Origin of the sequence: Phenylobacterium sp. LjRoot225 (genome assembly GCF_964252855.1) — a bacterium.
Classification (GTDB): Bacteria; Pseudomonadota; Alphaproteobacteria; order Caulobacterales; family Caulobacteraceae; genus Phenylobacterium.
On record NZ_CAXUPL020000004.1, the window covers coordinates 1 to 56093 of the forward strand.

At 69.9% G+C, this 56093-nt stretch carries 49 protein-coding genes and 1 tRNA gene (1 of these 50 running past the window's edge); 34 read left to right on the forward strand and 16 right to left on the reverse strand.

All coding sequences use genetic code 11. The features are described from left to right. Together ACSQ2B_RS20065 and ACSQ2B_RS20070 are read left to right on the forward strand one after the other, a co-directional pair. Window positions 1–3297 (forward strand): beta strand repeat-containing protein (locus ACSQ2B_RS20065; RefSeq protein ID WP_436052641.1); only part of this gene is annotated, 3297 nt, incomplete at its 5' end. A gap of 87 nt (window positions 3298–3384) precedes the next feature. After that, entirely contained in the window at window positions 3385–5463 is a 2079-nt protein-coding gene (locus ACSQ2B_RS20070; RefSeq protein ID WP_436052643.1) for a molybdopterin-containing oxidoreductase family protein, read from the forward strand. Window positions 5464–5471: 8 nt separating this feature from the next. Here the strand turns inward: ACSQ2B_RS20070 and ACSQ2B_RS20075 are convergent, their stop codons facing one another. Continuing rightward, window positions 5472–7052 carry a glucan biosynthesis protein gene (locus ACSQ2B_RS20075; RefSeq protein WP_436052645.1) on the reverse strand — a complete coding sequence of 527 codons (1581 nt, stop codon included), beginning with the start codon at window positions 7050–7052 and terminating at the stop codon, window positions 5472–5474. A 116-nt stretch (window positions 7053–7168) separates the two neighbouring features. Here ACSQ2B_RS20075 and ACSQ2B_RS20080 point away from each other — a divergent pair, with 116 nt between their 5' ends. From ACSQ2B_RS20080 to ACSQ2B_RS20090, 3 genes are all read left to right on the forward strand, one after another. Next, entirely contained in the window at window positions 7169–7786 is a 618-nt protein-coding gene (locus tag ACSQ2B_RS20080; RefSeq protein WP_436052647.1) for a DUF938 domain-containing protein, read from the forward strand. Window positions 7787–7861: 75 nt separating this feature from the next. Next, a complete protein-coding gene (locus ACSQ2B_RS20085; RefSeq protein ID WP_436052648.1) occupies window positions 7862–8815 on the forward strand; it encodes a bifunctional helix-turn-helix transcriptional regulator/GNAT family N-acetyltransferase in 954 nt (317 codons plus the stop codon). Window positions 8816–8952: 137 nt separating this feature from the next. Further along, window positions 8953–11040, forward strand: coding sequence for a molybdopterin-containing oxidoreductase family protein (locus tag ACSQ2B_RS20090; protein WP_436052650.1), 2088 nt, complete (start codon window positions 8953–8955; stop codon window positions 11038–11040). A gap of 7 nt (window positions 11041–11047) precedes the next feature. Here ACSQ2B_RS20090 and ACSQ2B_RS20095 read toward each other — a convergent pair whose 3' ends face one another. After that, window positions 11048–12067, reverse strand: coding sequence for an RluA family pseudouridine synthase (locus tag ACSQ2B_RS20095; RefSeq protein WP_436052652.1), 1020 nt, complete (start codon window positions 12065–12067; stop codon window positions 11048–11050). After that, entirely contained in the window at window positions 12057–12374 is a 318-nt protein-coding gene (locus ACSQ2B_RS20100) for a ferritin family protein (protein ID WP_436052653.1), read from the reverse strand. Before ACSQ2B_RS20100 ends, ACSQ2B_RS20095 begins: the two co-directional genes overlap by 11 nt. 75 nt (window positions 12375–12449) lie before the next feature. On the opposite strand from ACSQ2B_RS20100, the gene ACSQ2B_RS20105 reads away from it, so the two are divergent. Continuing rightward, on the forward strand, window positions 12450–14117 hold the full coding sequence (locus ACSQ2B_RS20105) for an alkaline phosphatase D family protein (RefSeq protein ID WP_436052655.1): 1668 nt from the start codon (window positions 12450–12452) through the stop codon (window positions 14115–14117). A gap of 2 nt (window positions 14118–14119) precedes the next feature. On the opposite strand, the gene hisI is transcribed toward ACSQ2B_RS20105, so the two are convergent. Both hisI and folE read right to left on the reverse strand, forming a co-directional pair. Then, entirely contained in the window at window positions 14120–14524 is a 405-nt protein-coding gene (gene hisI / locus ACSQ2B_RS20110) for a phosphoribosyl-AMP cyclohydrolase (RefSeq protein WP_436052657.1), read from the reverse strand. A gap of 156 nt (window positions 14525–14680) precedes the next feature. Beyond that, window positions 14681–15307, reverse strand: a complete 627-nt coding sequence (folE, locus tag ACSQ2B_RS20115) for a GTP cyclohydrolase I FolE (RefSeq protein WP_436052659.1) — start codon at window positions 15305–15307, stop codon at window positions 14681–14683. Window positions 15308–15492: 185 nt separating this feature from the next. Here folE and cysS point away from each other — a divergent pair, with 185 nt between their 5' ends. From cysS to ACSQ2B_RS20145, 6 genes are all read left to right on the forward strand, one after another. Next, window positions 15493–16935, forward strand: a complete 1443-nt coding sequence (gene cysS, locus ACSQ2B_RS20120; RefSeq protein ID WP_436052661.1) for a cysteine--tRNA ligase — start codon at window positions 15493–15495, stop codon at window positions 16933–16935. A gap of 6 nt (window positions 16936–16941) precedes the next feature. Then, complete coding sequence (locus tag ACSQ2B_RS20125; RefSeq protein ID WP_436052662.1) at window positions 16942–17493, forward strand: SRPBCC family protein; 552 nt, start codon at window positions 16942–16944, stop codon at window positions 17491–17493. A gap of 181 nt (window positions 17494–17674) precedes the next feature. Beyond that, window positions 17675–18124, forward strand: a complete 450-nt coding sequence (locus tag ACSQ2B_RS20130; protein ID WP_436052664.1) for an iron-sulfur cluster assembly scaffold protein — start codon at window positions 17675–17677, stop codon at window positions 18122–18124. A gap of 57 nt (window positions 18125–18181) precedes the next feature. Next, window positions 18182–18463, forward strand: coding sequence for a membrane protein insertion efficiency factor YidD (yidD, locus tag ACSQ2B_RS20135; protein WP_436052666.1), 282 nt, complete (start codon window positions 18182–18184; stop codon window positions 18461–18463). Beyond that, window positions 18460–20439 (forward strand): threonine--tRNA ligase, encoded by a 1980-nt coding sequence (gene thrS / locus ACSQ2B_RS20140; RefSeq protein WP_436052668.1) that lies wholly within the window; start codon window positions 18460–18462, stop codon window positions 20437–20439. Before yidD ends, thrS begins: the two co-directional genes overlap by 4 nt. Then, window positions 20436–21374, forward strand: coding sequence for a glycosyltransferase family 2 protein (locus ACSQ2B_RS20145; protein ID WP_436052670.1), 939 nt, complete (start codon window positions 20436–20438; stop codon window positions 21372–21374). The genes thrS and ACSQ2B_RS20145 overlap by 4 nt, the downstream gene beginning before the upstream one ends. Before the next feature lie 168 nt (window positions 21375–21542). Here ACSQ2B_RS20145 and ACSQ2B_RS20150 read toward each other — a convergent pair whose 3' ends face one another. Together ACSQ2B_RS20150 and ACSQ2B_RS20155 are read right to left on the reverse strand one after the other, a co-directional pair. Next, window positions 21543–22448: a hydroxymethylglutaryl-CoA lyase gene (locus tag ACSQ2B_RS20150; protein WP_436052671.1), complete on the reverse strand. Its 906-nt coding sequence runs from the start codon at window positions 22446–22448 to the stop codon at window positions 21543–21545. After that, a complete protein-coding gene (locus tag ACSQ2B_RS20155) occupies window positions 22445–24127 on the reverse strand; it encodes an ArnT family glycosyltransferase (protein ID WP_436052673.1) in 1683 nt (560 codons plus the stop codon). Before ACSQ2B_RS20155 ends, ACSQ2B_RS20150 begins: the two co-directional genes overlap by 4 nt. Window positions 24128–24183: 56 nt before the next feature. On the opposite strand from ACSQ2B_RS20155, the gene ACSQ2B_RS20160 reads away from it, so the two are divergent. Further along, the gene (locus tag ACSQ2B_RS20160) at window positions 24184–24909 is read left to right on the forward strand and encodes a glycosyltransferase family 2 protein (RefSeq protein ID WP_436052675.1); all 726 of its coding nucleotides are present in this window, start codon (window positions 24184–24186) and stop codon (window positions 24907–24909) included. A gap of 213 nt (window positions 24910–25122) precedes the next feature. Here the strand turns inward: ACSQ2B_RS20160 and ACSQ2B_RS20165 are convergent, their stop codons facing one another. Both ACSQ2B_RS20165 and phaR read right to left on the reverse strand, forming a co-directional pair. After that, complete coding sequence (locus tag ACSQ2B_RS20165; protein WP_436052677.1) at window positions 25123–25455, reverse strand: hypothetical protein; 333 nt, start codon at window positions 25453–25455, stop codon at window positions 25123–25125. Between the two features lie 112 nt (window positions 25456–25567). Continuing rightward, entirely contained in the window at window positions 25568–26224 is a 657-nt protein-coding gene (gene phaR, locus ACSQ2B_RS20170) for a polyhydroxyalkanoate synthesis repressor PhaR (RefSeq protein ID WP_436052678.1), read from the reverse strand. Between the two features lie 186 nt (window positions 26225–26410). Here phaR and ACSQ2B_RS20175 point away from each other — a divergent pair, with 186 nt between their 5' ends. The 3 genes from ACSQ2B_RS20175 to ACSQ2B_RS20185 all read left to right on the forward strand — a co-directional run bounded on the left by ACSQ2B_RS20175 (window position 26411) and on the right by ACSQ2B_RS20185 (window position 29203). Next, complete coding sequence (locus tag ACSQ2B_RS20175; protein WP_436052680.1) at window positions 26411–27598, forward strand: acetyl-CoA C-acetyltransferase; 1188 nt, start codon at window positions 26411–26413, stop codon at window positions 27596–27598. A 47-nt stretch (window positions 27599–27645) separates the two neighbouring features. Beyond that, window positions 27646–28371 (forward strand): beta-ketoacyl-ACP reductase, encoded by a 726-nt coding sequence (locus ACSQ2B_RS20180; protein WP_436052682.1) that lies wholly within the window; start codon window positions 27646–27648, stop codon window positions 28369–28371. Between the two features lie 109 nt (window positions 28372–28480). Beyond that, window positions 28481–29203 carry a DUF4908 domain-containing protein gene (locus tag ACSQ2B_RS20185; protein WP_436052684.1) on the forward strand — a complete coding sequence of 241 codons (723 nt, stop codon included), beginning with the start codon at window positions 28481–28483 and terminating at the stop codon, window positions 29201–29203. Between the two features lie 18 nt (window positions 29204–29221). Here ACSQ2B_RS20185 and gloB read toward each other — a convergent pair whose 3' ends face one another. Then, window positions 29222–29983, reverse strand: a complete 762-nt coding sequence (gene gloB, locus ACSQ2B_RS20190; protein WP_436052686.1) for a hydroxyacylglutathione hydrolase — start codon at window positions 29981–29983, stop codon at window positions 29222–29224. Between the two features lie 116 nt (window positions 29984–30099). Here gloB and ACSQ2B_RS20195 point away from each other — a divergent pair, with 116 nt between their 5' ends. Together ACSQ2B_RS20195 and ACSQ2B_RS20200 are read left to right on the forward strand one after the other, a co-directional pair. Then, complete coding sequence (locus ACSQ2B_RS20195) at window positions 30100–30909, forward strand: class I SAM-dependent methyltransferase (protein ID WP_436052687.1); 810 nt, start codon at window positions 30100–30102, stop codon at window positions 30907–30909. Window positions 30910–30945: 36 nt separating this feature from the next. Then, a complete protein-coding gene (locus ACSQ2B_RS20200; RefSeq protein ID WP_436052688.1) occupies window positions 30946–31290 on the forward strand; it encodes a P-II family nitrogen regulator in 345 nt (114 codons plus the stop codon). A 37-nt stretch (window positions 31291–31327) separates the two neighbouring features. Here the strand turns inward: ACSQ2B_RS20200 and ACSQ2B_RS20205 are convergent, their stop codons facing one another. The 4 genes from ACSQ2B_RS20205 to metX form a co-directional block, all read right to left on the reverse strand. Then, on the reverse strand, window positions 31328–33019 hold the full coding sequence (locus ACSQ2B_RS20205; RefSeq protein ID WP_436052689.1) for a TPR end-of-group domain-containing protein: 1692 nt from the start codon (window positions 33017–33019) through the stop codon (window positions 31328–31330). Between the two features lie 77 nt (window positions 33020–33096). Further along, window positions 33097–33438 carry a UrcA family protein gene (locus ACSQ2B_RS20210; protein ID WP_436052691.1) on the reverse strand — a complete coding sequence of 114 codons (342 nt, stop codon included), beginning with the start codon at window positions 33436–33438 and terminating at the stop codon, window positions 33097–33099. Window positions 33439–33603: 165 nt separating this feature from the next. Continuing rightward, on the reverse strand, window positions 33604–34317 hold the full coding sequence (gene metW / locus ACSQ2B_RS20215) for a methionine biosynthesis protein MetW (RefSeq protein ID WP_436052693.1): 714 nt from the start codon (window positions 34315–34317) through the stop codon (window positions 33604–33606). A 52-nt stretch (window positions 34318–34369) separates the two neighbouring features. Then, the gene (metX, locus tag ACSQ2B_RS20220; RefSeq protein ID WP_436052694.1) at window positions 34370–35527 is read right to left on the reverse strand and encodes a homoserine O-acetyltransferase MetX; all 1158 of its coding nucleotides are present in this window, start codon (window positions 35525–35527) and stop codon (window positions 34370–34372) included. A 216-nt stretch (window positions 35528–35743) separates the two neighbouring features. Between metX and ACSQ2B_RS20225 the strand changes: the two genes are divergently transcribed. The 4 genes from ACSQ2B_RS20225 (at window position 35744) to ACSQ2B_RS20240 (ending at window position 39183) form a co-directional block, all read left to right on the forward strand. Then, window positions 35744–36241: a SixA phosphatase family protein gene (locus ACSQ2B_RS20225; RefSeq protein WP_436052696.1), complete on the forward strand. Its 498-nt coding sequence runs from the start codon at window positions 35744–35746 to the stop codon at window positions 36239–36241. Continuing rightward, window positions 36238–36579, forward strand: coding sequence for a DUF952 domain-containing protein (locus tag ACSQ2B_RS20230; RefSeq protein WP_436052698.1), 342 nt, complete (start codon window positions 36238–36240; stop codon window positions 36577–36579). Before ACSQ2B_RS20225 ends, ACSQ2B_RS20230 begins: the two co-directional genes overlap by 4 nt. Next, entirely contained in the window at window positions 36576–37637 is a 1062-nt protein-coding gene (locus ACSQ2B_RS20235) for a quinone-dependent dihydroorotate dehydrogenase (RefSeq protein WP_436052700.1), read from the forward strand. The genes ACSQ2B_RS20230 and ACSQ2B_RS20235 overlap by 4 nt, the downstream gene beginning before the upstream one ends. 73 nt (window positions 37638–37710) lie before the next feature. Beyond that, a complete protein-coding gene (locus ACSQ2B_RS20240; RefSeq protein WP_436052701.1) occupies window positions 37711–39183 on the forward strand; it encodes a sensor histidine kinase in 1473 nt (490 codons plus the stop codon). A gap of 246 nt (window positions 39184–39429) precedes the next feature. Here ACSQ2B_RS20240 and ggt read toward each other — a convergent pair whose 3' ends face one another. After that, complete coding sequence (gene ggt, locus ACSQ2B_RS20245; protein ID WP_436052703.1) at window positions 39430–41169, reverse strand: gamma-glutamyltransferase; 1740 nt, start codon at window positions 41167–41169, stop codon at window positions 39430–39432. A 245-nt stretch (window positions 41170–41414) separates the two neighbouring features. On the opposite strand from ggt, the gene ACSQ2B_RS20250 reads away from it, so the two are divergent. From ACSQ2B_RS20250 to ACSQ2B_RS20265, 4 genes are all read left to right on the forward strand, one after another. Continuing rightward, window positions 41415–42647 carry a hypothetical protein gene (locus ACSQ2B_RS20250; RefSeq protein WP_436052704.1) on the forward strand — a complete coding sequence of 411 codons (1233 nt, stop codon included), beginning with the start codon at window positions 41415–41417 and terminating at the stop codon, window positions 42645–42647. Window positions 42648–42866: 219 nt separating this feature from the next. After that, a complete protein-coding gene (locus ACSQ2B_RS20255; RefSeq protein WP_436052705.1) occupies window positions 42867–44087 on the forward strand; it encodes an alpha/beta hydrolase in 1221 nt (406 codons plus the stop codon). Continuing rightward, entirely contained in the window at window positions 44063–45115 is a 1053-nt protein-coding gene (locus ACSQ2B_RS20260) for a glycosyltransferase family protein (protein ID WP_436052707.1), read from the forward strand. Before ACSQ2B_RS20255 ends, ACSQ2B_RS20260 begins: the two co-directional genes overlap by 25 nt. A 74-nt stretch (window positions 45116–45189) precedes the next feature. Then, window positions 45190–45266, forward strand: a tRNA-Arg gene (locus tag ACSQ2B_RS20265). Window positions 45267–45465: 199 nt separating this feature from the next. Here the strand turns inward: ACSQ2B_RS20265 and ACSQ2B_RS20270 are convergent. Then, on the reverse strand, window positions 45466–46020 hold the full coding sequence (locus ACSQ2B_RS20270) for a hypothetical protein (protein ID WP_436052709.1): 555 nt from the start codon (window positions 46018–46020) through the stop codon (window positions 45466–45468). Between the two features lie 553 nt (window positions 46021–46573). On the opposite strand from ACSQ2B_RS20270, the gene ACSQ2B_RS20275 reads away from it, so the two are divergent. From ACSQ2B_RS20275 to ACSQ2B_RS20310, 8 genes are all read left to right on the forward strand, one after another. Beyond that, a complete protein-coding gene (locus tag ACSQ2B_RS20275; protein WP_436052711.1) occupies window positions 46574–46801 on the forward strand; it encodes a DUF2391 family protein in 228 nt (75 codons plus the stop codon). After that, complete coding sequence (locus ACSQ2B_RS20280) at window positions 46746–47387, forward strand: TIGR02587 family membrane protein (protein ID WP_436053728.1); 642 nt, start codon at window positions 46746–46748, stop codon at window positions 47385–47387. Before ACSQ2B_RS20275 ends, ACSQ2B_RS20280 begins: the two co-directional genes overlap by 56 nt. A gap of 83 nt (window positions 47388–47470) precedes the next feature. Beyond that, window positions 47471–47803 (forward strand): hypothetical protein, encoded by a 333-nt coding sequence (locus ACSQ2B_RS20285; RefSeq protein WP_436052713.1) that lies wholly within the window; start codon window positions 47471–47473, stop codon window positions 47801–47803. 46 nt (window positions 47804–47849) lie between these two features. Beyond that, on the forward strand, window positions 47850–48842 hold the full coding sequence (gene add, locus ACSQ2B_RS20290; protein WP_436053730.1) for an adenosine deaminase: 993 nt from the start codon (window positions 47850–47852) through the stop codon (window positions 48840–48842). Window positions 48843–48844: 2 nt separating this feature from the next. After that, window positions 48845–50134 carry an NtaA/DmoA family FMN-dependent monooxygenase gene (locus tag ACSQ2B_RS20295; protein ID WP_436052714.1) on the forward strand — a complete coding sequence of 430 codons (1290 nt, stop codon included), beginning with the start codon at window positions 48845–48847 and terminating at the stop codon, window positions 50132–50134. A gap of 279 nt (window positions 50135–50413) precedes the next feature. Continuing rightward, on the forward strand, window positions 50414–51364 hold the full coding sequence (locus ACSQ2B_RS20300) for an AfsR/SARP family transcriptional regulator (RefSeq protein ID WP_436052715.1): 951 nt from the start codon (window positions 50414–50416) through the stop codon (window positions 51362–51364). Between the two features lie 198 nt (window positions 51365–51562). Next, window positions 51563–51826 carry a hypothetical protein gene (locus ACSQ2B_RS20305; protein WP_436052717.1) on the forward strand — a complete coding sequence of 88 codons (264 nt, stop codon included), beginning with the start codon at window positions 51563–51565 and terminating at the stop codon, window positions 51824–51826. 40 nt (window positions 51827–51866) lie between these two features. Continuing rightward, on the forward strand, window positions 51867–56093 hold the 5' portion of the coding sequence (locus ACSQ2B_RS20310; protein WP_436052718.1) for a papain-like cysteine protease family protein. It continues 105 nt past the right edge of the window; 4227 of the gene's 4332 nt are visible here — the first part of the coding sequence; its start codon is at window positions 51867–51869; its stop codon lies off the right edge, out of view.

Genomic DNA, 56093 nt, shown 5'->3' on the forward strand with positions numbered 1-56093 from the left:
CAGTCCAGCTCGACCCTGACGATCACCGTGACCGGCACCAACGACGGGCCGGCAGCGGTCGCGGACACGGCCTCGGGGACCGAGAACCAGACCCTGACGGTGGATGTGCTCGGCAACGACACCGACCTCGACGACGGCCACGTCTTCACCCTGGTGTCGGCGAGCGCGCCGCTGGGGGCAGCCTCGGTGTCGGGCGACCAGCTGGTGTTCAATCCAGGCGGCGACTTCGACCACCTGGCGCAGGGCGACACCGCGACGGTGAGCGTCGACTACACCATGCAGGACGAGCACGGCGCCCAGTCCAGCTCGACCCTGACCATCACCGTGACCGGGACCAACGACGGCCCGGTCGCGGTCGCGGACGCCGCGGCGGGCACCGAGAACCAGGCCCTGACGGTGGACGTGCTCGGCAACGACACCGACCTCGACGACGGCCACGTCTTCACCCTGGTGTCGGCGAGCGCGCCGCTGGGCGCAGCCTCGGTGTCGGCCAACCAACTGGTGTTCAACCCGGGCAGCGACTTCGATCACCTGGCGGCCGGCGACACCGCGACGGTGAGCGTCGACTACACCACGCAGGACGAGCATGGCGCGCAGTCCAGCTCGACCCTGACGATCACCGTGACCGGGACCAACGACGGTCCGGTCGCGGTGGCGGACGTCGCGGCCGCGACTGAGGACGGTGCGATCGTGACCGGCTCGGTGGCGGGCAATGACAGCGACGCGGATGACGGCGCGGCGCTGAGCTATGCGCTGGATGCGCCGGTGGCGGGCCTGACGCTTGACGCCAATGGCGGCTACAGCTTCGACGCATCGCACGCGGCCTACCAGCACCTGGCGGCCGAGGCGACGACGCAGGTGGCGGCGGCCTATACGGTGACCGACGAGCACGGCGCGACCGACACCGCGAGCCTGACGATCACGGTGACCGGCGCGAACGACGCGCCCACCGCCGCGGCGGGGTCCGGGTCGGTCAACGAGGATGCAGCGCTCTCGGGCGTCCTGCCGACGGCGAGCGATGTCGACGGCGACGGCGTGACCTATGCGCTGGCCTCCGGCGGGACGCATGGGACAGCGGCCGCGAACGCGGACGGCTCCTTCAGCTACACGCCGAACGCCAACTTCAACGGCTCGGACAGCTTCAGCTTCAGCGTGTCGGACGGCCAAGGCGGCTCGAACACCTACAGCTACGCCGTGACGGTCAACGCGGTGAACGACGCGCCCACCGCCGCGGCGGGATCCGGGTCGGTCGACGAGGACGCGGTGCTCTCAGGCGCTCTGCCGACGGCGAGCGACGTCGACGGCGACGGCGTGACCTATGGGCTGGCTTCCGGCGGGGCGCACGGGACGGCGGCCGTGAACGCGGATGGCTCCTTCAGCTACACGCCGAACGCCGACTTCAACGGCTCGGACAGCTTCAGCTTCAGCGTGTCGGACGGCCAAGGCGGCTCGAACACCTACAGCTACGCCGTGACGGTCAACCCGGTGAACGACGCGCCGGTGGCGGTGAGCGACACGCTGACGGCGACGGAAGACACGCCGACGACCAACACGGCGTCCCAGCTGCTGGCGAACGACACCGACGTGGACAGCCCGGCTTCGGCGCTGACCATCGCCTCGGTGACCAGCGGGGCCGGCGGCGCGGCGGTGCTGAACGGCGATGGGACGGTGACCTTCACGCCGAACGCCAACTTCAACGGCGCGGCGGACTTCACTTACACGGTCACCGACGGCCAGCTGACCAGCCAGGCGTCGGCGACCGTGACGGTGAACACCTCGGCCGTGGACGATGCGCCGGTCAACGGCGTGCCGGGCGCGCAGGCGGTGAACGAGGACGCCAACCTCTCGATCAGCGGCCTGTCGGTCAGCGATCCGGATGCGGGTGCGGCGAGCATCACGACCACGCTTTCTGTGGCCCACGGCACGCTGACGGTGGCCTCCGCCGGCGGCGCTTCGGTGGCGGGCAGCGGCACTGGCGCGGTGACGCTCACCGGGACGACGAGCCAGATCAACACCACGCTCTCGGCCGCGAACAACGTCGTCTACAAAGGCGTCGCCGATTACAACGGCGCCGACACGCTCACGGTCACGACCCATGACGGCGGGGCCACCGGCGCGGGCGGGCCGCTGAGCGACACCGACACGGTCGCGATCACCGTCACGGCGGTGAACGACCCTGCGGTGATTACCGGGGCGTCGAGCGGCAGCGTGACCGAGGCCGGCGCGTCCGGCGCGGGCGCGCAGTTGGCCACGGGAACCTTGCTGATCAGCGACGTCGACAGCCCGGCGACGTTCCAGACGGCGAGCGGCGCGGCGAGCGCCAACGGCTACGGAACCTATTCGGTGACGTCCGCCGGTGTCTGGACCTACACCCTCAACGACAGCAACACGACGGTCGATGGGCTGAACGACGGACAAACTCTGACGGACACCTTCACCGTGCTCAGCCAGGACGGCACGTCCAAGGTCGTGACGATCACGATCAACGGGGACACGGATACGGAGGCCGGACAGGCAATCAACGGAACCAATGGGAACGACACCATAGTTGGCGGCTCTGGCGACGACGACCTCGACGGTAAGGGCGCCAATGACAGCCTCTCGGGCGGCGCCGGCAACGACACGCTCTACGGAGGAAGTTCAGGGGCCGACACTCTGTCGGGCGGCTCCGGCAACGACACGCTCTCTGGCGGCACGGATAACGACAGCCTTACTGGCGGGACCGGAAACGACACCCTGGCGGGAGACGACGGCAACGACACGCTCGCCGGCGACACGGGTCACGACACTCTCGACGGCGGCGCCGGCAATGACAGCCTAAATGGCGGCGATGGGAACGACACGATCACCGGCAGCAGCGAGAACGACACGATCAGTGGCGGTCTCGGCAATGACAGCCTAGCGGGTGGAGCTGGCAACGACAGCATCTCGGGGGATGGCGGCGCCGACACGCTGACCGGAGGGCAAGGCGCTGACACGCTCACCGGCGGCTCCACGGGGAGCGAGGCGAATACGTTCGTCTACACCTCAACCGCCGAAAGTCCGGATCGGATCATCGACTTCCAGGCCGGCGTGGACAAAATCGACTTCTCGGCGATCGACGGCAGCCAGCAAGGAGGTTTCCAGGACATCCTCTACGGCGGCCAGAATGCGAACGTCGTCGCCAATTCGCTGACCTGGAACGTGGTGGGTCCCGACACGATCATCCGGATCGACACGAATGGGAACACGGGCGCGGAGATGACGATCACGCTCACGGGGACGCACGCGCTGACCTCGGGGGACTTCATACTCTAGGCGCACGCCCCCTTGCTTGACCCAACGGCGCCCATGGCAACCTGTTGACCCAAAGCGGCTGGAGACAAGCTCGCAAGGGAGGACGCCGTGGCCGAACTGCCCGTCGAGACCAAGCGCACCTATTGCCGGATCTGCATCGTCCACTGCGGCCTTACGGCCGAGGTGCAGGGCGAGCAGATCCTCAAGGTGAAGGGCGACTTCGACCATCCGCTGACCCAGGGCTACACCTGTCCCAAGGGCCGGGCGACCGGCCAGGTGCACCATCTGCCGACCGCCATCACCCGACCGCTGATGCAGGGGGCGGACGGGGCCCTGGCGCCGGTCAGCTGGGACGAAGCGCTGGACGACATCGGCGCCAAGCTTCGGCGGATCATCGACGAGCATGGGCCGAACTCGGTCGGCATCTATTTCGGCAGCGGCCTGGGTCTGGACAGCTCCGGCTATGTGCTGGAGGAGGCCTTCTACAAGGCGCTGGGGACGCCGCCGAAGTTCACCCCCCTGACCAACGACGCCACCGCCAAGGTGATGATGGCCGGGGCCATGGGCGGCTTCTACGGGCTCAATCCGAAGACCGACTACAACGACGTCGAGATGCTGCTCTACGTCGGCACCAACCCGATGGTCAGCCACGCCCACAACACCGGCATGTTCAACCCGGCCCACTTCATCCGCGCCGCCGCCGCGCGCGGCGAGGTCTGGACCATCGACCCGGTGCTGACCGAGACCGCCAAATGGTCGACCCGCCACATCGCCGCCTATCCGGGCAAGGACTATGCGATCCTGGCCTGGCTGGTGCGCGAGATCATCGACGGCGGGCCGCTGAAGCCGGCGCAGAAGATCCAGGGGCTGGGTGAGCTGCGCGCGGCGCTGGAGGGCTGGGACCGGGCCAAGGCCGCCGCTGCGGCCGAAGTCAGCGAACAGGAGCTGGACGACCTGCTGGCGGCCATCCGCCGCAAGGGCCGCGTGGCGGTGGAGACCGGCACCGGCATCACCATGTCGGCCGGCGCCAACCTGACCCAGTGGTTCGCCTGGCTGATCATGATCCTGACCGGGTCGATGAACCAGAAGGGCGGAGCCTGGCTCCATCCCGGCTTCATCGTCCCGTTCGACAGCTTCGAGCTGCCGGTGATGGAGAGCGCCTTCACCAAGGGCTCGAACGTGCGGCCCGACATCCTGGGCGTCCTCGACGACTGGCCCTGCGCGGTGCTGCCGCTGGAGATCGAGGCCGGCAACATCCGCGCCCTGTTCAACTTCGGCGGCTCCATGCTGCGGTCGTTCCCGGACACCAATGCGCTCAAAGCTGCGTTGCCGAAGCTCGCGCTGCACGTGAACACCGAGATCGTCGAGAACGATCTGACGCCCTACTGCACCCATGTGCTGCCGACCAAGGACGCGGTCGAGCGCGACGAGTTCACCCGCTGGGACACCCTGGCCTGGAACCTGTCGCTGCAATACACCCCGGCCCTGGTGAAGCCGATGGGCGAGCGGCGCTCGGCCTGGTGGGTGATCTCGCAGTTCATGAAGCGGGCCGGCCTGCCGGTTCCCGACCATGTGCCGGACAGCGATCTCGAGCCCGGGGCGGACGAGCGGATGCTGGCCCAGCAGCTGCAGACCGCGCGCTGCAGCTTCGAGGAGCTGAAGGCGCAGCGCTATGTCGAGCGGCCGCTGGAGTTCCCCGCGCCCTGGGTCGACGCCCACTTCGAGCGGATGGGCGGCTGGCGCCTGGCGCCCGCCGAACTGGTCGGCCAGTGGGCCCAGATGCGCGCCGCCGACGAGGCCTGGGGCGCCGCGCCGAAGCCGCTCTGCTACACCTCGCGCCGCCAGCGGAAGAAGTTCAACGCCCAGCTCAGCTTCCTGGGCGAGCCGGCCGACATCCTGCTGCATCCCGACGACGCCGCCGCCTACGGGATCCGCGACGGCCAGAAGGTGCGGGTCCGCAACAAGAACGGCGCGATCGTGCTGGTCGCCCGGGTCGACGCCCAGATTCGCCGCGGCGTCTGCTCGATCCCGCACGGGCACGAGACCGCCAACGTCAACTTCCTGACCAGCACCGACGACATCCAGCCCTGGGGCGGCATGGCCTTCTACTCCGGCGTGCCGATCGAGATCGAGCCGGTGGCGACGCAAGGGGCCGACGGCGACGAGGTCCTGACCGCGGCCGAGTAAGCCGCGCCTCAGAACGGATGGTATTGGTAGGCCCAGGTCTCGGTCGCCACGGCGCCGTGGACGGTCAGCTGGAGGCGCAGCTCCACCGGATCGCGGCCCCGGACGTCGGCCAGGTCGAACTCCGCGCGCCAGTGGCCGGGCACGCTGTCGGGGATGGGCTCGACCAGCTGATAGTCGGTGAACCGGCCGCGGGTGGCGTGCAGGGCCATCTGCGGCTTGACGCCGTAGGGCAGGCCGGCGAGCGGGCCGCCGAGGAATTCGACGACGAACTTGCGGACCTCGTCGGGCCGCGGCCGCCCGGGCTGGCCGCCGCGTCCGAGCCGGGTCGCCACGCAGTGCGCCAGCTTGCCGGGATAGGGCTCGTCGGCCAGCCAGTGCAGCCGGTAGCTGAGGTCGAGCTGGGCGCCCGGCGCCGGCGGCTGTTCGGGGACCCAGGCCGCGACGATGTTGTCCATGGTCTCGTCGTTGGTGGGGATCTCGATCAACTGGACCGAGCCCTTGCCCCAGTCGCCCTTCGGCTCCACCCAGAGGCTGGGGCGGCGGTCGTAGAAAACCCCGTCGAGGTAGTGGTCGAAGTTGCGGTCCCGCTGCAGCAGGCCGAAGCCCTTGGGGTTCTCGTCGCTGAAGGCCGAGGCGACCAGCTGGGGTGGATTGTTGAGCGGCCGCCAGACCCGCTCGCCCGCCCCGGTCCACATCGCCAGGCCGTCGGAATCGTGCACCTCGGGGCGCCAGTCCTCCGCCGTGGATTTCACCGTCTCGGAGAACCAGTACATCGAGGTGAGCGGCGCCAGCCCCAGGCGAAACGCCTTTCGGCGCAGGAACAGCGTCTGGTCGACGTCCATCACCACGCCCGTCCCGCGGGTCATGCGGAACCGGCAGGCGCCGGCGACCGACGGGCCCTCGAGCAGGGCGCAGACGGTGACGGTGTCGGCCGACGGCCGCTCGATGAACACCTGGCTGAAGCGGGGGAACTCCTCCGGCGCCTCGGCGACCGTGGTGTCGATGGCGATCGCGCGGGCGGAGAGCCCATATTGATGCAGGCCGCCGATCGCGCGGAGATAGCTGCCGCCCAGGAAGGCGACCCAGTCGTGGGTCCGCCAGTCGAGCCGGCCGCGCCTGGGCTCCTGGACGCGAAAGCCGGCGAAGCCGCCGCCCTCGGGCAGGCGTCGCGCCGGCGAGTCCGGCGGCATGTGGAAGTAGCTCGGGTCGTAGATGACCTCGCGCGCCTGGCCGTTTTCGACGGCGAAGATCTTCACCGGGTTCGGAAAGTACTCGCCGCGGTGAAAGAAGGTCACCGGCAGCGGCCCGTCCTTGAAGAGGGCGTGGTCGGTGTCGAACTTGATCTCGCCCCAGGCCTGGTAGTCGAGCTCCGCTACGATCTCCGGCGGCGGCGGCGGCGGCGCATAGGGCGCGGCCGCCAGGCGGCGGGCGAGCGCCTGGAGCCGCTCGAAGCTAAAGGGGACGGGCGCGCCGAGCGCCAGCCGGTCACTGGTCGCGGCCGGAGCGGCCAGGGCCGAGGGCGCTGTCGCCGCAGCCGAAGCCAGGGCGAGGGTTTTCAGCAGCAGGCGGCGGTGGATAGGGTTGGACATTCCTAGGCGATCCTTGACCTCTGGCGACGAGCGCGGCGCTCTCAAAGCCTAAGCTGATGGCGAGGCCATGGCGCCGCCGGCTGGCGCGCCGCGGTTCCCGCGCGCAAAAGGAGCAGATGCCCGATCCGCACCCGCCCGGCGCCCTGTCCTCGCCCTCGACAGCCCGCAACCGCGAGCCGATCCTGCGCGTGCTGCAGTCCTGCCTGCCGCCCCGCGGCCTGGTGCTGGAGGTGGCCGCCGGCGCCGGGGAGCATGCGCTCTACAACGCCGCGGCCTTCCCCGACCTGGAGTGGCGGCCCACCGACGCCGACGACCAGGCCCTGGCCAGCATCGCCGCCTGGCGGGACCATGCCGGGACGCCGAACCTGCTGGCGCCCCTGCGGCTCGACGCTTCGGACCCGGACGGCTGGCCGATCGACCGCGCCGACGCGGTGGTCAACATCAACATGATCCACATCTCGCCCTGGTCGGCGACCGAGGGGCTGATGACCGGGGCAGGACGGCTGCTGCCGCCGGGCGGCGTGCTCTTCCTCTATGGCCCCTATCTCGAAGTTGACGTGGAGACTGCGCCCAGCAACCTGGCGTTTGACGAGAGCCTGCGGCGGCGCAACCCCGCCTGGGGGATCCGGCGACTGGAGGATGTGACCGCCCTGGCCGCGGCCCACGGCCTGGCGCTGGCGGAGCGCGTCGCCATGCCGGCCAACAACCTGTCGCTGGTGTTCCGCAAGGCCTGAGGCGCGCGCGTCAGGCGGCGTCTTCGGGTTCGGGACGATTGTTGACTCTATCAACAATGGAGCTAGCGTTCGCGGATGACCCACGCCGCTCCTGATCCTGGCGACGTCGCCGCGTTGCGCGCCTTCAACCGGCTCTATACCCGCCGGCTCGGCCTGTTGAACGACCGGCTGGACGGCAGCGCCTTCGCACTGACCGAGGCGCGGGTGCTCTACGAGCTGGCGCATCGGCCGGGCGGCATCGCCGCCGATATCGGGCGTAGCTTGGGGCTCGATCGCGCCCAGCTCAGTCGCATTCTCAGGCGGTTCGCCGACCGCGGCCTGCTCACCGGCGACGCCCAGGGCCGCACGCGAATGCTGCGCCTGACGCCTGCCGGGCGCACGGCCTTCGAGGAGCTGAACCGGCGCACGGACGCCGCCGTCTCGGGCCTGCTGGGCGAACTCCCGCCGCCGGCCCGCAGGAGGCTGGTCGCCGCATCCCGGGAGATGGCCGGCGCGCTGGGCGCAGAGGCGGCCTCCGCCGCAGCGCCGGGCGTGATTTTGCGCGACCTGCGGGCGGGCGACCTCGGCTGGATCGCCCATCGCCAGGCCATCCTCTATCGCGACGAATACGACTGGGACCTGAGCTACGAAGCCCTGGCGGTGGAGATCCTGGCCGGCTTCGTCCGCGACTACGATCCGGCGCGCGAGCAGGCCTGGATCGCCGAGCTTGGGGGCGTGGTGGTCGGATCGGTCTTCCTGGTCCGCGGCGAGAGCCCCGACGTCGGGCGCCTGCGCCTGCTCTATGTCGAGCCGTCGGCCCGGGGCCAAGGCCTCGGCGGGCGCCTGGTGGCGGCCTGCATCGCCCGCGCCCGGGCGATCGGCTGCCGCAGGCTGGTGCTCTGGACCAACAGCGTGCTGGTCTCGGCCTGCCGCATCTACGAGGCGGCGGGCTTTCGCCTGGTCGAGGAAGCGCCGCACCGGTCCTTCGGCCACGACCTTATCGGCCAGACCTGGGCGCTCGAGTTGCAGCCGGCCTCCGAAGCGCTGTGAGAAATCCGCCTCGGTTGACGTTGGGGCACGCTTGCTCTGGCCGGAACGCGCTGCCTAAGGTCCTGAAATAGAAGGGCGAGGCGGCGCGAAGGCGGCGCCCATCGGCCCCGACCAGACGACCCATCGGGAGACGGCCCTTGTCGCATTCGGACCTCCAGTCGGACCTGCCAACCGGCGTCCGCACCGAGCGCAGCTACTGCCGGGTGTGCACCTCGCAGTGCGGCATCCTCGTCGACCTCGAGGGCGACCAGGTGGTCAAGGTGCGTGGCGACCGCGACCATCCGGTGACCCACGGCTACACCTGCCCCAAGGGCCGGGCGCTGAAGGAGATGCACCACCATCCCCAGCGCATCGAGCGGCCGCTGATAAAGACCGCGAATGGGCTGGAGCCCACCAGCTGGGAGGCGCTGTTCGCGGACATCGGGCCGAAGCTGCGGCGGATCATTGACGAGCACGGCCCCGCCGCCGTCGGCATCTTCTATGGCAGCGGCGTGGGCATGGACGCCTCGGGCTACCGGATGTCGGAGGCGCTGCAGGCGGCGATCGGCACGCCGGCCAAGTTCAGCCCGCTGACCATCGACGGCACCGCCAAGACCCTGGTCTCGACCCTGGTCGGCGGCTTCCCGGGCTTCAGCCCGCGGCCGGACTACGACCGCGTCGACCTGGTGCTCTACATCGGCATCAATCCGATGATCTCCCACGGCCACACGGTGGCCATGCCGAACCCGGCGCCGACCATCAAGGCCGCTGCGGCGCGGGGCGAGGTCTGGGTGATCGATCCCCGCCAATCGGAGACCGCCGGCTTCGCCTCGCACCACATGGCGCCCAGGCCGGGCGCGGACTACGCCATCCTCGCCTATCTGGTCCGCGACCTGCTGGCCGTGGGCGTGGATCCGGAGGTGCTGGGCCGGACAGTGGACGCAGAGGCCTTGGCGGCTGCGGTCGCCCCCTTCGACCTGGCCCACGCCAGCGAGATCAGCGGCGTCGCCGAGGCTGAACTGACCGCGCTCCTGGCCTCGGTCCGCAGGGCCGGACGACTGGCGGTCGAGACCGGCACCGGCGTGACCATGTCGGACGGCGCCAACCTCACCCAATGGCTGGCCTGGGTCCTGATGATCCTGACGGATTCGATGAACCGGCCGGGCGGGGTGTGGTTTCACCCGGGCTTCAACAACCAGATGGACGCAGCGCCCCTGCCGATCATCGACCAGCCGTTCGGCCCGGGGCCGAAGAGCCGCCCGGAGCTGCCCAGCTTTGTCGGCGACTGGCCCTGCGCCGCCCTGCCGGACGAGATCGCCGCGGGCAACATCAAGGCCTTCCTCAACCTCGGCGGCAACATCATCCGCTCCTTCCCGGACGCCAACGCCCTGACCGCGGGGCTGTCGACCCTGGAGGTGTTCGCCACCCTGGAGATCATCGAGAACGAGACCTCGGCGGCCTCCACCCACGTCCTGCCGACCAAGGACCAGCTGGAGCGGCCGGACTTCGGCCTGTGGGACTTCCTCAGCCCCAGGGTCGACGCCCAGTTCACCCCGGCCGCGGTGAGTGCGGTGGGCGACCGGCGCTCGGCCTGGTGGATCCTCTCCGAGCTGATCCGCAGCATGGGCTTCGAGCCGCCGGCGACCCCGGGCGACGACCGCGCGGAGGGCGCGGACCTGGCCATGCTCTCGGGCTTGCTGCCCTATGCCCGCTGCAGCTTCGACGAGCTGGTGGAGAAGCGTTACGTCGAGGTCGCCACGCCGCAACTGCCGGCGGCCTGGGTCGACGCCCACGTGGAGCGGCTGGGCGGCTGGCGCCTGGCGCCGTCCGTCCTGGTCGATCGGCTGGCGACGCTCAGCCGCCGCCACCTGGAGGACCGCAGGCTGGGGACCTCGCTCAGCCTGATCCCCCGCCGCCAGCGCCGGCACGTGAACGCCCAGTTCCTGTTCCTCGGCGACACGCCGGAGATGATGATGAACCCCGGCGACGCCGCAGCCCTCGGGGTCGAGGACGGCCAGCAGATCATCGTCCGCAGCGCCCGCGGCGAGGTCACGGGAACCGCGCGGGTCGACGCCAAGGTGCGTCCCGGCGTGGTCTCGGTCCCGCACGGTCACCAGGACGCCAATGTGAATCTGCTGACCAGCACCCGGCAGGTCGATCCCCTGACCGGAATGGCCCTCTACTCGGGCGTCCCGGTGAGCGTGCATCCGGTGACGGCAGCGGTTCCGGCGCCTGAACTGGTCTGAGGCGGCCTCAGAGTTCGCCCAGCAGCGCTTCCAGCCTCGCCATGTCCGGCGGCAGGGGGCTTTCGAATCGCAGCGTTTCGCCGGTGGTCGGGTGGCGGAAGCCGAGGACGGCGGCGTGCAGGGCCTGGCGCGTCAGGCCGGCCTCGGCGATGGCGCGGCGGACCGGCTCGGTCGGCGTGCCGGAGCCATATACCGGGTCGCCGAGGCAGGGCGCGCCCTTGGAGGCCAGGTGGACGCGGATCTGGTGGGTGCGGCCGGTCTCCAGCCGGCAGGCGACGCGGGCCGCCGACGGCTTGTCGGCCGGACCGAACGCCTGCTCGACGGCGTAGTGGGTGATCGCGTGGCGGCCGCCGGACTTCACCAGGGCCATCTTCTTGCGGTCGTGGGTCGAGCGGGCGATGGCGCCCTCGATGGTCCCGCGCAGCGGCTTGGGCGCGCCGCGGGTGAGGGCGACGTACAGCCGGTCGATGTCGTGGGCGGCGAACAGGGCCGAGAGCCCCTGGTGGGCGGCGTCGCTCTTGGCCACCACCACCACGCCGGAGGTTTCCTTGTCGATCCGGTGGACGATGCCGGGGCGGGCCACGCCGCCGATGCCGGAAAGGCTCTGGCCGCAGTGGTGCAGCAGGGCGTTGACCAGGGTGCCGTTCTGCGAGCCCGGGGCCGGATGCATGGCGATGCCCGGCGGCTTGTCGATCACGATCAGCTGGTCGTCCTCGTAAAGGACCGCCAGGGGGATGTTCTCGGCCTGGGGCTCCGCCGGCTGGACCGCGGGGATGTCGATCTCGTAGTCGCCGGCTTCGGCGCGGGCCGAGACGTCGGTGATCGGCCGGCCGGCCAGGCGGATCCGGCCTTCCGCCATCAGCGCCTGCACGCGGCCGCGCGAAAGCTCGGGCAGGCCGGCGGCGAGGGCCTTGTCGACCCGGCCGCCGGCGTCCTGCGCCATGAGGGTGAAGGCGATCACCTGCGAGCCGCAGGTTTCAAGCTCCAGCCCGTCGTCCTCGGCTTCCAGCGCCGCGTCAGAGGCCATGCGTTTTGCTCGAACCCTCCTCATGGCCGACGATCGAGCCGTCCTTGAACAGGTATTCGCGCAGCTGGGCGTCGGCCTGGGAGTCGTTTCGGCGAATCCACTCCAGCACCATGGCGGCGTGCTCCAGCTCTTCCTTGGCGTTGTGCAGCACGATGGCCTTCAGCTCGGGGTCCTCGATGTCGTCGGCCCGCTGGCGGTACCAGTCGACTGCCTCGAGTTCCTCCATCAGCGAGGTGATCGCATAGTGCATTTCGAGCGTCTTGCGGCTGAGCTTCTCGCGCGGGACATGGAGGGCTTCGCTTGACATCAGCTGTCATGCTCCTGTGAGGGACCGGCGACTAATACACGCCGCATGAGAAACGCGCGAACGGGGCGAAGCGCCATGTGGATTGATCGTCGGAAAGCCCTGGGTCTGCTCGGCGCCGGCGCGGCGGGCCCCGCGGCGGCCGCGGCGACGCGCAGCAGCCTGCATGCAGCGCCGGAGGGGCCGGTCTTTCGCTGGGGGGTGGCGAGCGGCGATCCGCTGGCCACGGCGGTGATCCTCTGGACCGCGTGCGCCGCGCCCGGCGAGGTCCGCTGGGAGGTGGCTGAGGATCCGGCGTTCAAGCGCGTCGTGCGCCGCGGCGTGGCCCAGGCGGACCCGGCCCGGGACCGGACGGTGAAGGTGGACGTCGGCGGCCTGAAGCCCGCGACCAACTACCACTATCGTTTCCGCAAGGGCGCGGAGACCTCGCCGGTCGGCCGCACCCGGACCCTGCCGGTCGGGACGACGCCGGACGTGGTGCTCGCCTTCGCCAGCTGCACCCTCTACCCCAACGGCTATTTCAACGCCTACGCCGCCATCGCCGCCCTGCCGCGCATCGATGCGGTCATCCACCTCGGCGACTACATCTACGAGTACGGCGGGCCCGACAGCTATGGGATGAGTTCCGCCGTCGCCGCCGAGCGGCCGCACGATCCGCCGCACGAATGCCTGGCGCTGAGCGACTACCGCCGCCGTCACGCCCAGTACAAGTCCGACCCCCAGCTGCAGGCGGCCCATGCCCGTGCACCGTGGATCGTCGTCTGGGACGACCACGAGACCGCCAATGACTCCTGGGTCAGCGGCGCGCAGAACCACCAGCCCGCCGCCGAGGGCGACTGGAACCTGCGCAAGGCCGCGGCGATCAAGGCCTATTACGAGTGGATGCCGATCCGCGAGCCCGCCCACGGCGGCTTCGCCATCAACCGCCGCTTCGACTTCGGCGACGTGGCCAGCCTCTTCATGTTCGAGACCCGGCTGACCGCGCGGGACAAGCAGGTCAGCCAGGACGATCTGCCGGAACCGGCCAGCCCCGCCGAGGTCGCGGCCTTCCGGGCGAAGATCGCCGAGCCCTCGCGCCGGATGATGTCGCCGGTCCAGGAAGCCTGGCTCGGCGACGGCCTGAAGGCTTCGGTGAGCGCCGGCCGGCCCTGGCAGCTCCTGGGCAACCAGGTGGTGATGGCGCGGCTGGCGACCCCCTCGATCCACAGGGCGCTCGGCGACGCGGCCTATGCGCAGCTGATGGCGGGCGTCTCGGGCTATCTCGCCAGCCATCTGAAGAAGACCGAGGCGGCGGCCGCCCTGGACCTGCCCTACATGCTGGATTCCTGGGACGGCTATCCGGCCGACCGGCAGCGCCTCTATGGGATGATCACGGCGGCCAAGGCCAACTGCGTCGTGCTCTCCGGCGACAGCCACGCCTTCTGGGCCAACGAGCTCTACGATGCGCCGGAGGCGGGCCGGCGGACCGCCGTCGAGTTCGGCGCCACCTCCATCACCAGCCCCGGCGACGGCGACTATGTGCCGGGCGCGGCGCTCGGCCAGCTGTTCGCCGACCGCAATCGCGAAGTCCTGTTCTCGGACCAGTCAGCGAAGGGCTTCGTGCTGCTGACGCTGACGCGCGAGGCCGTCGTCGGCGAGCTGGTCGCCGTCTCGACCATCTCGGAAAAGACGTTCGAAACGCGGGTGCTGAAGCGCTACCGCGCCACGCCGGGCGCCGAGGGCGTCTCAGGGCTGACCGAGGTCTAACTCTAACGGTCGGGAGCGACCTCGAGCCGGCCGCCGTCGACGATACGGTAGAAGCAGGAGCGCGCGCCGGTGTGGCAGGCGCCGCCGTCGCCCTGCGGCAGCACCTTCAGCCAGACGGCGTCCTGGTCGCAGTCGATCCGCGCCTCGACCACCTTCTGGATCTGGCCGCTGGTCGCGCCCTTGTGCCAGAGTTCGCCCCGCGAGCGGCTGAAGTAGTGGGCTTCGCGGGTCTCCAGCGTCTTGGCCAGGGCCTCGGCGTTCATCCAGGCGAACATCAGCACCTCGCCGGTCTCGGCATGGGTGGTCACCGCCGCGATCAGGCCGTTGGCGTCGAACCGGGGGCTGAGCGCAGCGCCGTGCTCGAGTTCGTGCTTCGAGGCGGCGGTGGGGAAGGTCGTCTGGGTCATGGTTCGCGCCGTCACATCATCCGCTCGTCCCCGCGAACGCGGGGATCCAGGTTTTTTGTGTTTCTGAGCATTCGGACCCGCTGGCGCAAGCGGCTCGCCTCGCAAACAAAAAAGCCTGGGCCCCCGCTTTCGCGGGGGTGAGCGGTGAATGGGGACTCAGCGCTTGTTGACGAAGTCCAGGAAGCGCTGGCGCAGGTGCGGGTCGGTCTTGAAGACCCCGGTGAACTGGGTGGTGATGGTCGAGACGTGGCGATGGTGCACGCCGCGCGTGGTCATGCACTGGTGGGCTGCGTCGATCAGCACCGCGACGCCGGCGGGGCGCAGGCTGTCGGTCAGGGCGTCGGCGATCTGCTGGGTCATGGTCTCCTGGGTCTGGAGACGACGGGCGAAGATCTCGACCACGCGGGCGATCTTGGAGATGCCCACCACCCGGTTGGTCGGCATGTAGGCGACGTAGGCCTTGCCGAGGAAGGGGGCCATGTGGTGCTCGCAGTGGCTCTCCACCTCGATCTCGCGCAGCATGACGATGTCGTCATAGCCCTGCACGTCCTCGAAGGTGCGCGACAGCTCCTTGGCGGGATCGGCCTCATAGCCCTCGAACCATTCGCCGTAGGCGTCGACCACCCGCTTGGGCGTGTCGATGACGCCTTCGCGGCGCGGGTCGTCGCCGGCCCAGGCGATCAGCGTGCGCACGGCCTCCATGGCCTCTTCGCGCGTCGGGCGCTGCACGGGTTCAAGAGCGTCGGCGCCGATCAGGGTGCGGTCGCGGGCAGGAGCATCCATGTGTGAGAGCGATCTTTCCAGGGCCGAGTTGCGCCGGGACGATGGTCCCGGAAATGACGCGTGCCACCCCTCCTCTACGGGATCGGCGGGCCTTAAAGGGTTCCCGTGGCCACCGATCCTGGCCGACTGTATATGGGCTCAACCCGGCGCCCGACAACCGTGACGCTTCTAATATTGGTTATGCGATGGCCTTAAGTCTCTACGACACCATGACCCGTTCGACGCGGGCCTTCGTCCCTCGCGATCCCGAACGCGTGACAATGTATGTGTGCGGGCCGACGGTCTACAACTTCGCCCACATCGGCAATTTCCGGCCGGTGGTGGTGTTCGACCTGTTGTTCCGGGTGCTGCGCGATCGCTTCGGCGAGGACGCGGTGCTCTACGCGGCCAACGTCACGGACGTGGACGACAAGATCAACCGCAAGGCCGCCGACGAGGGCGTGCCGATCTCGACGATCACCAATCGATACCTGGAAGCCTACAACGCCGACGCCGCAGCGCTCGGCGCGCTGCGGCCCACCTTCCAGCCGAAGGTGACCGAGACGATGGACGCCATCGTCGCGATGATCGGCCGGCTGATCGAAAACGGCGCCGCCTACGCCGCCGAGGGCCATGTGCTGTTCGACACACAGGCCTTCCCCGATTACGGCAAGCTGTCCGGCCAGCCGATGGACCAGATGATCGCAGGCGCTCGGGTGGACGTCGCCCCCTACAAGCGCCACCCCGCCGACTTCGTGCTCTGGAAACCCTCGAAGGAGAACGAGCCGGAGTGGGAGAGCCCCTGGGGGCCCGGCCGGCCGGGCTGGCACATCGAGTGCTCGGCGATGATCGAGCAGGTGCTGGGCCTGCCGATCGACATCCACGGCGGCGGCGAAGATCTCAAGTTCCCGCACCACGAGAACGAGATGGCGCAGGGCTGCTGCGCCGATAAGGTCGACACCTACGCCCGTTGGTGGCTGCACAACGGTTTCCTCAAACTGGGCGAGGAGAAGATGTCCAAGAGCCTGGGCAATGTCGCCCTGGCCCACGACCTGCTGCAATCCTACCCCGGCGAGGCGATCCGCTGGGCGCTGCTGGCCGGCCACTACCGCGCGCCGCTGGAATGGAACGGCGAGCTGATCGAACAGGCCAAGCGCGCGCTTGACCGGCTCTATCAGCTGCTGGTCGACGTGGGCCGGGTCGCCCGGGACAATGGCGAGGACCTCGCCAATCCGCACGCCGCGGAGGTTACGGACCATCTGCGCGCCTCGGGCTTCATGGCGGCGCTGGAAGACGACCTGAACACGCCTCAGGCCTTCGCCTGTCTGTTCGCCCTGCTGAACGGCGTGCGCGCCGAGCTGATGAAGTCCCAGCCGAACTGGGACAGCGTCGCCAGCCAGCGCGCGGCCCTGCTGCAGGCGGCCAATCTGATGGGCTTCCTGGAGGCCGATCCGAACGCCTGGTTCCAGGGCGCGGCGGACGACGACTTGAAGACCCGGGTCGAGGCGCTGATCGCCGCCCGCGCCGCGGCGCGGGCGGCCAAGGACTGGCCGGAAGCCGATCGCATCCGCGTCCAGCTTGCTGCGTTGAACGTAGAGGTCATGGATGGTCCGACTGGAGCCACCTGGCGGATCCGGGAACAAGTCTGAGAGCCGATGCCGATCTCCACCCCCCAACTCAAGGCCAGCATGTTCGGACGAATGCCCGTCGGCGGTCCCAAGCCGAAGGGCGGCGGGCCGCCGGCCGCCGCCGCACCACGCGGGGTCCGCATCGAACATCGCATCGGGATCCAGACGCCGGCCGAGGTCGTCTGGGAGATTCTCCAGGACGTCGAAGGCTGGAGCCGCTGGAACCCGCTTTACCGCGAGGCGAGCGGGACGATACGAATCGGCGCGCCCCTGGATCTCGTCGTCGCCCTGCCGGAGATGAAGCCCCAGCCCGTGCGCGCCACGGTGCTGGAATGGGTGCCCAACGAACAGCTGCACTATCGCACAGTCGGGATGGGCGGGCTGGTGAAGGGGACCCGCTACGTCGAGATCGAGCAGCTGGCGCAGGAGAGCTGCATCATCTCCAACGGCGAGATCATGGGCGGACTCCTGGGCCCCACGGTCGCAAGCAGCCTGGGCCGCCGCGTCTACAAGGGCCTGCGCCTGATGAACGAGGCGCTGAAGGAGGCCGCCGAGGCGCGCTGGCGGGCGCGGAGCTGACGACGCGGCCGCGGCCCCCCTCCACCCCTTCGGGGTCCCCCTCCCCCAGAGGGGGAGGAGATTCGAGATTCCGCCGCGCCCTCTCCTCTCCCTTTTGGGGGAGGGGGACCGCGAAGCGGTGGAGGGGGCTGCGCAGCGCTCGCCATTTGACATCCGCCCCTCGCATCCCGACCTTACGCCCATGATCGACGACCTCTATTCGGCGCAGCTGCTGAAGCTGGCGGCCAACCTGCCGCGCAGCGGCCGGCTGGCTCGGCCGGACGCCAGCGTCGAGAAGGTGTCGAAGCTGTGCGGCAGCCGGGTGCTGGTCGACGTCGTCGTCGAGGACGGCCGGGTGGCGGACTTCGCCCAGGAGGTGAAGGCCTGCGCGCTCGGCCAGGCCGCGGCCTCGGTGCTCGGCGAGCACGTCGTCGGCGCCACGGTCGAGGAGCTGGAACTCGCCCGCGACCAGTTCCGTGCTATGCTGAAGGCGGGCGGACCTACGCCCGACGGACGTTTCGCGGATCTCTCGATGCTCGCGCCTGTGAAGGACTATCCGGCCCGCCACGCCTCGACGCTGCTCGCGTTCGAGGCCGCCGCCGAGGCTGTCCGCCAGGCCGCGACGCGAACTAGCCCCGCCGGCGCGGCTTGATCCTGCGCGGCCCCCGGCGTAAGCGCTGGGTTTGACGCCCTCCATCCCGCAACCGGCATGACCCTCTACGAAAGATGCGTCAGGGGCGCGCTCCGCGCCTATAAGCTGACGCTTTCGCCGCTGATCGGGCGGCAGTGCCGGTTCCTTCCGACCTGCTCGGAATATTCGGCCGAGGTCCTGGTCAGCCATGGTCCGTGGCGCGGCGCAGCGTTCGCCGCGCGCAGGCTGTGCCGCTGCAATCCCTGGGGCGGGGCGGGCTTCGACCCGCCGCCCCCCTGCCATAAAGACTTGGGTCGCGAGGCCGAGGCCCCGACGCACAAGTGGACGTGTGAAACATGATCGAACTGATTTTTCCGGACGGGAACAAGCGCGAAGTCCAGGACGGCGCGACGGGCCGCGAGGTCGCCGCCTCCATCGCCAAGTCGCTGGAGAAGCGGTCCATCCTGGTCAAGCTCGACGGCGAGCTGCTGGACCTCGACCGGCCGCTGCACAAGGGCGGTCGTTTCGAGCTGCTGACGCGCGAGAGCCCCGAGGCGCTGGAGACCATCCGCCACGACGTCAGCCACATCCTGGCCGAGGCGGTGCAGGAGCTGTTCCCCGGCACCCAGGTGACGATCGGGCCCGCCATCGAGGACGGCTTCTATTACGACTTCGCGCGCGACGAGCCCTTCAGCCTGGATGACCTGGCGAAGATCGAGCAGCGCATGAAGGAGATCGTCGACCGCGACGAGCCGATTCGCCGCGAGGAATGGCCGCGCGACGAGGCGATCGCCCACTTCAAGTCGATCGGCGAGGCCTACAAGGCCGAGATCATCGAGGACCTGCCGGAAGGCGAGGCGATCAGCGTCTATCGCCAGGGAAACTGGAAGGATCTCTGCCGCGGGCCGCACCTGCCGTCGACCAAGTTCGCCGGCAAGGCCTTCAAACTGACGAAGCTGGCGGGCGCCTACTGGCGCGGCGACCACCGCAACGCCCAGTTGCAGCGGATCTATGGCACGGCTTGGGCCACGGAGGCCGAGCTCGAGGCCTACCTCCGCCGCATCGAGGAGGCCGAGAAGCGCGACCACCGCAAGATCGGCAAGTCCATGGACCTCTTCCACCTGCAGGAAGAGGCCAAGGGAATGATCTTTTGGCATCCCAAGGGCTGGGCGCTCTATCGTACGCTGGAGGCCTATCTGCGCCGCCGGCTCGACGCCGATGGATATCACGAGGTCAAGACGCCCCAGATCATGGATCGCTCGCTGTGGGAGCGCTCCGGCCACTGGGAAAAGTTCGGTCAGGCGATGTTCGTCTGCGAAACGACGGAAGGCGAGGAGCTGGCCGTTAAACCGATGAACTGTCCTGGTCACATCCAGATCTTCAACGTGGGTCAGAAGTCGTACCGCGATCTTCCGCTGCGCATGTCGGAGTTCGGCGCCTGCCACCGGTTCGAACCGTCGGGGGCGCTGCACGGCATCATGCGGCTGCGCGCCTTCACCCAGGACGACGCCCACATCTTCTGCCGCGACGACCAGATCGAGGCCGAGACGACCAAGTTCGTGAAGTTGCTGGAGCAGGTCTACGCCGACCTCGACATGGAGCTGGCGAGCGTCAAGCTGGCGCTGCGCCCCGACGTGCGCGCCGGGACGGACGAGGTCTGGGACATCGCCGAATCAAAGCTCGAGCGCGCCGCCCGGGCGGCCGGCGTCGAGGTCGAGATGCTGCCGAACGAGGGCGCCTTCTACGGGCCCAAGCTCGAGTTCCACCTGCGCGACGCCATCGGCCGGACCTGGCAATGCGGGACGCTGCAGCTCGATTTCGTGCTGCCGGAGCGTCTCGACGCGACCTATATCGCCGAGGATGGATCCAAACAGCGTCCGGTGATGTTGCATAGAGCAATCTTCGGTTCGGTCGAGCGGTTCATCGGGGTCATGATCGAGAATTACGCCGGCGCCTTCCCGCTCTGGCTTTCACCGGTGCAAGTGGTGGTGGCGACGATCACATCGGACGCCGACGACTATGCTCGCCAGGTCGCCGCGGCGCTTTCGGCCAAAGGCCTACGTGTCGAAACCGACCTGCGTAACGAGAAAATCAACTACAAGGTGCGAGAACACAGTCTCGCCAAGGTTCCGGTGATTGCTGTGGTCGGTCGTCGTGAAGCCGAGCTTGGACAGGTCGCCCTGAGGCGCCTAGGTTCTGATCGGCAAGAGGTTCTGGACCTCGACGCGGCGGCGAACGGACTTGCCTTACAGGCGAGTCCGCCTGATGTTGCCCCGGTTGCGCGAGCTGGTGATTCATCGGCTCGCGAGGCGGTCGGCGCCTTGGAGGCTGGATGAACGGCATCGTCGCACCGATCGTCGCTGCAGAACCCACACTCACGCCTGATTTTCTGAGGTCGCGTCCCAGCGTCTCGGTGGTGATGGTCGTGTACATGACCGGCGAGGCGCTCGAGCAGAGCGTCGCCTGCGTGCTCAGCGACCCGTTGGTGGATGAGTTCGTCATCGTCGACAACGGTTCGACGCCGCGCGACGCAGCGCGGCTGCGCAACCTTGCCGAGCGCGACGTCCGGGTCACCCTGCTGAGCGGCCAAGGCAACGTCGGCTTCGCCCGGGGCGCGAATCTCGGCGCGCGCACCGCGCGCGGCGAGGTGCTGGTCTTCCTCAATCCCGACGCCTTTTTGCAGCCGGGCTGCATCGCCGAGCTGGCGCGCGAGATCGAGCATCGGGCGGTGCCCTGCATCGTCGGCGGCCGGGTCCTGAACGCCGACCGCACCGAGCAGCGCGGCGCGCGCCGCGGCGACATCACGCCGATGAGCGCCCTGGTCTCGCTGAGCCGGCTGGCGGATCGCGTTCCGGCGCTCCGCAACTATGAAGTGCACTGGGAATGCGACGCCCCGCCGGAACAGCCGGCGGTCGTCCCGACCATTTCCGGCGCCTGTTTCTGCATGCGGCGCGAGGATTTCGACGCCGTCGACGGCTTCGACGAGGGCTATTTTCTGCACGTCGAGGATGTCGATCTTTGCTGGCGCGTGCGCCAGCAGGGCGGGTCGGTGATCTTCCACCCAAAGGCCGAGGTCATCCACCTGGGCCGCACCAGCCAGACCAGCCCGCTGCGCGTCGAGTTCCACAAGGGCGTGGGGCTGGCCCGCTACTTCCGCAAGCGCGCGGTGAAGGTCTCCGAGCGTCTGCTCGCCTGGGCGCTCTCGCCGGTGATCGTCTGCACCGCCGTCGCCCGTCCGGTGATGTGGCGGCTGACCGGGCGCGCAGCCTGAGCCCCATTATCGGTGTCATCCCGGTTTTCGCGTCAGCGAAAGACCGGGACCCATGAACACGGCGCTGCTCGCAAGCCGGCGCGCGCCCGTGACCCCATCTGATTCGCCGTGTTCATGGGTCCCGGACAAGCGCTGTGCGCTTTCCGGGATGACACGGAGGTTTGGCGGCTAAGCCCTCGCCGGGAAAGGCCCGGCGCGGTCGAGCGCGGCGACAGGGGCCTTGCCGAGCAGGCCGGACACCCAGCGGCCGGCTGCGATCAGCTTGTCGAGGTCATATCCGGTCGTGAAGCCCGCCCGCTCCAGCATGTAGACCAGGTCCTCGGTGCCGATGTTGCCGGTGGCGTTCGGCGCGAACGGGCAGCCGCCCAGGCCGCCGCAGCTGGCGTCGAGGATGTCGACCCCGGCCTCGACGCTGGCGAAGGCGTTGGCAAGGCCGGTGTTGCGCGTGTCGTGGAAGTGCATCCGCAGCCTGGCGTTCGGCGCGGCCATGCGCGCCTGTTCGATGCGGCGCCGGACGAGCCAGGGATCGGCCACGCCGATGGTGTCGGCGATCACCACCTCCGGCAACTGCAGCTCGTCGGCGACCCGGACGATCCTCAACACCTGTTCGTCAGAGACCTCGCCGTCGAAGGGGCAGCCGAAGGCGACGCTGATCGTGACGCTGATCGGAGGGCCGCCGTTCAGCTCGCGCTTGGCGGCGATCGCCCGCAAGGCCGCGAGCTGTTCCTCCACCGAGGCGCCCTGGTTGCGAATGCCGAAGCCGTCGGTGGCGCAGACCACCACATTGGCCTCGTCGCAGCCGGCCTGGACGCAGCGGTCCCAGCCGCGCTCGTTGAGCACCAGGCCGATGCGCGAGCGGCCGGCATAGGGCGACAGGGCGGCGGAAATCTCCTCCGCGCCGGCCATCTGCGGCACCCGCTTCGGATTGACGAAGGAGACCGTCTCGATCCGCTGCGCGCCGGCCTCTTCCAGCCGGTGGATGAACTCGAGCTTCTGGCTGACGTCCAGCAGCGCCTTCTCGTTCTGCAGCCCGTCCCGGGGCCCGACCTCGACGATTTCAATGCGGCGGCTCACGGCGGCGCTCCCTGTTCGACGGTTCCGCGGGCTTCATAGATCCGCAGGGACATCGGGTCGCCGTTGGAATAGTCCAACCCCTTCACCTCGCCCACTTGCACGGCCACCGCCCCGGCGGCCCTCAGGGCCGCGCGGAAGGCGGCGTCCTGGCGGCCTTCCACCACGGCCGGGCGATTTTCGGCGATGGCCTGGGCGGCTTCCTCGGCGTCGTCCAGCTCGGTCGCGGTGCCGAGCGCGAAGACCAGGCTCGGTTCGGCGTAGCCCGCGACCGCCACCGGCGCGTCCGCGATCCCCTGGCGGGGCAGCAGCTTGGCGCGCTCCATCGCAGCTTCGGTGCGCGCCGAGAGCCACAGGGGCGCGAGCCGGGGCGCCAGTCCCGCCAGCAGCACTGCGTGGCCCAGCACGCCGCAGGCGAGGGCGGCGGCCACCGCCTCGCGGGGCCGGTCGCGCGCCAGCAGCCAGGCGCCCGCCAGGCCGGCGGCCATGAACAGCAGGGCGGCGGCGACGGCGGCTGGCGTGGCGCTCGGGTCGCCATAGGTCGCAAGCACATAGAGGGCGGCGGCGGCCAGCAGCCCGCCGAACAGCAGGCCCAGGCCCGCGCCGGTCCAGCGCACGCGCGGACCCAGCGGCTGGACGAGGGCGGCCGCGGCCAGCCAGGCCAGGGCGCCATAGGTCGGCAGCGGATAGTGCACCAGCTTGGTCGGCATGGCCTCGAACACCAGCCAGGCGGGGATCAGCCAGGCCAGGGCGAACCTCACCCCCGGCTCGCGCCGGCGTTTCCAGCCGACCACCGCGGCCGCCGGCAGCATCAGCGTCATCGGGAATGACAGCAGGGGCGCCAGCAGGGTGTGATAGCCGGGCGGCGCGCCATGGGTCTCCTGGCCGCTCACCAGCTTTGACCCGAGGTCCCCGCCCAGGGCGGCGCTCCAGAAGGCGCCGTCGGTGGCCACGGTGACGGCGCCGGCCCACGGGCCGACGATGACGGCGACGACGATCAGCCCCCACCACCACCTCATGCCGACGAGCCAGCCCGGCCGGCGGTCGAGGATCGCCAGCAGCACGATGGCGAGCGCGACGACCATCGGCCCGATCGGGCCCTTCACCAGGGTGGCGACCCCGATCGCCACCCAGAACAGCCAGACGGCGCTGCGCGGCGCGGGCGAGCCGTCGCGGGCGGCGGCGTAGATGCGGGCGAGCGCCGCCATCGCCAGCGTGGTCGCGCCGCACAGCACGGCGTCGGTCTTGGCGATCATCGCCTCGGTGGAGAGCAGCAGGGTGGTTCCCAGCATGACCCCGGCGAGAAGGCCCCCCTCCGCGCCGAAGAAGGCCGCGGCCCCCCAGGCGCAGGCGGCGGCCGCCAGCATCGCCCCGAGCAAGGAGGGGATGCGGTAGGCCCAGATCGCCCGGGCCTCGGGATCCGAAAACAGCGAGACGCTCGCGGCCTGCATCCAGTGGATGCCGACCGGCTTCTTGAAGCGCGGCGCGTCCTGGTAGCGGATGACCACGAAGTCGCCGGTCTCGAGCATCTGCGCCGTGGCCTGGGCGAAGCGCGATTCGTCGCGATCCAGCGGCGGGACGGCCAGCATCCCCGGCAATCCCGCGAGGAAGGCGATGAAGGCAGCCACCGCAGGACCGCGCCAGCCGCGGCTGAACCGCGCCAGTTGAGCATCGAGCATCATGGGCCGCCTGATAGCACGATCCTTTCCTGATCAGCCTTTTCCGCTATGGGAAGGCGATGGCTCAGGCGCCCGACATCTCCGTGGTGATTCCCGTCTTCGACGAGGAGGGCGCCGCCCCCGGCTTGGCGCGCGAGGTGGCCAGGGCCTTCGCCGGTCGCAGCTTCGAGCTGATCTTCGTCAACGACGCCAGCCGTGACGCCACGCGCGCGGTCTTGGGGGCGCTGTCCGCCGAGATCCCGCAACTGCGGGTGCTGAGCCACGCGAAGAACGCCGGCCAGAGCCGGGCCATCCGCACGGGGGTCCTGAACGCGCGCGGCGCGATCATCGTCACCCTCGACGGCGACGGCCAGAACGACCCGGCCGACGGTCCTGCGCTGGTGGACGCCCTCATGGCCGGTCCGCCCGAGCTGGCGCTGGTCGGCGGCGAGCGGGTCAAGCGACAGGACAGCCGGGCCAAGAAGATCGGCTCGCGGATCGGCAACGGGGTGCGCCGGCGGCTCCTGAAGGACACGGCGAACGACACCGGCTGCGGGCTGAAGGCGTTCCGCCGCGAGGCCTTCCTGCGGCTTCCCTACTTCGACCACATCCACCGCTACCTGCCGGCGCTGATGCTGCGTGAGGGCTATCGCACGGCGTTCCGGCCCGTGAACCATCGTCACCGCCAGACCGGCCGGTCGAAGTACACCAACCTGGGCCGCCTCTGGGCCTCGGTATCCGACCTGATGGGCGTGATCTGGCTGCAGTCGCGCGCCCGCAATCCGGGCATGGTCGAAGAGGGTTAGGCGGCGCCTTCGACCCTCGACCGGCCTCGATCTGCACCCGGGTCCAATTACGTGAACGCCGTGAAGATCAGGGCGACGACGGCGATGTCAAGGATGCGGTAGGCGAGCTGCATGCCCGCCGCGCAGCAAGACTTGCGCCAGGCTTGTCCCTAGGAGGCGCGCCAGTGAAGGCGCGCGCCGAGGCGATTTCTGCTCGGCAGCAATCGCCGGCCGTCAGATCTCGGTCTTGGCGATGCGGCCCTTGCGGGCGCGGCGGTCCTTGGCGCCGGACCATTCGATGCGATTGTAGCTGGCCGAGGCGTTGTCGATCGCCGTGGGGCCCGCGCGCAGGCCGCGCTTCTGGCCGTCCTGGCCGAGCAGGTGAGCGTCGAAGGTGGCGCCGCTGGCCGGAGTCTCGGCGCGCGGCGGGATCGTCTGCGGGCTGTCCACCGGAACCGGCAGGCCGGGGCGCTCGGCCTCATGGGCCTGTTGCGCACGTTCGGTTTCGGTGTGGGCGGCGCGCCGCAGCCGCGCGGCGCGGCGAATGGGGTCGATCGAAGAGCTCATCGGGCCGCCATCCTGGGGGGCGAGGGTTAAGAAACGCTCGCGACCGTGCGAACGGTCGAGCGCGTTCCGATCGCAACAGCGGACGCCGCTTTTGCGGAAGCGCTCGGCTCGATCAGCTCTTCGAGGCCAGCTTCTCGATCTGCGCCTGCATCTCTTCCATGCGCCTGCGCAGGTCGGCGACCGCGTCGTCCTGCACCGGCTCGGCCTTCGCGGCCGGGGAGGACGGCGGGGGCGGCGGCGCAGAGCCGGCGGCCTCGCCGGGCTTGGCGAAGGCGAAGGGCGAGAACATCTTCATCGCCCGGTCGAAGAGGGCGAGGTTCTGCCGGATCTGCTCTTCGTAGGCGCCCATGCCGATGCCCGTACCGATGCCAGGCGCGATGCCGGTGGTCTGGCCGAGCGCCGCCAACTGGTTGCGCAGCTGTTCCTGCTGTTGGGTGAAGGTCGACAGCGACAGCTCCAGATAGCTGGGCAGGAAGGCCTGCATGGAGTTGCCGTAGAAGCCGATCAGCTGCCGCAGGAACTGGATCGGCAGCAGGCTCTGACCCTGGCTCTCCTCTTCGAAGATGATCTGGGTCAGCACCGTGCGGGTGATGTCCTCGTTCGTCTTGGCGTCATAGACGACGAAATCCACCCCCTTCTTCACCATTTCGGCGAGGTGCTCGAGGGTCACATAGGAGGAGGACGCGGTATTGTAGAGCCGGCGGTTCGCGTATTTCTTGATCACCACCCGCTCGTCTCGCGGAGCGCCGGTCTCCGGGGTGCTCGCCATCCCAAGTCCTTAGTTTTTCGGCGGTCGCCGGTTCGTGACCGCATTCTGCAGTGCAGTATCGCGGATGCGAGCTTAATATCAAATGGCTGACGTTCTCAGCCTTCGCCCTGCTCACGGACGTGCCGCCCTCGACCTGGGTCGCCACACGCCCGCGTGACAGCCAACGCCCTGCCGAGGAGTTCATAGATGAGCGACATCGTCATCGTTTCCGCCGCCCGCACGCCCGTGGGCTCCTTCAATGGCGCGCTGTCCAGCCTGCCGGCACACGAACTCGGCGGGATCGCCATCAAGGCGGCCGTCGAGCGGGCGGGGATTTCCGCGGCCGAGGTCGAAGAGGTGATCCTGGGCCAGGTGCTGCAGGCCGGCGCCGGCCAGGGCCCCGCGCGACAGGCGGCGTTCAAAGCCGGGGTGCCGGCGGCCTCGCCCGGCTGGTCGCTGAACCAGCTCTGCGGCTCGGGCCTGCGGGCTGTCGCCCTGGCCGCCCAGCAGATCCAGGACGGCTCGGCCAGGATCGTCGTCGCCGGCGGCCAGGAGAGTATGAGCCAGTCGCCGCACGCCGCCCAGCTGCGCAACGGCGTGAAGATGGGCGAATTCGGCATGGTCGACACCATGATCAAGGACGGCCTCTGGGACGCCTTCCACGGCTACCACATGGGCCAGACCGCGGAGAACATCGCCGCCCGCTGGCAGATCACGCGCGAGGACCAGGACAATTTCGCCGTTTCCTCGCAGAACCGCGCCGAGGCGGCCCAGAAGGCCGGCCGGTTCGCCGACGAGATCGCGCCGGTGACCATCAAGACCCGCAAGGGGGAGACGGTGGTCGACCAGGACGAATACATCCGCCACGGCGTAACGATCGACAGCATCTCCGGCCTGAGGCCTGCCTTCACCAAGGACGGCTCGGTGACCGCGGGCAACGCGTCGGGGCTCAACGACGGCGCCGCGGCCATGGTGCTGATGACCGCCGACGAGGCCAAGGCGCGTGGGCTGAAGCCGCTGGCGCGCATCGCCTCCTGGGCTCACGCCGGGGTGGAGCCGGAAATCATGGGCACCGGCCCGATCCCGGCCAGCCGCAAGGCGCTGGAAAAGGCCGGCTGGTCGATCGCTGACCTCGACCTCATCGAATCCAACGAGGCCTTCGCCGCCCAGGCGGTCTGCGTGGTGCGCGAGCTGGGGCTGGATCCCGCCAAGGTGAACGTGAACGGCGGGGCGATCGCCATCGGCCATCCCATCGGCGCCTCTGGCGCCCGGATTTTGACCACCCTTCTCCATGAGTTGAAGCGGACCGGGGCAACCAAGGGTCTCGCCACCCTTTGTGTTGGTGGCGGTATGGGTGTCGCAGTCTGTGTAGAAAATCTGCATAAATCGAACTGAGGTCAGGGGCCGCACGGCGGCGCCGGCCCAATTCAGGGAGCAGGCGCATGGCGAGAGTGGCTTTCGTGACGGGCGGAACCCGGGGGATCGGCCATGAGATCGTGGCGCGATTGAAAGCCGACGGCATGAAGGTCGCCGCCGGCTACTCCGGCAACGACGCCGCCGCCGAGGCCTGCGCCAAGGAGTTCGACGTCATGGTGGTCAAGGGCAATGTCGGGGTCTTCGAGGACTGTCAGCGCGCGATCGCCAAGGTCGAGGCCGAACTCGGCCCGGTGGACGTGCTGGTCAACAACGCCGGCATCACCCGCGACACCGTCTTCCACCGCATGTCGCCGGAGCAGTGGGGCGAGGTCGTCCGGGTGAATATGGACAGCCTCTACAACATGACCCGCCAGGTGATCGAAGGCATGCGCGAGCGCGGCTGGGGACGGATCATCAACATTTCCTCGATCAACGGCCAGAAGGGCCAGATCGGCCAGAGCAACTATTCCGCCGCCAAGGCCGGCATGCTGGGTTTCACCAAGGCGCTGGCCCTGGAGAACGCCAAGAAGGGGGTGACGGTGAACGCCATCGCGCCGGGCTATATCGACACCGAGATGGTGCAGGCGGTGCCGGAGAAGGTGCTGCAGTCGATCATCGACCAGATCCCGGTCGGACGACTTGGCCGTGGCGAGGAGATCGCCGATGTGGTTTCCTTCCTGGCCGGCGAACGGGCGGGCTATGTGACCGGCGCCACCTTGACCATCAACGGCGGCCAGTTCATGGGCGGTTGAACGCCGTACCCACGTCCAAAAAGCGCCCCAGTCGGACGGCATCAACGATGGAGTCATGACGGGCGACCCACGCGCGAATTGTAGGGCCATGTTCGCAGCGGCGGCGCTCATGGCCTCCGCGTGCGTCGGTCCCGCATGGGCGGCGCCGGAAAATCTCCGTCAGGGCCTGTTCGGCCACGAGGGCTTTGAATCCCGCCAGTTCCGGGCGCCGCCGGTGGCGCGCTACGTTTCGGAGGACGGCGACGGTTTCGTGGTCGACCGCACCCAGGCCGGCCGGGTGCTGCTGAAGTTCGACAACAGCCCCGAGGTCTGGGCGCTGCAGGCCAAGCCCGGGCCGCGCGGCGACACCATCTACAAGAACGACCTGGGAGAGTCGGTGCTGCGGGCCACCCGGCTGGGCGGCGTCACCATCTTCACCGACCAGCGCCCGAGCGGCTCGGCGGCGGCCCTGTCCGGCGCCAGCAATCCGCTGCGGCTCCAGCCGCTCGGGCCGCAGGCGCTGCTGGAGCGCCTGGCTCAGTCCAGCGCGCGCGCCAGTCGCGCGGCGCGCCGGCTGATCTCGTTCAACGCCGACGCCACCCCGGCCTCGTCCGCCCTGATCGCCGACGCGGCCGCCGTGGCCAGCGAGGCGGTGGCGCGGATGGCGCGCCGCCCGGACGCCGCCCAGATCCTGTCCCGCGTCCGGCAGGTGCGGCTGGAGGAAGGTCGCCGGCCGGGCGTCCAGCTGTCCGGCGGCCGGCTGCAGATCACCGTCGCCCCGGCCCAGGGTCTCGCCGGGCGTCCCTCGTCCGAGCGGATCGTCGCCGCCGCCGAGCAGGCCGCGAACCGCTAGCTTCGGCGACAGCCGGGATCAGCCCTTGAAGACGTCCTTGGCGGCGCGCACGGCGGCGAAGGCCTTGAAGTCGGGCTCGCCGGCGGCGCCGACCCGTTCCGCAAGTTGAGGCGCGCGCAGGAAGGGGTTGGTGGCCTTCTCCAGCCCGATGGTGGTGGGCACCGTCGGCTCGCCGCGCTCGCGGGCGGCGAACACCGCCCCGGCGCGGGCCTTGACCGCGGGATCGTCGTCGACCGAGAGCGCGAAGCGGGCGTTGGCGGCGGTGTACTCGTGGGCGCAATAGACCCGGGTCTCGTCCGGCAGGTCGGCCAGCCGCTGCAGGCTCGCCCACATCTGGTCCGGCTGGCCTTCGAACAGCCGCCCGCAGCCCAGGGCGAACAGGGTGTCGCCGACGAAGGCGATGCGGTCGGCGGCGTCATGGTAGGCCACGTGGCCCAGGGTGTGGCCGCCGGACTCGATCACCTCGAAGCGGGTCTCGCCGAGCATCACGTGGTCGCCGCCGCGCACCTCGCGGTCGAGGCTGGTGAGGCGGGTGACCTCGGCCGGACCGACGACCTGGGCGCCGGTGGCGGCCTTGACCTCTTGGTTTCCGCCGGCATGGTCGGGGTGCCAGTGGGTGTTGAGGATCAGGGCGAGCGTCCAGCCCAGCTTCGACAGCTCGCGCAGGATGGCGCCGGCGTCGGGGGTGTCGATGCAGGCGGCGAGGCCCGAGGCCTCATCGCGAACCAGGAATCCGTAATTGTCTTCCAGGCAGGGAAACTGGTGGACCGTGAGGGGCATCCCTAAGTTTCTCCTGTACGACAGCCGAGGCCCAAGCATTTAGGTTGGCCGACCCCCCGGGTCGAGCCCCTGGAGGCTCGAGCCGCCGGCGCCAAATGAAACAACCGCGAGTCTGAATGCGCAGGGACGTTCTCGAGCTTCGTCAGTTCTACGCTTCCGACCTCGGCCGCGCTGCGCGCGCGATGGTGACCCGCAAGGTGGTGGAGGCCTGGGGCGACGCCCGCAGCCAGGACGTTCTGGGCCTGGGCTACGCCACGCCCTTCCTCGCCAGCCTGGAGGACCGGGCCCGCCGGGTGGTCGCGGCCATGCCCGCCCAGCAGGGGGTGGAGGTCTGGCCGGGCGGACGGGGCAATCTGACCAGCCTGGTGGCTGAGGACGCGCTTCCCTTCGGCAACGCCTTCTTCGACCGGATCCTGGTGGTGCACGCGATCGAGGAGGCCGCCGATCCGGTCGGCCTGCTGCGCGAAGTCTGGCGAGTGCTGGCGCCCTCGGGCCGGGTGGTGGTGGCGGTCGCCTCGCGCCACGGCCCCTGGGCCAATGTCGAGACGACGCCCTTCGGCCACGGCCGCCCCTATAGCCGCGCCCAGCTGGCCGAGCTGCTGCGCGAGGCAGAGCTCGAGCCGTCGGGCTGGACGCGGGCGCTCTATGTGCCGCCGGTCGCCTGGATGGCGCGCTGGGCCGAAGGGTTCGAGCAGGTGGGCTCGCGCATCTGGCCGGGAGTCTCGGGCCTGGTGCTGATGGAGGCCGTCAAACAGACCTTCGCGGTCAAGCCCCGCGCACAGCGGGTGCGGCGCCTGGCGGTGCGGCCGGTCCTCTCGCCCTCGCCCGGAGCCGCCGCGCCAGTCTCCCGTGGGGACCTCTCCCGCGGCGATCTCTCCCCGGAGGCGCTCACGGGCGGCCTTGGAGACCGGCGGCGAAACCCGTAGCTTGTCCTTTGCAAACTCTAGTCGGAGACGCGCGCCATGAAGATGATTGTTGCGGTGATCAAGCCCAGCCGTCTGGACGCGGTCCTCGACGCGGTGACCGAGGCCGGCGCCTCGGGGCTGACCGTCACCGAGGTGCGCGGCTACGGCCGCCAGCGCGGCAAGACCGAGGTCTATCGCGGGGCGGAGTACGAGGTGAAGCTGCTGCCCAAGGTGAAGCTGGAGATCGCGGTGTCCTCCGACATCGCCGGCGCCGTGGTCGAGGCCGTGCAGCGCACCGCCAACACCGGCAAGATCGGCGACGGCAAGGTCTTCGTCATGGACCTCGAACAGGCGCTGCGCATTCGCACCGGCGATCGCGACGACGCGGCGATCGCGGGCTAGCCGCCTGCGGCCGACGACCGCCTCGCTTCAGCGGCGCTCAGGCCTGGGGCAAGCCCAGACGCACGCCGGCGCGCCGGACCATCTCCTGGAAGCGGGGATCGTCGCGGATGGGGTCCAGGTCCGGGTCGTGGGCGATGTGGCGCAGAAGGCCTGTGGCGCACTGAGCGAGGACGGGCTCCAGCAGTTCGACCGCCAGTTCGTAGTCGCCGACGCAGGCGCTCATGCCGCAGGCGAAGTTGTAGCGCATGCGCGAGTTGTCGGGGTCGATGAGCAGGCCGCGCTCCACCAGGGCCCGGGCGCGCTCGACCTGGCCGAGCGCCGTCAGGGCGCCGACGGCGCAGCCGATGGCGCTGAGGCTGACGATGTCTCGGGCCAGCGCCTTTTCCGCGCGCGCCAGCACCCTCTGGGCGGAGGCGCGCAGGCCGGCGGCGTCGCCGACGGCGCAGTAGCTGGAGAGCAGAAGCCCGCCTTCCGCGGCCCAGATCTCGCTGGCGGTGGTAGCGTATTCGAGGTGGGGAATGGCCGCGGCGAAGTCCCGCTCGGCGTAGAAGAAGCGGCCGGCGACCGCGCGCACCAGGGCGGAGTCCGGTTCGAGCCGAAGCGCGATATCCAGCTCCTCGCGTGCGGCCTCCATCTGCCCGTCCTGCAGCAGGTAGCGCGCCTTGATGGCGTGGGGCTCGGCCTGATCCGGGTCGAGCGCCAGCGCCCGTTCGATCGCTTCCCGGCCGCCGTCCCGTGGAATGGCGAGATGGCAGAGCAGGGCGGTCTGCGCGGCGGCGATCAGCGACCAGGCCTGGGCGTAGTCCGGATCCAGCGTCACGGCGCGCCGGCAGAGCCGCTCGATCGCCTCCAGCTGCCGCAGCTCGCCAAAATCGACGCCGCCGCCGACATAGTACCGGCGCGCCAGCAGGTAGAGCTCATAGGCTTCCGGATGATGGGTGCCGCGTTGCTCGATCGCCTCCCGCTCCTCGGGTAGGAGGTGCAGCCGCAGCGCCTCGACGATGGCGCGCGTCAGCTCGTCCTGCAGGCCGAAGATGTCCGATACCGCCCGGTCGTAGCGTTCGGCCCAGAGGTGGGCGCCCGTGGCGCCGTCGATCAGCTGTGCGGTGACGCGGACCCGGCCGCCGGCCTTGCGCACGCTGCCCTCCAGCACATGGCTGACGCCCAGCCGGCTGGCGAGCTCGGGCACGCCCACCGCGACCTCGCGCAGCGAGAAGGAGGTCGTGCGCGCCAGCACCGAAAGGGCTGAGACCTTGCTCAGGTCGGTGATGACGTCCTCGGTCATCCCGTCGCTGAAATAGGCCTGCTGCGGATCGTCGCTCATGTTGAGGAAGGGCAGGACGATGATCGACGGACCCGCCGCGCCAGCCGCCTTCTCTTCGCGCCGCAGGAGGCGGTAGCCGACCTTGGTCACGGTTTCGAGGCGGAAGCCTTCGAACCGTTCCGCCAGCCGGCGGATGCGGCCGACCACGCGCTCGATGGCGTCCTCGCCGACGATCGCGCCGTTCCAGCAGGACTCCAGCAGATCGTCGCGCGAGACGACGCCGCCCTCGGCCTTCAGCAGGGCGACCAGAACCTGCATCACCCGCGGCTCGACGATCTCCTCGCGGCCGTCGGCATGGGCGATGCGCCGGAGCATGGGCTCGATCCGCAGGTCGCCGACGACGACCGCGGGCTCGTTCGCGAGCTGGATGCGGCGCGCCTCCAGCTCGACGTCAGACGTGCTCATGTCCGGCGCAACTCCCAGGGGTTCGCCGCGACAATAGTCCCGCGGCGCCGTCGAGCGAAGGCCTGTGGCTGGAAAGCTCAATCTGCAGACGCCACGGTGGTCGTGACGATGGGGGTTCCGTTCACCGCGGCGAGCATCGGGTTGCGCGCCGAGGCGACGGCGGCGTTCACGGCCTTGCGCACGCAGGCCGTGGTCAGGGCCTGCCGGTTCAGGTCGCGGACGTTCGGCTCCTCGCCGCAGATCGCGCGGGCGGCGGTGTTGATGCGGCGCAGAGCGGCCTGGGCGCCGTCGGGACGTTGCAGGTCGAGGTCGGAAATTTTGATCCGGGTGGAAATCTGGTCGGCTGGCGAAGCGCCGGCGGGGGTCGCTGCGAACGCGAGGGCTGCGGCGATCAGGGAGGCGATGGTTTGCGAACGCATGGCTGCGGTTCCTCTTGGCTCGGCGCATGTCAGCGCCACGCCGCTAGAAGACCGCACGGCCGCCCCAACCGGCAGGGCGTGGAGCCGATCATTGCCCGATGATGCGCCGATGAGACGCCGCTCGACCCGTCGATCCGCGTCGACCGTCGCCTCGCGGCTTCGGCCTCAGGCCTTGGCTTTCGCCCGCGCCCGCCGCTTCGGCGTCGGCTCGGCGTCAGTCGGCGCGACCTCGCCGAACAGGTCCACCTGGGCCGGCGCGCGGGGCGGCGCGGCGCGGTGGCTGAGCAGGAAGAGGGCGCTTTCCGAGCGCCAGTTCTCGATCGGCTTCTCAGGATCGATCGGCCGCGCCGGCTTGCCGCCCGACAGGGCCGAACAGGCGTCGATGCGCAGGTCCAGCTCGCGGCACAGCTCGGTGAAGTCGCGCAGCGTGCAGAGGTGGATGTTGGGGGTCGACCACCAGGGCTCGGGCAGGGCGCGGGTCTCCGGCATCCGGCCTTTGGCGACCAGCGCCCAGCGCACCCGCCAGTGGCCGAAGTTCGGCAGCGAGACCACCGCCTGGTCGGCGATGCGCAGCAGCTCGGAGAGCACGTGCGCCGGCTCGCGCATCTGCTGCAAGGTCTTGGACAGGACCGCGTAGTCGAACGCCTGGGTCGGAAAGTAGTCGAGGTCGCGGTCGCCGTCGCCCTGGACCACCGCCAGCCCCTTGGCGAGGCAGGCCGAGACGCCCTCCTGGCCAATTTCCAGCCCCTGGCCGTCGACGCCCTTTTCGCGGGTCAGGAGCTCCAGCAGGTCGCCCTCGCCGCAGCCGACGTCGAGCACGCGCGCGCCTGGGCGCACCAGCCGCAGAATTTCCCGGAAGTCCTCACGCAGGTCGTTCATGCAGGGCGCTCCAGGCCCTCTCCCCGGGGGGAGAGGGCGATCGTTGGGACGCTCACGCCAGTCCCCGCGCTTGGGCCTGGGCCGAAAGGAAGCCGCGCAAGGACGCGTCCAGATGCGGCTCGTCGAGCAGGAAGGCGTCGTGGCCCTTGTCGCTGACGATCTCGGCGAAGCTGGCGCGGCAGCCCGCGGCGTTCAGCGCCCGCACCACGTCGCGGCTCTCCGAGGTCGGATAGAGCCAGTCGGAGGAGAAGGAGAGCACGCAGAACTTCACCGCACGCGCCTTGGCGAAGGCTTCGGTCAGCACCCCGCCGTGCTTGGCCGCCAGATCGAAATAGTCCATCGCCCGGGTGATGTAGAGGTAGGAGTTGGCGTCGAAGCGGTCGACGAAGCTCTGGCCCTGGTGGCGCAGATAGCTTTCCACCTGGAAGTCGGCGTCGAAGCCCCAGGACAGGCCGTCGCGCTGCAGCTCGCGGCCGAATTTCCGCTGCAGGGCGGCCTCGGAGAGATAGGTGATGTGCGCGGCCATGCGCGCCACGGCCAGCCCCTTTTCCGGCCGCGTGCCCGCCTGCTCGTAGGCGCCGGCGCGCCAGTCGGGGTCGGCCATGATCGCCTGACGGCCGACCTCGTGGAAGGCGATGTTCTGGGCCGAGTGCCGCGGCGCCCCGGCGATGCAAATCGCCGAGAACAGCTTCTCCGGATAGTCCGCCGCCCACTGCAGCACCTGCATCCCGCCCATCGAGCCGCCGACCACGGCGAACAGGGACTCGATGCCCAGCGCCTCCACCAGCATGGCCTGGGCCCGCACCATGTCGGCGATGGTGATCACCGGGAAGGCGAGGCCGTAGGGCTGGCCGGTCTTGGGGTCGATCGAGGCTGGGCCCGTCGAGCCCATGCAGCCGCCGATGACGTTCGAGCAGATGATGAAGTAGCGCTCCGGATCGAGCGGCTTGCCGGGCCCGATGACCCGGGTCCACCAGCCGGGCTTGCCGGTGGTGGGATGGATGGAGGCGACGTGCTGGTCCCCGGTCAGCGCATGACACACCAGGACCGCGTTCGAGCGGTCGGCGTTCAGCCGGCCGTAGGTGTTGTAGGCGATTTCCAGCGGGGCCAGCTTCGCGCCGGAGTCCAGGCGCAAGGGCTTGTTCGCCGGGAACCTCATCGTCCCGCCCTGGGTCTCGGCGCCAGCGGTCGCTGCGGCGGCTTCGCTCATGAGGGCCTTGGACCGCCAAGCCCTTTCAGTGTCAATGGCTTCGCAGCCGATGTTGGTCCCGCGACAGCGCATGGGAGCGCGGCCGTCGCCGGTTTCGCCGTCAAACGCGCTCTAAACTCTTGAAACTCTTGATTTGGGGTCCTTCTGAGCGGCGCAGGTGATTCCACCCGAGCCTGAAAGGCTCTAAGAGGCGCGGACGAGGGGGCGAGAGCATCCATGGACCGGCTCATCCTGCTGCGGCACGCCAAGGCCGAAGGCGAAGCGCCGAGCGGCGACGACTTCGATCGCGCGCTTGCGCCGCGCGGCCGGCGCGAGGCCAAGGCCATGGGCGAGCGCCTGGCGGCGATGGGCGTTCGCCCGGACGTGGTGCTGGTGTCGCCGGCGCTTCGGACCCGCGAAACCTGGGAGCTCCTCGGCGCCGCCCTGCCGGGCGCAGACGTCCGCTTCCTGCCTGCCCTCTACAACGCCGAGGTCGGGGTGATCCGCCAGCTCAGCGAGGACGCCGGCGAACACGGCGGCGTGGTGATGGTCGTCGCGCACAATCCCGGCCTTCAGGACCTGACCGTGCGGCTGCTGCGCGAGGGCGCGTCGCCGGCCGCCTATCTGGCCCGGGCCCAGCGGGCCTTCCCGCCAGCGGCGGTCGCGATCTTTGATTTCGACGCCGCCGGCCGGGCTGTGGCCGACGGGCTTTTCTATCCGGAGCGCGACGCTTGAGCCGCATCTACAAGATCCTGCCGCGGGCGGACTGGGACGCCGCCCGCACGTCGGGCCTGTTCGCCGGCTCCGCGATCGACCTGCAGGACGGCTACATCCACCTCTCCACCGCGGACCAGGCGCAGGAGACCGCCCGCCGCCACTTCCATGGTCAGCCGAACCTGGTGGTCCTGGCGGTCGAGGCTGACGACCTGGGCGAGGCGCTGCGCTGGGAGCCTTCCCGTGGCGGCGCGCTCTTCCCGCACCTGTACGCGCCGCTCGACGCGGCCCGGGTGATCGCCGTAACGGAAGCGCCGCTGGACGCTGACGGCGTTCCCCAGATGGGAGATTTGGCGTGAGCGCCCTGCACGGTCTCGCCACCAAGGTGCTGCACGCCTTCGATCCGGAGGACGCCCATGGCCTGGCCGTCCGCGCCCTGCAGGCCGGGCTGGGACCGCGCGCGGCGGCGGACGATCCGATGCTGGCGATCGAGGTCGCGGGTCTGAAGCTGCCCAATCCGATCGGCCTGGCGCCCGGCTTCGACAAGAACGCCCAGGTGTTCGGCCCCATGCTGCGGGCCGGCTTCGGCTTCGTCGAATGCGGCACGGTCACGCCCAGGCCGCAGGCAGGCAATCCGCGGCCGCGCCTGTTCCGGCTGACCGAGGACCAGGCGGTGATCAACCGGCTGGGCTTCAACAACCAGGGCCTGGAGGCCTTCGCCGGTCGGCTGAAATCCCGCAGGCCATTCTCCAAGGGTGCAAGGGGCGTGGTCGGCGCCAACATCGGGGCGAACAAGGACTCCGAAGACCGCATTGGCGACTATGTCGCCTGCCTGACGCGGCTCTGGGGGCTGGCCTCCTACTTCACCATCAACATTTCCTCGCCCAACACGCCCGGCCTGCGCGCCCTGCAGACCAAGGCGGCGCTGCAGGAGCTGCTCGGCCGGCTGGCCGAGGCGCGCGACGCCCTGCCGCGCGAAGGCCTGGTCCCGATGTTTCTCAAGGTCGCCCCCGACCTGGAAGAGGGCGAGGTCGAGGCCATCGTCGAGACGGTCGAGGCCAACGGGCTGGCCGGCGTCATCGTCACCAACACCACCATCTCGCGCCCGGACCTGACGTCGCGTTTCCGCGACGAGACCGGCGGCCTCTCCGGCGCGCCGCTGAAGGCGTTGTCGACCCGCAGGCTGGTCGAGTTCGCGGCGGCGTCCAACGGACGGCTGGTGCTGATCGGCGCCGGCGGCGTGGCCAGCGGCGAGGACGCCTACGCCAAGATCCGCGCCGGCGCCTCGGCCGTGCAGCTCTATTCAGCCCTGGTCTATGAAGGACCCGGCCTGGTGACGCGCATCAAGCGCGAGCTCGCCCAATGCCTTCGCCGCGACGGCTTCGCCGACGTGCGCGAGGCGGTAGGCCGCGCCTGACCCGGTCCGCCCGCCCCATATTCCAGATCCCGCCCGCGTTGCCGAAGCGGGCTGGGTGGATTACGGGATAGGTATGGCGGACGCGCCCACGCCGCAGGAGCATCCGAGACCGTTCGCGCGCCGATTCTTCTGGCCCGGCGGTCTCTCCGCCCGTTTGCTGGTGCTGACGGTGCTGTTCGTCGCCCTGGGCGGCGCGCTCACCCTGCCGCCGTCGCTGGCGGCCTATGAACGTCAATGGCTGCTGGACCGGGTGCGCGCCGCCGAGCTCGCCTCCCTCGCGCCCGAGGTCGCTCCCGACCGGGTGGTCAGCGAACAGCTGAAGGCCCAGTTCCTGAACGGCGCCGGCGTCGACATCGTGGCGGTCTCGGTCGACGGCATCCGTTCGCTGGTGTTCGCCCGTCCCAGGCCCGGCCAGACGCGCGCGCCCTACCTCGTCGACCTGCGTCAGCACGGCCCCGGTCTCGGCTGGCTTGCGCCCTTCCAGACCCTGTTCGGGCCCGACGGCCGGCGCGTGCGGGTGATGGCCGAGCCCCGGTTCCGCAAGGCCGACTTCGTCGAGTTCGTGGCCTCCGACGGCGAGCTGAAGCGGGCGCTGGCCCTCTACCTCTGGCGGCAGGTCTTCATCACCGCCTTCGTCTCCACCATCACCGGCGTCTTCGTCTACCTGGCCCTGAACCTGTTCCTGGTGCGGCCGATGCAGCGGATCACCCGGGCGATGGAGCGGTTCCGCGCCGACCCGGAGGATCCCGAGGCCCGGGTCGAGCTGTCCGGCCGTCGCGACGAGATCGGCCGCGCCGAGGCGGAGCTGAACCGGATGCAGGCCGACCTGCGCGCCGCCCTGCATTCCCGCGCCCGGCTGGCGGCGTTGGGCGAGGCAGTGGCCAAGATCAACCACGACCTGCGCAACATGCTGACCAGCGCCCAGATCGCCTCGGAGCGGCTGGCGGCGCTGAAGGACCCCAAGGTCAGCCAGGCCCTGCCGAGGCTGGAGCGGGCGCTGGACCGGGCGGTGCGGCTGGCCTCCGACGTGCTGACCTACGGCAAGACCCAGGAGCCCGAACCGGAAGTGCGCGTCCTGGCGCTGCGCCCCGCGGTGGAGGCGGCGGGCGAGGAGGCCCGGCTCGCCGACGACGGCGTGCGGCTGGCCAACGAGGTGGCCCTGGGCGAGCAGGTCAGCGCCGATCCCGACCAGCTGCACCGCATCCTCGTGAACCTGCTGCGCAACGCCCGCGAGGCGATCGAGCACGAGACCGACCGCACCGCTCCCGGCGTGATCCGGGTCTCGGCGGGCCAGGTCGACGGCGTGAGCGTCGTGCGTGTCGCCGACAACGGGCCCGGCGTGCCGGAGCGCTCGCGCGAACGGCTCTTTCAAGCCTTTTCGGGCTCCAGCCGGCCGGAGGGGGCTGGGCTGGGCCTGGCGATCGCCCGCGAGCTGGCGGCGGCGCATGGCGGCGACCTGACGCTGGCGGAGTCCGGACCGCAAGGCGCGGTCTTCGAGCTGCGCCTGCCGGCGGCGTCGGCGCGCGGGGTGCGGGTGCGGGCGTAGGGGACAGGGTGCTTTCCCTGAGGGCAGGGCTGTCACATATGCCGCAACGCCCCCTCAGTCGCTTCGCGACAGCTCCCCCCCGCTATGCGGTGGAGCATCTCGGCCCAGATCCTCCACCGCGTAGCGGGGGAGGTGGATCGCCCCCGGATCCGGCCCTTTGGCCGGTCCGGTCCGGGGTAAACTGGCGAGACGGAGGGGGCGTTGCGGCATATGCAACAGTCGCGCCCTGAGGGGGAGGATCCTCGCTCAGAACCCTCGCGCCACGCCTTCGCGGCGCGGATCCGCGCCGCCGCGCAGGCCCTGCTGCGTGGCCTCGATCCCGTGCAGGCCGGAGCCCTCCGCCCCCGTGCCGGTGATCAGGTTCACGCCGCGCGCGGCGAGGCCTTCCACCACGCCGGGAGCGAACTTGCCGATCTCGGCGTCATAGACGTCCTTGCGGGCGATCAGGTTGGGCAGGTCGATGGCCTGCTGCATCGGCAGTTTCCAGTCCAGCAGCGCGATCAGGGCTTTCAGGTCATAGGCGATGATGCCCGGGCCGCCCGGCGAACCGATGGCGGCGACGAACCGGCCCCGGCGGTCCAGCACGATCGTCGGGCTCATGGCCGAGCGCGGCCGCTTTCCCGGCGCGACCGCATTGGCGGCAGGGGCCCCGTCCGGGTCCTTGGGCGAGAAGGAGAAGTCGGTCAGCTGGTTGTTGAGGAAGAAGCCGCCGACCATGCGGCCGGAGCCGAACACGCTCTCCACGGTGGTCGTCATCGAGGCGACGTTCCCCTCGGCGTCGACGATGACCATGTGGCTGGTGCCGCTGGGCTCGAGGGTGCGGTCCGGCGCGCGCACGCGGGCGCCGGGCGGGGTTCCGGGCGCTGGCGCGGGCCCGGCGGCCGGGCCGATCAGCCGGACCCGTTGGTCGAGATAGGCCGGGCTGAGCAGCCCTTCCACGGGCACGGACACGAAGTCCGGGTCGCCGTGGTAGCGGTCGCGGTCGGCGTACATCAGCCGGCTGGCCTGGGCGAAGAGATACCAGCCCTGGGGGTCGGCGGGGCCGTGGGCGGCGATGTCGGTGCGTTCCAGGAGGCCCAGCGCCTCGAGCACGGCGGGGCCCCCGGCTGGGGCGGGCGGCAGGCAGACCACATAGATCCGGTAGGGTCGGCAGAGCGCCGGCGCCGCCTTGGGCCGGTACTGGGCGAGGTCCTGCAGGGTCAGCGCGCCCGGCAGGTCGCCCTCGCGGACGCGCGCGACGATGGCCTCGGCCAACTGGCCTTCCAGCAGACCCTTGGGCCCCTCGGCGGCGATGCGGCGGAGGCTGTCGGCGTAGGCCGGGTTCTTGAGCACGTCGCCGGCCTGGATGCGGGTCCCGTCCGGCTTGGTGAAGTAGCGCACCGCGTCGGGGGCGGCGGATTGCGGGTAGCGGGCATTGGCGGCGGCGGCGAGCCGCCGGGGGACTGGAAAGCCCTGGTCAGCCAGCCGTTCGGCGTCGGCGAACAGGCCGGACCAGGCCAGCTTGCCGTGTTGGGCGTGGGCGAGCGACAGCATGGCCACCGCGCCGGGCGCGCCGGTGGAGCGGCCGCTGAGCACGGCGACAGGGAAGGGCAGCGGCTTGCCGTCGGATCCCAGGAACATGTCCGGCGTCGCGCCCGCCGGCGCCGTCTCGCGGCCGTTGTAGGCGGTCACCGCCCGGGTGCGGGCGTCATAGTAGACCATGAAGGCGCCGCCCCCGAGGCCGGAGCTCTGCGGCTCGACGAGGCCCAGCACGGCCTGCACGGCGACGGCGGCGTCGACCGCCGAGCCGCCGCGGCGCAGCACCGCGACGCCGGCCTCCACCGCCATCGGATTGGCCGCCGACACCATGGCGTGGGCGGCGACGCCGGTGGTCTCAGGCGCCTGGCTGGCGATCGCGGGGACGCCGGGCGCCGGCGCGGGCAGGGTGCTGCAGCCGCCGAGGCCGGCGACGAGGGCAAGCGCGAGAAGGCGGGACTTAAACGGCAAGGCGACGCTCCGGACTGGGCGCGCACCATAGCCGCGGGCCGATGGACAACAACCGCGCAGGGCGACGTCAGGCCCGGCCCCGCAAGCGGCGCCCCCATTGGGTCGTCCGGGCCCGCCGCCTGATCATCGACGCGCCCGGTCAGAACGTCGTCCGGGCGTCGACGGTCCTGCTGCGCGATCTGAAGGTATAGCGGCGCTTCTTGAACGTCGTTAGGTTGCGCCGCGGAAACGTTGGGAGGCTCCGCATGGCTTGGTCACGTCAAATCGCATCAGTCATCATTCTCGCCGCCGCCGGGCCGGCGGCCGCGCAGCCGGTCCAGAAGGTCACCGGGCCCGTGGCGACCTACTGGATGAGCGCCCAGACCCAGTCGGGCTTCGGCATGCCGGGCGCCGGCGGCCAGCCGGACCGCGGCCAGATGATGCGGATGATGATGGGCGGCGGCGGCGGGGCGCAGCATCTGCTGACCCTGCAGCTCGGCTCTTCGCGCAAGCCGCAGGGCGAGCCGGAGGCCGAGCACCTGGCGCCCGCGAACCTGCGCGCCGGCGCCAGCCTTCCGCTGGTGACGCCCCGCGCCCAGCCCGCGCCGCGGGGCGAGGACACGCCGGACGTGCCGCGCGACTTCCAGAAGCCGAAGGGGAAGATGCTGATCTTCTGGGGCTGCGGCGAGCGCGCGCGGCCGAACCAGCCGGTGGTGATCGACTTCTCCAAGATGTCCGCCGGCCAGGTGCCGCCGGGCTTCCAGGCGATGATGCGCGGCCTGGGCGCGGCGCCGATGCAACCGCCGTCGCCCTCGCGCAACGCCACCTATGGCGAATGGCCGAACCCGAAGTCGCGCAGCAGCGTCGGGTCGGGCGGCTCCCTGGTCGGCGAGCACGCGGTGCGCGGCGACTACACGCCCGACATCCGCTTCAGCCTGACGCCCAACCAGGACTTCCTGAGCGCGCTCAACCTCTCGACCAACGCCAAGACCCCGGGCGGGGCGATCCAGCTCGGCTGGAACATGGTCCCCAACGCCACCGGCTATTTCGCCAGCGTCATGGGCGGAAACCAGGACACGGTGGTGCTCTGGAGCAGCGCCGAGGTCCAGGCTTCGGCCTTCGCCGCGCCGGACTACCTCTCGCCGTCGGAAGCCTCGCGGCTGGTCGCCGCGCGCGGCCTGCTCAGCCCGCAGACCACGCGCTGCGCCGTCCCGAAGGAGGTGATCGACGCGGCGCCGCAGGCGCTCGTCCAGCTGTTCGCCTACGGCCAGGAGGCCAACTTCGTCTATCCGCCTCGCCCGACCGATCCGAAAATCGCCTGGAACAAGGAATGGCAGGTCAAGGTGCGCTACCGTTCCGCCACCGGCGGCATGCTGGGCATGGCGACGCCGGGGATGGCGGACGACTCCGATGATCGCGACGATCCGCAACGCAAGGAAAAGCGCCGCGGCTCGATCATGCGCGGCCTGGGCGGGGCGATCGGCGTTCCCGGCTTCTGATCCGGCCCTTCCGGCGCAGGCCGCAAGCGGCTAGTGTCCCGCTTCCGAAGTTCGCAGGCGCTTGTGGCGGGCTCCGACGAACTTCGGAATCGAGAAGGACACTAGCAAGTGTCAGTTTCTAGTGTGCTTTTTTGGATCTGAAGTTCGCCACGGCGCGTGACCCAGATGCTGGCGAACTTCAGATCCAGCACACTAGAGCGCCCTGACGGAGGGCGGCCTTTGACTCTCGAGACTCTGACGCGGCGCGATGTGCAGACACGGCTGGGCGTGGTTCCGCTGTGGAGCCGCCCGGAGGTCTTCGCCTCGGCCAAACCCCTGGTGCTGGCCATCACCGGGGCCTTCGCCGGCCCCGACGACCTGTCGCGGCTTCCCGAGGTGATGTCGCCGATGGCCGAGGCCGCGGTCCTGCACATCCCGGGGATCGGGGCGCCGCTGTTGAGCGATCCTTCGATCGAGGGGTTCTCCAGCGCGGTCGGCGAGCTGATCGACCAGCTGTTCGCCGATCGCCGGGTGGTCGTGCTGGGCGTCTCGATCGGCGCCGTCGCGGCGCTGGGCGTGCGGGCGCGAAGCGTGCGCCGGATCGTGGCGGTGGAGCCGCTGCTGGCCACGGCGGCGCTCTGGCCGATGGCGGACTCCCTGCGCGCCCATCTCGCCGGCCTGCCGGCGGACAGTCCGATCCATCCCCTGTTCGCACAGCTGTTCGGCGTCTCGCGAGAAGCGATCGCGCCGCGCCTCTATCACCAGGTCCTCGACGGGCTGGCCGTTCCGGTCGACGTGGTCCTCGCCAGCGAGCCGCTCCACCCCCGTCGGCCGGTGGCGCGGATGCCCAGCCTGGTGGACGCGCCTGAACGCGCCCTTCTCGCCAGCCTGCCGCGGGTGCGGATGCACCTGGCGCGCGGCGCAGGGCACAACGTCCAGGGCCAGGCGTCCAAGACCCTGAAGGAGCTGCTGTTCGAGGCCTGCCGCCGCGCCTCGGCCGATCCCGCCTATGACCCGCGCGGGCTCGACGAGGCCCTGGTCGAAGCCGTCCCGCTGACCGCCGCCCGCGTCGTCCACTGGGGTCCGGGGGGCCGGGCTTTCGCTGGCGGCTACCTGTCCTGGAATCCGACCGCCCAGGTGAATGTGCTGGGCGAGGACCCCGCGGCCGCTCTCGATCCGGCCGAGGCCGGGGGGCTGGACGCGGTGGTGCTGGGCGCCCCGCCGCCGCCGGGCCTGCTGGCCGGCCTCGTCGCAGCGCTTCGGCCGGGCGGGGACCTGGTCGCCCGCTGGGCGGGCGAGGACGGCCGCGCGGCCTGGCCGGCGCCGGCCTCGCGCTCGGCCCGCCGGTGGACGCCGCGGGGACCGGGGTGGTCCGCGCGCGCAAGATCGCGGCGGGGTCCGGCCGGGCGGAGGGGCCCGCGCCGCTGCAGCTCGAGATGGTGGCTTTCGCCAGCTATCTGATGGACGTGCGCACCCGCCTGCCGGTGCGCGGCCTCCGCTCCGATCCCGACCTGGTCGTCGAATATGTCACCCCGCCCTACACCCCCCAGCCGCTGCCGCACGCCGCGCCCAAGGTGCTGGTGATGCAGCGGCCGGGCGACGACGCCTTGGAGGAGGGGCTGGGCCGCCTGGCCTACGCCGTCGCCCGCGGCTGGCTGCTGGTCATGGAGTACGACGACCACCCGGCTCTGGTGGCCGAGGTGAAGCCGCGGCCGTTCGATCCGGCCGAGATGGACCGCTTCGGCCTGGTCCACGCCGTGCAGACCACCACCGAGCCCCTCGCCGAGGCCTTCCGCCCGCACAATCCGGAGGTGAAGATCTTCGAGAACGCGGTGTTCGAGCTCGCCCCCTTCCCGCAGGGGCCGCCGTCCCGGCGGGTCTTCTATGGCGCCATCTCGCGCGGCGGCTTCGGGGTGGAGGTGGCCCGGGTGCTGGCCCCCGTCGTCGCCGAGTTCCCGGACCTGGAGTTCGTGGTGCTGGGCGACGCCGCGGTGTTCGAGGCCCTGCCGACCGCCAACAAGGTCTTCGAGGACTACCTGCCCTATGAGGCCTATCTGGCGCGGATGGCCGGCTGCGCCGTCTCGCTGTCGCCGATCGAGGCCCTGCCGCTGCGCGAGACCAAGAGCGACGCCAAGTTCCTCGACGCCGCCCGCGCCGGGGTCGTCACCATCGCCTCGCCGCTGATCTACGACCGGACGATCCGCCACGGGGTCAACGGCCTGCTGGCGCGAAAGCTGGAGGACTGGCCGGCCCTGCTCCGCCAGGCCCTGGCCGATCCCGCGCAGACCCGCGCCATCGGCCGCAACGCCTGGGACTATGTGCGCACCCAGCGGATGTTCGCCCGCCAGGTCCCCGAGCGCGCCGCCTGGTATCGCGACCTCTGGGCGCGCCGCGAGGCGCTGAACGCGGCGGCCCTGGCGCGCGTCCCCGGCCTCGCCGAAGCCGTCGCCCTCCAGACCGCCCAGCTGCGCCTGCAGGCCGCTCCGTGACAGCTGCGTTGCGTTTGGGGTTGAACCCGATCCCCGACGACGCTAGAGAACCGCCCTCGCCGCAAGGCGACTGCGCGCCCGTAGCTCAGCTGGATAGAGCATCAGACTACGAATCTGAGGGTCGGACGTTCGAATCGTTCCGGGCGCGCCATTTTCCCCTAGAAATTCAGCAATTTAGGCGGGGGCGATTTCTCCGCCCGTCTTAAGATTGCGATTAAGACGGGTTTTAAGGCGGGATCCCGGCCTTGAACGCCCCGGAACACGATTCCGTGCGCTCCCGCGCGAAGGGCTGCTACGACCCTCGGGACCCCCGCTCAATGGCTCGCCCGCACTCCCGGGAGCCCTCAATCCTACGTCTGTTTCTTTGTCGCCTGACCGCTGCGCCTCGCAGCCCGCATCTTTTCAACCTTCGCTAGGGAAAAAGTTGGATCTTCGTTCCAGAAGTTCCTGATCAACTCCAGCACGCTGTTCGAACGCATGACCTGAGCCTTCATCTCGTCCAACAGGTCCTGCTCGTCTTTAGGGGGCTGCCCACCCTCCCCGGCGATCGCCTCGTCATCTCGCCAGTGGTCCGGATTGTTCTGGATCGCCGCGCAGAGACGGGCCTTCGCGTCGTCGAAGGTCATTTCTGGGATCGGAACCAAGGTCTGGTCCACCCAATGGTCGCCGGTGAGGAAGAGAAATAAGCGTGACCGAAATCCTCCGGTCAGGCCCAGATCGCGCACGGATGAAATCCGCCAGCAGCGGCCCTCGACATCTACGATCAGCATACCCACCCTCTGCGCGACCTCCCGCCGACCGCAGGTGGAAAAGAATTCTGCGTCCCAGAACAATTCCCACGGCTCACGGCCAGGCTGCGCATCCGCGAGGCCTACGAGGGGATATTTGAGGTCGACGGGGTTCATCGACGGTCGCTCCGAGCCTTCGCCGCAGCGACCGGATGCCCGACGGCTGCGCCCGTCGCGACTTTCGACCAGGCCGGCGTGCCGTACCAGTAGCGCTGCGCAGGATTGAAGCGGGGCAGATCGCCCACCGGTTCTGGGGAATTAGCCAGTGATGGCCGTGTTGACCACTGGCGAGTCACGATGCGTCCGACAAAGCCTCCGCCGGTCCTGCCTGCGCTGCAGCAGAAATCCCAATCCAGCGCCGTCCGGCAAAGACCGTTCGGCAGGATCAACCGCGTCGAGACCACCAAGGCCCTGCTATCGCCGAAGGCGGCCGAGATAACCGTCCCGGCGAGCACGGAATAGGGCGAAGCCGACGCCTCAAGCCGATCACGCCCCGGCGTGGGTGCGGCTGGCCGGGGCGCCTAACGCCGGGCGCGGCGACTGGGACGGCCGAGCCGGTCGTGAGGGCTTCGCGTCCAGAACTATGGCGTCGGGCGCGGCAGGAACTGCCCTCAGACTGTCTGGTTGAAGATCGCGGGAGCAAGCTTCGCCTTTCAGGCGTTCCTGCCGAATGAGCGTCGATGCAGCGAATGAGGAAAGCTATGGCCGCGGGCTGGCGCGGGCCGTGGCGGGGGCCTTGATCTTTAGCTTTCCACTCCTGATGACCATGGAGATGTGGCAGCTGGGGTTCTACATGGACCGACTGCGGTTGGCCTCTCTTCGTCGTGGTCACGGCCTTGGTCGTGTTCGGGCTGAGCCGGTTCACCGGTTTCCGCGACGAGACCTCCTTCTTCGATGACCTGCTCGACGCCCTCGCCGCGCTGATGGTCGGCTTCGCCGTATCCGCGGCATTGCTGTGGCTCATGGCGCTCCTCGGACTGCAGACGAGCGTACGCGAGGCCGTGGGCATGATCGCCTTGCAGGCTACGCCAGCGAGCATGGGGGCCGTTCTGGCCAACAAGCAGCTCAAGGCGAACGTCCCTGGCGCCGACAAGGAGGATCGCGCAGGTTACCCTGGTCAACTGTTCCTCATGGCCGCCGGCGCCCTGTATTTCGCGTTCAACGTAGCGCCGACCGAAGAGATGATCCTGATTGGCTACAAGATGTCGCCCTGGCATACGCTTACCCTCGTGATCGCATCGCTGCTGCTGCTTCATACGCTCGTCTTCACGGTCGGGTTCGCCGGCCAGAAGAAGCACGAGGGTCGGGTCCTAGCCTTCCTGCACTTCACCTTGGCCGGCTACGGCGTCGCCTTGCTGGTGAGCCTGTACGTCCTTTGGACCTTCGGGCGGCTTGACGATGGTGTCACCGCCACCGTCAGGTCTGTGGCGGTGTTGAGCTTCCCCGGCGCCATCGGCGCGGCCGTCGCCAGGCTGGTGGTCTGACCATGACGACATCTCCCAAGAGACCGCGGACCAGCCTCAGGGAGCGCACGCCAATCGCGGAGTGGGCGGCGGCCGCTGTTGGCTTGGTGCTGACCGTGGGAGTGCTTGGCTACCTGGTGCGAGAGGGTCTCGACGCAGGCGAAGGTCCGCCCGAGTTGTCCGTGAGTAGCCAGACCGCCAAGGCGACGAACGGAGGGTTTGTCGTTCCGCTGATCGTGAGCAACGACAGCACCGCCACTGCGGCGGAGGTTCAAGTCCGTGGCGTGCTGGAAATGGGCGGGACGGTCTTCGAAGAGCGTTTTGCGACCTTCGCCTACGTGCCGGGCCGGGGCGAAGCGAGAGGCGGGATAATATTCCAGCGAGACCCGGGTCGATATCAGCTTCGGCTCTCAACCGAAGGGTATGAAGAGCCATAGGCCGGCGCAGACATCGCGCATGCAGATGCAAGACTTCATCGCCGCCATGCCCAAGGCCGAACTCCACGTCCACCTGGAGGGGACGCTCGAGCCGGAAATGAAGTTCGTGCTCGCCGCGCGCAACGGCGTCGCACTTCCGTACAAGACCGCCGACGAAATGCGGGACGGCTATGTCTATCACGACCTGCCGTCGTTCCTCCGCGTCTTCTACGAGGGGCGCAAGGTCTTGATCGAGGAGATCGATTTCTACGATCTCTGCTACGCCTACCTGCAGAAGGCGGCGTCCCAGAACGTGCTCTATGCCGAGATGTTCTTCGACCCCCAGCAACATACCGAGCGGGGTATTGCGTTCGATACGGTGATACGGGGCCTCACCCGCGCCCGCGTCGACGCCGAACGAAACCTGGGAATTCGGTCCCAACTCATCATGTGCTTTCTGCGCGAACAGAGCGCGCAGTCCGCGATGGACGTGCTGCTCTCAGCGCTCGCCTACAAGGCGGACATCGTCGGTGTCGGGCTCGATTCCGACGAGAAGGACAATCCGCCCGCGAAGTTCGCTGACGTCTTCCGGCGCGCACGCCAGGAGGGGTTTCGCCTGACGGCGCATTGCGACGTCGACCAGGAGAACACCCACGCCCACATCCGCCAGGCGTTGACGGATATCGGCGTGGATCGGATCGATCATGGGGTGAACGTCCTCGAGGACCCAGAACTGGTCGCGCTGGCGCGCACGCAAGGGATCACCTTCACGCTTTGCCCTTTCGCCAATGAGGTCGTGCGGCCGGGGCGAGGCCAGGAGCCGATCCGGCAGATGCTCGACATGGGCCTCAAGGTCACGCTGAACTCGGATGACCCAGCCTACATGAAGGGCTTCTACATCTCGGAGAACCTGCAGCTGGCCCAAAGCGCCGCCGGGCTCACCCCTGTCGACCTGCTCAGCATGAGCCTGAACGCCTTCGAGGCGGCCTGGATTTCACCGTCCGAGCGGGAGGGCTACCTCATCGCACTGGACCGTTTCGCCCGCGCTTGGGGTGAATGACGATGTTTCATCTGGGTTGGTTCCTCTATGAGGCTGTCCAGGGTTGGGGCACGCCGGAATACGACGCGTCCTACGGATGGGCGACGCCGAAGCTGCACCAGGACATGGCGCGCCGGCTCGAGGCGGCCGGCTTCGATTTCATTCTGCTGGAGGACTCCAGCGCGATCCCGAACGAATACGCGGGCTCGCGGGACATCTATCTGAGCGAAACGGTCCACGCGCCGAAGTTCGATCCGCCTGTCATGGCCAGCTACATGGCCGCCGCAACATCGCGGATCGGCATCGTGCCGACCATGGCGACGACCTTCTACCCGCCCTTCATTCTGGCGCGCCAGGCGCAGACCCTCGACCTGATGTCCGGCGGACGCCTCGGCTGGAACATCGTCACCTCGTCCAGCGATCTGGCGGCGCGCAACTTTGGACAGGCCGCCCTTCCGGAACATGACGAACGCTATGATGTCGCCGACGAATACCTGGACGTCTGCAAGCGCTTGTGGAGCTCGTGGGAGCCGGGCGCCGTACTCGCCGACATCGAGAGCGGCGTGTTCGCCGACCACACGAAGGTGCGGGAGATCGACCACCGGGGCGCCCACTACAGCGTGCTGGGGCCGCTCAATGTGCCGCCGTCGCCGCAGGGCCGACCCGTGCTTGCGCAGGCGGGGAATTCCCCCAGGGGGCGTCGCTTCGCGGCGCAACACGCCGACATCGTCCTGACGCCAGTGAACCATCCGGACGGCATCAAGGCGTTCCGCGACGACATCCGCCGGCTGGCTGTCGAGGCCGGCCGCAATCCGGACGACGTCAAGGTCATGGCGCTGGCCTTCCCGCGCATCTGTGAGGACCAGGCCGCGGTTGCGGACTATCGCGCCTATCTGAAGGCGGTCCCCGACCGCTTGACCCGGGCCTGGGTCGCACAGGTGAGTGCGATCACCGGCCTCGACCTGTCGCGGTATGAGCTCGACGAGCCGCTGCCCGACAGCGTCCAGACGAACGGCAGCAGGGGGACGCTGGATTGGCTCCGGCGCGACCGGGCCACGGTGCGTCAGATCGGACTTCGTCTGGCGCGGCTGACACCGGAGGAGCCGATGATAGGAACCGCCGAGCAGATCGCGGCCGAGATGGCCGAGGTCATGGCCTATGTCGGCGGCGACGGCTTCCTGATTTCGGGGCCCCTCACGCCGCGCAACGTGGCCCGCGTCGCCGATCAGCTGGTTCCGGCTCTGCAAAAGCTAGGGGTCACGCGAGAGGCGTATAGCCACGAGACGCTTCGCGGAAATCTGCTGGCGTTCTGATGCGCCCTTGCGCCAGTCAGGTGGCTCCGGGGTGCGCAGTCCCGAACGTCTTATCGGTCATGCGGGCCCGCCTTGGGGCGGGAGAAGTTGCGTCATCGCCATGTACCCGACGACGCCCGCGCAAAAGGCTATGAAGTCGTAAAAGTAATGCGCGAGAACTGACCCCTTCGAGCCGCGATGAAAAACTTCACGATCTTGTGCGATCGACCGCAGATTGCATCTGGGCGGGCTTGGCGCCTTCAGTAACGGCGGCAGACGTTTGCGTCCCGGGGGACCCGCGTGGAAGCGCTTACCGTCCATCTGTTCGGCGAGGTGCGGGTCCGGACAAATTCCGGCGCGCTTATTCGTTTTCCGACCCGCAAGTCGAAGTCGTTGCTTGCCTGCCTTGCGATCAGGCGGGAGGGGCGGGCGCTGCGCAGCTCCCTGGCCGGAGAACTCTGGCCCGACGCACCTGAGGAGCGGGCCCAGCGGGCCCTGAACACTGAATTCTGGCGGCTGCGCACCGCCCTGCGAGACGGCGGCGCCGACCCGAACCTCGTGCTGCAGACGGACTATGAATCGATCGGACTGAACGCGGGGGCGCCCATCTGGGTCGACGCGGCGGCGTTCGAGCGCGCGACCGTCGACCTCTCGCGCCTCGAGGCGAGCCTGCCGGCCGACCCCGCGCTCGCCGGCCCCCTGGTCGAGGCGGTCGACCTCTATTCCGGCGACCTGATGGAGGGCATCTACGACGATTGGTGCCTGGTGCATCGGGAGGCCTACCGCGCTCGGCTGATCGCGACCCTGGAGCTGCTGGTGCGCGTGCGGATGGACGAGCAGTGCTGGGAACAGGCGATCGGCTTTGGCCGGCGGCTGCTGGAGATCGACCCGCTCCTGGAGCACGTGCACCGGGCCTTGATGCGCTGCCACCATCAGCGCGGTCACCGGGCCGCGGCGCTCAAACAATACGAGGCCTGCGCGGCGGTGCTGCGTCGCGACCTAAGTGTCGAGCCGATGGAGAGCACCCGGCTGGCCTACGAGGGGATCCTCGCCGCCGCGCCCTGGGCGCCGCCCAGGCCCCTCGGTGTGGCGCTGGGCGAGCCGCGTGCGATCGCGTCGCCGGACGAGATGGTCCGCCATGGCGCGACGCCGGCGGAGAAGATCGACTATGCGTTGGCCAATCTGAACACCGCGCGCACTTGGCTGGAAGACGCCGGGCGCTCGCTGCGAAACCCGGATCCGCCCGGCTGAGGCGGGCCGCCGATTTCGCACGCCCCAAGCCGCCTGCGGGCGGCTTTTTCGCGTGGGCGCGGCGGGATCACAGCCGGAAATATGGATTTGTGATCGGCCTGTGATCGGCGCGGGATTCGGCTGTGTGAGCGCCCGGCCATGGTGCGACCGAACGTCCCATCGGGGCGAAACGCGGCACGCCATGAATCAGGAACGCACATGCGGAGATCGCAGGGAGCGGCAGTCGGGGGGCTTGGCTCACGGCGGGCCGGCCACCGCTTCGTCGTCGTGGTCTACGGCGACGAGAGCGCAGCGACCCAGCCCTGGCCTGGCCACGTCGTGCACGTCCCCACGAGCGTCGATCCGCTCGTGGAGATCCGGGTCCCGTTCGACGAGGTCGAGCGCCTTCCGGACCTCATACGTCAGCTCATCCGCGGGGCGCTCGCCGCCTCGGCGCCTGACTCGGGGGTGAGGGGGTCATGAGCCCGCCGCGCCCCGACTCTCCCTCCACGAGGTGACCACCATGGTTGCGCAGATCCGCCCCAACCGGCTCGACGTCAACGACCGCTTCCCCATGCTGGGGTTCACGATTCGAGCCGACGGACCGCCGCAGCGGGCGGAGGTGGCGCTGGCCACCGACCCGGCGCTGTTCCGCGCCGACGGAAAGGCCAAGCGCACGGCGTCGAACTTCTATTCGAGCCGGGCGTCCGGGCCGCTCTCCATCCCCCGCGGCGAGGCGGTCTATGTGGTGCCGCCGGAGGTCCTGGGCCGGTTCATCGGGGCGGAAAGGCTCTACTTCGGCCTGGCGACCGCGCCGGCGGCCAACGGCGCGGCCTACCAGGTGGCGAGTGTGCCCACAGACGCCAGCCCCTACGTCTCGCTGCGCGACCTGACCGAGCGGAGCATGCGCCGGGTGCGCATCCTGCCGAGCCGCCAGCGGACGAATGGCTATGGCGACAACGGCCACGCGGGCATGGATTGGGCCGGAGACGCCGCCGCCCCAGGCGCAGAGCCCGTGAAGGCGGCCAACGGCGCGAACGGATCCGCGCCGAAGCAGGGCGGGGCTGCGGTCGAGCCCGCGCCCTATGACGACGGCTTCGGCCCGATGCCGCCCCCGCCGAACGCGCCCGCCGCCACGCCGGCGGTCGCCCAGGGGGCGGAGGACGACGCCGGGATGCAGATCGGGGCCGAACGGGTCACGCTCGCCCCGCTGCCCGTCTATACCCTGCCGGAGGGCCAGCAGCTCGCGCTGAAGACCGCCCTGACCATCGGGCTGGCGCCCTTGGGGCCGCTGGCCAGCCTGATCCCGGAAATCGCCCGCGCGACCGGCTGCTCGATCGGCGTCGGGCCGGCGGTGAGCGGCGGCCTGGTGCACGGCTACGGCCTTGGCGTCGGCGTCATCTTCGGGCCGAATGGCGAGCTGGGCTTCTACGGCTCGGCCGAGTTCGAGGTGGGCGTGCTCGCATCGCTGAGCGCCACCTGCCAGATCACGGTCATGCGCGGCGGCCTGGAGGGTTTCAGCGGCGCCGGCAAGGCCGCGGCCCTGTCCTACAACTACAAGGGCGCGGTGGTGGGCGGCGCGGCGCTGTTCGACGCCAACGACCACTTCCACGGGGTCATGATCCAGGCCGGCCTGGGGGTCGAGCTGATCCACGGCCTGCCGGACATCTATGCGGCCCTGGAACGCCGGACCGCCGTACAGGTCGCTCCCGCGCAAGGGTTGGGCCGGGGCGGCTGGAGCCGACAGCCCTATGGCGCGAGCAGGGCGCTCGACAGCGGCGGGATCCAGATCCAGGTCGCGCCCGACCGGGTCCCTGTGACGCCTCCGCCGGTGAAGCTGCTGGACGACTGGCAGCGGACCCTGCTGCTCGGCGGGCTGATGGCGCTGCCGGCGCCCATCGGACCGCTGATCACCGGCTTCAAGCTCGGCGCACAGGCGGCGGGGGTTTCGATCGGTTTCGGCCCCGCCGCGGGGGGCGGCTTCTTCGGCGGCGCGGGCGTGGGATGCGGCCTGATCTTCGGCCCTGCGGGCGAACTGGGCGCCTATGGCCAGTGGGAGGTCGACGTGGGCTTCCTGGCCTCGCTGAGCGCGGTGATGCAGGTCACCGTGGTCAAGGGCGGCGTCGAGGCCTTCAACGGCTGGAGCACCGCGGCGGCGATCTCCGGCGGCGAGGGCGTCGTCGGGGGCGGGGCGGCGCTGTTCAATGAGAGGGGCGAGTTCCAGGGCGTCTCGGTCCAGGCCGGCGCCGGCGTCGGACTGTCGCCTGTAGACATCTATCTCGCGGCCCAGCAGTCGAAGTCCGTGCAGCTCGGACTGGCCCAGGGCCTGGGTCGGACGCCGCGGCGGGGCGTGTGGTCGAAGGGGCTCGTCGGCGCCCGCGGCCTGGACGCCGACCCGCTGGCGGTGGACGTGAAGTATCGGATGTTCATCCCTTCGCCGCTGATCGACTCGCCATTCGCGGTCTACGGGGGCGACGGGCGCGACTTCGCCTACGACGGGGGCTCCAGCCGGGGCGAGATTCACGCCACCGTGCGGCTGACCCCCGGCGGCGGCGTGGCGGGCATCGACCTGATCGGCCGCGACTGGGGCAGGAGCACCGCCTACGCCACGAGCGATTCCTATCATCCTGAGGGCAAGCCGGACTGGTGGTTGGAGAAGGTGGACGGCGCCCAGCCGACCGAGTGGAAGAAGCTGGAAGCCAGCGACGACAACCTCAAGATCGAGGTGGGGGCGAGCTCGCGCCGCTCGCTGCAGACCATGTTCGAAAATTCGTCCGTGGTCACCATATCGGCGGCCGGCGCCCTGCCGCTGTCGACGACCGCCCCGGACATCGACGCAACCATGTCGATCTTCCTGCGCATCAACGGCGGCGCGGTGGAGGCCAAGGTCGACGGCAGCCATGACGGCTTCCCGTGCCACGAGCTCTATGTGAACGGCAAACGGCTCTACGCCTACGACCCGGTCGCCGCCGGCGCCGGCCCGACGTCGCTGATGCCGCCGGAGGACATCACGGCGATAACCGACTGGGTCGTCGTCGCCACGATCGGCGCCAGCGCCCAGGCCCTGAGCGGCGACGCTTTCAGCATCAACTGGGACGATGTCGAGCTGATCCCACAGACCAGCGACCTGGGGTGTTGGGCCGCCGCGGCCGCGATGGTCGTCGGATGGCGCGACCACATGAGCGTGTCGCCCAGCTCGATCGCCGACATGTGCTCGCGAAGCGGGCTCAACGGCCTGGATTTCGGCAAGGAGAAGGAATTCGCCAAATCCATCGGCTTGGTCGCGGAGAATCCGGCCTGCTACACGGCGGACGGATTCCGCGGGCTGCTGGAGTCGTTCGGACCGCTGTGGGTCGGCTCGGCCGTTCCCAGCCCGCACATCCGGGTCGTCACCGGCATGTATTCCGACGGACTCGACACCTACGTCCGCATCACCGACCCCTGGGACCGGGTGGTCGGCGCGCCCGGCAAGCCAGGGCCGGCCCTGGCGACGCATGAGACGGGCAGCCGCTACATCATGCGCTACGAGGATTTCACCCAGGAATACGAGACCGCAGGCATGCAGGTCCCGCCGGGGACCCTGCAGATCCTCCACAGCGCCGGCGTCCTCCTGCGCATGCCCAACCGCGGCGACGCCAAAGGGGCGGGCTACGCCCAGGGCCTGGCGCGTGCGTTCGAAGCGCCGCTGCTGGCGGGGCTGGAGTTCGCCGGGAGCGCCTGGAACGCGATCCCGCCCAAGGGCCTGAACTACGAGACCGACTCGAGCCTGCCGGCCGCCGAGAAGCTCGAGGTCTGGCGGCGTCGGCTGGAGCTTCTGGTGGGCGGGCCGACCGCCCAGAAGCTGGGCGACCTGCCCGCCGTGGCCCGCGACCGGGGCTGGACCATCGCGGTCGGCGCCGGCGCGACGCCGGGGGTCGCCCTGGTCAGCGCCATCGGTTCAGGCCTGACGATCGATCCCGACGGCCAGCCCAAGACCTTCGGCGTCGGCCGCCTCGACGGCGGTGCGCCGCTGGATCCCGTGGAGCCCAAGGCGATGGCTGCGGTCACCAATGGCCGGCCGCAGATCACCATCATCGAGGGCGACAGCGGCGCCTTCATGCGCTGGGGCCAGGCGGTGGCGTTCCGCGCGAGCGACCGACGGATCCGCAATGGCGCGGCCCTGCTCGCGCCCAACGGGGCCTTCGCGGGGGCGACCTTCGAGCTGCTGGTCAACGGCCTGAAGGCCGAGGACGTGTTCGACGCGATCAAGGTCGGCTACGCCCAGGCCCCGGCCCGGTCGGGCGATTTCACCATGCCGCTCGACCCCGCCGTCGCCCAGGGCGCGTCGCGGTCCTTCGCGGTGCGGGCGTTCAACGAGGACCCCGGTCCGGCGCCGGGCACGACGCTCACGCGGCGGCAGAAGGATGTCGGCGGCGTGCGCTTCGACCTGGCCCAGATGAAGGGCCTGGTTCCGCCGCAGGCTCAGCCGGCGATCGCGGTGGGCGCGCCGTTGCCGGGCAAGCGGGTGGTGCTCAACGACTGGCCCTATCTCGATGGCCCCTCGGGACGCACCCACGGCGACGTGCAGATCGACTGGTCCTACGCCGCCGGCGCCGTGGGGGAGGTGATCACCGACGTGGCCGACGCGGCGGCCTTCGACGGCGTCCTGCTGAGCGTCGCCACCAGCATCGCCCCGGCGTCCCTGCCGGCGCCCGAGCCGACAGTCGCTGCGGTGACGGTCACCACGCGGTTCGTCTTCTGCCGCGCCGGC

What these genes read in the sequence shown, in the direction of transcription:
- ACSQ2B_RS20075 (WP_436052645.1), bottom strand. Translation starts at nt 7,052, where the DNA reads ATGTCCAACCCTATCCACCGCCGCCTGCTGCTGAAAACCCTCGCCCTG.
- ACSQ2B_RS20080 (WP_436052647.1), top strand. Translation starts at nt 7,169, where the DNA reads ATGCCCGATCCGCACCCGCCCGGCGCCCTGTCCTCGCCCTCGACAGCC.
- ACSQ2B_RS20085 (WP_436052648.1), top strand. Translation starts at nt 7,862, where the DNA reads ATGACCCACGCCGCTCCTGATCCTGGCGACGTCGCCGCGTTGCGCGCC.
- ACSQ2B_RS20095 (WP_436052652.1), bottom strand. Translation starts at nt 12,067, where the DNA reads ATGGCCTCTGACGCGGCGCTGGAAGCCGAGGACGACGGGCTGGAGCTT.
- ACSQ2B_RS20100 (WP_436052653.1), bottom strand. Translation starts at nt 12,374, where the DNA reads ATGTCAAGCGAAGCCCTCCATGTCCCGCGCGAGAAGCTCAGCCGCAAG.
- ACSQ2B_RS20105 (WP_436052655.1), top strand. Translation starts at nt 12,450, where the DNA reads ATGTGGATTGATCGTCGGAAAGCCCTGGGTCTGCTCGGCGCCGGCGCG.
- hisI (WP_436052657.1), bottom strand. Translation starts at nt 14,524, where the DNA reads ATGACCCAGACGACCTTCCCCACCGCCGCCTCGAAGCACGAACTCGAG.
- folE (WP_436052659.1), bottom strand. Translation starts at nt 15,307, where the DNA reads ATGGATGCTCCTGCCCGCGACCGCACCCTGATCGGCGCCGACGCTCTT.
- cysS (WP_436052661.1), top strand. Translation starts at nt 15,493, where the DNA reads ATGGCCTTAAGTCTCTACGACACCATGACCCGTTCGACGCGGGCCTTC.
- ACSQ2B_RS20125 (WP_436052662.1), top strand. Translation starts at nt 16,942, where the DNA reads ATGCCGATCTCCACCCCCCAACTCAAGGCCAGCATGTTCGGACGAATG.
- ACSQ2B_RS20130 (WP_436052664.1), top strand. Translation starts at nt 17,675, where the DNA reads ATGATCGACGACCTCTATTCGGCGCAGCTGCTGAAGCTGGCGGCCAAC.
- yidD (WP_436052666.1), top strand. Translation starts at nt 18,182, where the DNA reads ATGACCCTCTACGAAAGATGCGTCAGGGGCGCGCTCCGCGCCTATAAG.
- thrS (WP_436052668.1), top strand. Translation starts at nt 18,460, where the DNA reads ATGATCGAACTGATTTTTCCGGACGGGAACAAGCGCGAAGTCCAGGAC.
- ACSQ2B_RS20145 (WP_436052670.1), top strand. Translation starts at nt 20,436, where the DNA reads ATGAACGGCATCGTCGCACCGATCGTCGCTGCAGAACCCACACTCACG.
- ACSQ2B_RS20155 (WP_436052673.1), bottom strand. Translation starts at nt 24,127, where the DNA reads ATGATGCTCGATGCTCAACTGGCGCGGTTCAGCCGCGGCTGGCGCGGT.
- ACSQ2B_RS20160 (WP_436052675.1), top strand. Translation starts at nt 24,184, where the DNA reads ATGGCTCAGGCGCCCGACATCTCCGTGGTGATTCCCGTCTTCGACGAG.
- ACSQ2B_RS20165 (WP_436052677.1), bottom strand. Translation starts at nt 25,455, where the DNA reads ATGAGCTCTTCGATCGACCCCATTCGCCGCGCCGCGCGGCTGCGGCGC.
- phaR (WP_436052678.1), bottom strand. Translation starts at nt 26,224, where the DNA reads ATGGCGAGCACCCCGGAGACCGGCGCTCCGCGAGACGAGCGGGTGGTG.
- ACSQ2B_RS20175 (WP_436052680.1), top strand. Translation starts at nt 26,411, where the DNA reads ATGAGCGACATCGTCATCGTTTCCGCCGCCCGCACGCCCGTGGGCTCC.
- ACSQ2B_RS20180 (WP_436052682.1), top strand. Translation starts at nt 27,646, where the DNA reads ATGGCGAGAGTGGCTTTCGTGACGGGCGGAACCCGGGGGATCGGCCAT.
- ACSQ2B_RS20185 (WP_436052684.1), top strand. Translation starts at nt 28,481, where the DNA reads ATGGCCTCCGCGTGCGTCGGTCCCGCATGGGCGGCGCCGGAAAATCTC.
- gloB (WP_436052686.1), bottom strand. Translation starts at nt 29,983, where the DNA reads ATGCCCCTCACGGTCCACCAGTTTCCCTGCCTGGAAGACAATTACGGA.
- ACSQ2B_RS20195 (WP_436052687.1), top strand. Translation starts at nt 30,100, where the DNA reads ATGCGCAGGGACGTTCTCGAGCTTCGTCAGTTCTACGCTTCCGACCTC.
- ACSQ2B_RS20200 (WP_436052688.1), top strand. Translation starts at nt 30,946, where the DNA reads ATGAAGATGATTGTTGCGGTGATCAAGCCCAGCCGTCTGGACGCGGTC.
- ACSQ2B_RS20205 (WP_436052689.1), bottom strand. Translation starts at nt 33,019, where the DNA reads ATGAGCACGTCTGACGTCGAGCTGGAGGCGCGCCGCATCCAGCTCGCG.
- ACSQ2B_RS20210 (WP_436052691.1), bottom strand. Translation starts at nt 33,438, where the DNA reads ATGCGTTCGCAAACCATCGCCTCCCTGATCGCCGCAGCCCTCGCGTTC.
- metW (WP_436052693.1), bottom strand. Translation starts at nt 34,317, where the DNA reads ATGAACGACCTGCGTGAGGACTTCCGGGAAATTCTGCGGCTGGTGCGC.
- metX (WP_436052694.1), bottom strand. Translation starts at nt 35,527, where the DNA reads ATGAGCGAAGCCGCCGCAGCGACCGCTGGCGCCGAGACCCAGGGCGGG.
- ACSQ2B_RS20225 (WP_436052696.1), top strand. Translation starts at nt 35,744, where the DNA reads ATGGACCGGCTCATCCTGCTGCGGCACGCCAAGGCCGAAGGCGAAGCG.
- ACSQ2B_RS20240 (WP_436052701.1), top strand. Translation starts at nt 37,711, where the DNA reads ATGGCGGACGCGCCCACGCCGCAGGAGCATCCGAGACCGTTCGCGCGC.
- ACSQ2B_RS20250 (WP_436052704.1), top strand. Translation starts at nt 41,415, where the DNA reads ATGGCTTGGTCACGTCAAATCGCATCAGTCATCATTCTCGCCGCCGCC.
- ACSQ2B_RS20260 (WP_436052707.1), top strand. Translation starts at nt 44,063, where the DNA reads ATGGTGGCTTTCGCCAGCTATCTGATGGACGTGCGCACCCGCCTGCCG.
- ACSQ2B_RS20270 (WP_436052709.1), bottom strand. Translation starts at nt 46,020, where the DNA reads ATGAACCCCGTCGACCTCAAATATCCCCTCGTAGGCCTCGCGGATGCG.
- ACSQ2B_RS20275 (WP_436052711.1), top strand. Translation starts at nt 46,574, where the DNA reads ATGAGCGTCGATGCAGCGAATGAGGAAAGCTATGGCCGCGGGCTGGCG.
- add (WP_436053730.1), top strand. Translation starts at nt 47,850, where the DNA reads ATGCCCAAGGCCGAACTCCACGTCCACCTGGAGGGGACGCTCGAGCCG.
- ACSQ2B_RS20295 (WP_436052714.1), top strand. Translation starts at nt 48,845, where the DNA reads ATGTTTCATCTGGGTTGGTTCCTCTATGAGGCTGTCCAGGGTTGGGGC.
- ACSQ2B_RS20305 (WP_436052717.1), top strand. Translation starts at nt 51,563, where the DNA reads ATGCGGAGATCGCAGGGAGCGGCAGTCGGGGGGCTTGGCTCACGGCGG.